General features: G+C 69.1%; 58 protein-coding genes (2 of these 58 running past the window's edge). 38 read left to right on the top strand and 20 right to left on the bottom strand.

From position 1 onward, the window contains the following. Positions 1–539, bottom strand: the 5' portion of a protein-coding gene (locus AC27L4_RS08855; protein WP_487141716.1) for a prephenate dehydratase. 325 nt of this gene lie to the left of the window's left edge; the window shows 539 of its 864 coding nt (coding positions 1–539); the start codon lies at positions 537–539; its stop codon lies beyond the left edge, outside the window. Next, positions 536–1,276, bottom strand: a complete 741-nt coding sequence (locus AC27L4_RS08850; RefSeq protein ID WP_487141715.1) for a 3-deoxy-manno-octulosonate cytidylyltransferase — start codon at positions 1,274–1,276, stop codon at positions 536–538. Before AC27L4_RS08850 ends, AC27L4_RS08855 begins: the two co-directional genes overlap by 4 nt. Positions 1,277–1,468: 192 nt before the next feature. Here AC27L4_RS08850 and AC27L4_RS08845 point away from each other — a divergent pair, with 192 nt between their 5' ends. Continuing rightward, positions 1,469–2,014 carry a c-type cytochrome gene (locus AC27L4_RS08845; RefSeq protein ID WP_487141714.1) on the top strand — a complete coding sequence of 182 codons (546 nt, stop codon included), beginning with the start codon at positions 1,469–1,471 and terminating at the stop codon, positions 2,012–2,014. Between the two features lie 397 nt (positions 2,015–2,411). Here the strand turns inward: AC27L4_RS08845 and AC27L4_RS08840 are convergent, their stop codons facing one another. Then, on the bottom strand, positions 2,412–2,963 hold the full coding sequence (locus AC27L4_RS08840) for a thioesterase family protein (protein WP_487141713.1): 552 nt from the start codon (positions 2,961–2,963) through the stop codon (positions 2,412–2,414). Beyond that, positions 2,960–3,841, bottom strand: a complete 882-nt coding sequence (locus AC27L4_RS08835; protein WP_487141712.1) for a beta-keto acid cleavage family enzyme — start codon at positions 3,839–3,841, stop codon at positions 2,960–2,962. Before AC27L4_RS08835 ends, AC27L4_RS08840 begins: the two co-directional genes overlap by 4 nt. Between AC27L4_RS08835 and AC27L4_RS08830 the strand changes: the two genes are divergently transcribed. Further along, a complete protein-coding gene (locus AC27L4_RS08830; protein ID WP_487141711.1) occupies positions 3,825–4,382 on the top strand; it encodes a hypothetical protein in 558 nt (185 codons plus the stop codon). The genes AC27L4_RS08835 and AC27L4_RS08830 overlap by 17 nt on opposite strands. Positions 4,383–4,422: 40 nt before the next feature. On the opposite strand, the gene AC27L4_RS08825 is transcribed toward AC27L4_RS08830, so the two are convergent. Next, positions 4,423–5,316 (bottom strand): sugar phosphate isomerase/epimerase family protein, encoded by an 894-nt coding sequence (locus AC27L4_RS08825; RefSeq protein WP_487141710.1) that lies wholly within the window; start codon positions 5,314–5,316, stop codon positions 4,423–4,425. A gap of 350 nt (positions 5,317–5,666) precedes the next feature. Between AC27L4_RS08825 and AC27L4_RS08820 the strand changes: the two genes are divergently transcribed. The 3 genes from AC27L4_RS08820 to AC27L4_RS08810 all read left to right on the top strand — a co-directional run bounded on the left by AC27L4_RS08820 (position 5,667) and on the right by AC27L4_RS08810 (position 8,786). After that, a complete protein-coding gene (locus tag AC27L4_RS08820) occupies positions 5,667–6,440 on the top strand; it encodes an ABC transporter ATP-binding protein (protein WP_487141709.1) in 774 nt (257 codons plus the stop codon). Then, positions 6,437–7,249, top strand: a complete 813-nt coding sequence (locus AC27L4_RS08815) for an ABC transporter permease (protein WP_487141708.1) — start codon at positions 6,437–6,439, stop codon at positions 7,247–7,249. The genes AC27L4_RS08820 and AC27L4_RS08815 overlap by 4 nt, the downstream gene beginning before the upstream one ends. 214 nt (positions 7,250–7,463) lie before the next feature. Beyond that, entirely contained in the window at positions 7,464–8,786 is a 1,323-nt protein-coding gene (locus tag AC27L4_RS08810) for a polyhydroxyalkanoate depolymerase (protein ID WP_487141707.1), read from the top strand. Positions 8,787–8,792: 6 nt separating this feature from the next. Here AC27L4_RS08810 and AC27L4_RS08805 read toward each other — a convergent pair whose 3' ends face one another. Next, complete coding sequence (locus AC27L4_RS08805; protein WP_487141706.1) at positions 8,793–9,167, bottom strand: winged helix-turn-helix domain-containing protein; 375 nt, start codon at positions 9,165–9,167, stop codon at positions 8,793–8,795. Positions 9,168–9,298: 131 nt separating this feature from the next. On the opposite strand from AC27L4_RS08805, the gene modB reads away from it, so the two are divergent. Together modB and AC27L4_RS08795 are read left to right on the top strand one after the other, a co-directional pair. Then, entirely contained in the window at positions 9,299–9,997 is a 699-nt protein-coding gene (gene modB / locus AC27L4_RS08800; RefSeq protein WP_487141705.1) for a molybdate ABC transporter permease subunit, read from the top strand. Between the two features lie 106 nt (positions 9,998–10,103). After that, positions 10,104–11,735: an ABC transporter ATP-binding protein gene (locus AC27L4_RS08795; protein WP_487141704.1), complete on the top strand. Its 1,632-nt coding sequence runs from the start codon at positions 10,104–10,106 to the stop codon at positions 11,733–11,735. 9 nt (positions 11,736–11,744) lie between these two features. On the opposite strand, the gene AC27L4_RS08790 is transcribed toward AC27L4_RS08795, so the two are convergent. Continuing rightward, positions 11,745–12,932 (bottom strand): GGDEF domain-containing protein, encoded by a 1,188-nt coding sequence (locus tag AC27L4_RS08790; protein WP_487141703.1) that lies wholly within the window; start codon positions 12,930–12,932, stop codon positions 11,745–11,747. 319 nt (positions 12,933–13,251) lie between these two features. Between AC27L4_RS08790 and AC27L4_RS08785 the strand changes: the two genes are divergently transcribed. The 12 genes from AC27L4_RS08785 to AC27L4_RS08730 all read left to right on the top strand — a co-directional run bounded on the left by AC27L4_RS08785 (position 13,252) and on the right by AC27L4_RS08730 (position 24,119). Continuing rightward, positions 13,252–14,193, top strand: a complete 942-nt coding sequence (locus tag AC27L4_RS08785) for a 2-hydroxyacid dehydrogenase (RefSeq protein WP_487141702.1) — start codon at positions 13,252–13,254, stop codon at positions 14,191–14,193. 130 nt (positions 14,194–14,323) lie between these two features. Continuing rightward, positions 14,324–14,914, top strand: a complete 591-nt coding sequence (gene hpf / locus AC27L4_RS08780) for a ribosome hibernation-promoting factor, HPF/YfiA family (protein WP_487141701.1) — start codon at positions 14,324–14,326, stop codon at positions 14,912–14,914. Between the two features lie 65 nt (positions 14,915–14,979). Then, positions 14,980–15,444, top strand: a complete 465-nt coding sequence (gene ptsN, locus AC27L4_RS08775; RefSeq protein ID WP_487141700.1) for a PTS IIA-like nitrogen regulatory protein PtsN — start codon at positions 14,980–14,982, stop codon at positions 15,442–15,444. A 314-nt stretch (positions 15,445–15,758) separates the two neighbouring features. After that, positions 15,759–16,874 (top strand): transporter substrate-binding domain-containing protein, encoded by a 1,116-nt coding sequence (locus tag AC27L4_RS08770; RefSeq protein WP_487141699.1) that lies wholly within the window; start codon positions 15,759–15,761, stop codon positions 16,872–16,874. 39 nt (positions 16,875–16,913) lie between these two features. Then, positions 16,914–17,582, top strand: coding sequence for an ANTAR domain-containing response regulator (locus tag AC27L4_RS08765; RefSeq protein WP_487141698.1), 669 nt, complete (start codon positions 16,914–16,916; stop codon positions 17,580–17,582). Positions 17,583–17,895: 313 nt separating this feature from the next. Further along, a complete protein-coding gene (locus tag AC27L4_RS08760; protein WP_487141697.1) occupies positions 17,896–18,936 on the top strand; it encodes an alpha/beta fold hydrolase in 1,041 nt (346 codons plus the stop codon). An 84-nt stretch (positions 18,937–19,020) separates the two neighbouring features. Further along, on the top strand, positions 19,021–20,268 hold the full coding sequence (locus tag AC27L4_RS08755) for an urea ABC transporter substrate-binding protein (protein WP_487141696.1): 1,248 nt from the start codon (positions 19,021–19,023) through the stop codon (positions 20,266–20,268). A gap of 75 nt (positions 20,269–20,343) precedes the next feature. Beyond that, positions 20,344–21,210, top strand: a complete 867-nt coding sequence (locus tag AC27L4_RS08750; RefSeq protein WP_487141695.1) for a branched-chain amino acid ABC transporter permease — start codon at positions 20,344–20,346, stop codon at positions 21,208–21,210. Beyond that, a complete protein-coding gene (locus AC27L4_RS08745; RefSeq protein ID WP_487141694.1) occupies positions 21,207–22,235 on the top strand; it encodes a branched-chain amino acid ABC transporter permease in 1,029 nt (342 codons plus the stop codon). The genes AC27L4_RS08750 and AC27L4_RS08745 overlap by 4 nt, the downstream gene beginning before the upstream one ends. Further along, positions 22,235–22,960, top strand: a complete 726-nt coding sequence (locus tag AC27L4_RS08740) for an ATP-binding cassette domain-containing protein (protein WP_487141693.1) — start codon at positions 22,235–22,237, stop codon at positions 22,958–22,960. The genes AC27L4_RS08745 and AC27L4_RS08740 overlap by 1 nt, the downstream gene beginning before the upstream one ends. Further along, positions 22,953–23,645, top strand: a complete 693-nt coding sequence (locus AC27L4_RS08735) for an ABC transporter ATP-binding protein (RefSeq protein ID WP_487141692.1) — start codon at positions 22,953–22,955, stop codon at positions 23,643–23,645. Before AC27L4_RS08740 ends, AC27L4_RS08735 begins: the two co-directional genes overlap by 8 nt. A gap of 21 nt (positions 23,646–23,666) precedes the next feature. Further along, a complete protein-coding gene (locus AC27L4_RS08730) occupies positions 23,667–24,119 on the top strand; it encodes an urease accessory protein UreE (protein WP_487141691.1) in 453 nt (150 codons plus the stop codon). An 18-nt stretch (positions 24,120–24,137) separates the two neighbouring features. Here AC27L4_RS08730 and dapB read toward each other — a convergent pair whose 3' ends face one another. The 4 genes from dapB to AC27L4_RS08710 all read right to left on the bottom strand — a co-directional run bounded on the left by dapB (position 24,138) and on the right by AC27L4_RS08710 (position 27,678). After that, a complete protein-coding gene (gene dapB / locus AC27L4_RS08725; RefSeq protein ID WP_487141690.1) occupies positions 24,138–24,953 on the bottom strand; it encodes a 4-hydroxy-tetrahydrodipicolinate reductase in 816 nt (271 codons plus the stop codon). An 82-nt stretch (positions 24,954–25,035) separates the two neighbouring features. Beyond that, on the bottom strand, positions 25,036–25,524 hold the full coding sequence (locus tag AC27L4_RS08720) for a GNAT family N-acetyltransferase (RefSeq protein WP_487141689.1): 489 nt from the start codon (positions 25,522–25,524) through the stop codon (positions 25,036–25,038). After that, a complete protein-coding gene (tsaB, locus tag AC27L4_RS08715; RefSeq protein ID WP_487141688.1) occupies positions 25,521–26,198 on the bottom strand; it encodes a tRNA (adenosine(37)-N6)-threonylcarbamoyltransferase complex dimerization subunit type 1 TsaB in 678 nt (225 codons plus the stop codon). The genes AC27L4_RS08720 and tsaB overlap by 4 nt, the downstream gene beginning before the upstream one ends. 112 nt (positions 26,199–26,310) lie before the next feature. Next, complete coding sequence (locus AC27L4_RS08710) at positions 26,311–27,678, bottom strand: ATP-binding protein (RefSeq protein WP_487141937.1); 1,368 nt, start codon at positions 27,676–27,678, stop codon at positions 26,311–26,313. Between the two features lie 276 nt (positions 27,679–27,954). On the opposite strand from AC27L4_RS08710, the gene AC27L4_RS08705 reads away from it, so the two are divergent. Further along, complete coding sequence (locus AC27L4_RS08705; protein ID WP_487141687.1) at positions 27,955–29,037, top strand: DUF2336 domain-containing protein; 1,083 nt, start codon at positions 27,955–27,957, stop codon at positions 29,035–29,037. Positions 29,038–29,076: 39 nt separating this feature from the next. Here the strand turns inward: AC27L4_RS08705 and AC27L4_RS08700 are convergent, their stop codons facing one another. From AC27L4_RS08700 to AC27L4_RS08690, 3 genes are all read right to left on the bottom strand, one after another. Further along, entirely contained in the window at positions 29,077–29,574 is a 498-nt protein-coding gene (locus AC27L4_RS08700) for a universal stress protein (RefSeq protein ID WP_487141686.1), read from the bottom strand. Between the two features lie 262 nt (positions 29,575–29,836). Further along, complete coding sequence (gene trpS / locus AC27L4_RS08695) at positions 29,837–30,877, bottom strand: tryptophan--tRNA ligase (RefSeq protein WP_487141685.1); 1,041 nt, start codon at positions 30,875–30,877, stop codon at positions 29,837–29,839. Positions 30,878–30,950: 73 nt separating this feature from the next. Continuing rightward, on the bottom strand, positions 30,951–31,961 hold the full coding sequence (locus AC27L4_RS08690) for a GntR family transcriptional regulator (RefSeq protein ID WP_487141684.1): 1,011 nt from the start codon (positions 31,959–31,961) through the stop codon (positions 30,951–30,953). Between the two features lie 507 nt (positions 31,962–32,468). Between AC27L4_RS08690 and AC27L4_RS08685 the strand changes: the two genes are divergently transcribed. The 17 genes from AC27L4_RS08685 to AC27L4_RS08605 all read left to right on the top strand — a co-directional run bounded on the left by AC27L4_RS08685 (position 32,469) and on the right by AC27L4_RS08605 (position 49,255). Then, entirely contained in the window at positions 32,469–33,560 is a 1,092-nt protein-coding gene (locus AC27L4_RS08685) for an ABC transporter ATP-binding protein (protein ID WP_487141683.1), read from the top strand. Positions 33,561–33,571: 11 nt separating this feature from the next. After that, a complete protein-coding gene (locus tag AC27L4_RS08680; protein WP_487141936.1) occupies positions 33,572–34,459 on the top strand; it encodes an ABC transporter permease in 888 nt (295 codons plus the stop codon). A gap of 13 nt (positions 34,460–34,472) precedes the next feature. Beyond that, the gene (locus tag AC27L4_RS08675) at positions 34,473–35,321 is read left to right on the top strand and encodes an ABC transporter permease (RefSeq protein ID WP_487141682.1); all 849 of its coding nucleotides are present in this window, start codon (positions 34,473–34,475) and stop codon (positions 35,319–35,321) included. Continuing rightward, positions 35,318–36,070: an SDR family NAD(P)-dependent oxidoreductase gene (locus tag AC27L4_RS08670; protein ID WP_487141681.1), complete on the top strand. Its 753-nt coding sequence runs from the start codon at positions 35,318–35,320 to the stop codon at positions 36,068–36,070. Before AC27L4_RS08675 ends, AC27L4_RS08670 begins: the two co-directional genes overlap by 4 nt. A 10-nt stretch (positions 36,071–36,080) precedes the next feature. Further along, positions 36,081–36,863 carry an SDR family NAD(P)-dependent oxidoreductase gene (locus AC27L4_RS08665; RefSeq protein WP_487141680.1) on the top strand — a complete coding sequence of 261 codons (783 nt, stop codon included), beginning with the start codon at positions 36,081–36,083 and terminating at the stop codon, positions 36,861–36,863. Positions 36,864–36,906: 43 nt separating this feature from the next. Beyond that, positions 36,907–38,142: an ABC transporter substrate-binding protein gene (locus tag AC27L4_RS08660; RefSeq protein ID WP_487141679.1), complete on the top strand. Its 1,236-nt coding sequence runs from the start codon at positions 36,907–36,909 to the stop codon at positions 38,140–38,142. A gap of 68 nt (positions 38,143–38,210) precedes the next feature. Continuing rightward, entirely contained in the window at positions 38,211–39,317 is a 1,107-nt protein-coding gene (locus tag AC27L4_RS08655) for an ABC transporter ATP-binding protein (protein WP_487141678.1), read from the top strand. Between the two features lie 20 nt (positions 39,318–39,337). Beyond that, positions 39,338–40,717: an amidase gene (locus AC27L4_RS08650; protein ID WP_487141677.1), complete on the top strand. Its 1,380-nt coding sequence runs from the start codon at positions 39,338–39,340 to the stop codon at positions 40,715–40,717. 127 nt (positions 40,718–40,844) lie between these two features. Beyond that, positions 40,845–41,726 carry a polysaccharide deacetylase family protein gene (locus AC27L4_RS08645; protein ID WP_487141676.1) on the top strand — a complete coding sequence of 294 codons (882 nt, stop codon included), beginning with the start codon at positions 40,845–40,847 and terminating at the stop codon, positions 41,724–41,726. Positions 41,727–41,993: 267 nt separating this feature from the next. Continuing rightward, the gene (locus AC27L4_RS08640; RefSeq protein WP_487141675.1) at positions 41,994–42,323 is read left to right on the top strand and encodes a hypothetical protein; all 330 of its coding nucleotides are present in this window, start codon (positions 41,994–41,996) and stop codon (positions 42,321–42,323) included. Beyond that, positions 42,316–43,338 carry a CobW family GTP-binding protein gene (locus AC27L4_RS08635; RefSeq protein ID WP_487141674.1) on the top strand — a complete coding sequence of 341 codons (1,023 nt, stop codon included), beginning with the start codon at positions 42,316–42,318 and terminating at the stop codon, positions 43,336–43,338. The genes AC27L4_RS08640 and AC27L4_RS08635 overlap by 8 nt, the downstream gene beginning before the upstream one ends. Positions 43,339–43,395: 57 nt before the next feature. Further along, a complete protein-coding gene (locus tag AC27L4_RS08630) occupies positions 43,396–44,613 on the top strand; it encodes an ABC transporter substrate-binding protein (protein ID WP_487141673.1) in 1,218 nt (405 codons plus the stop codon). 114 nt (positions 44,614–44,727) lie between these two features. Further along, complete coding sequence (gene efp, locus AC27L4_RS08625; RefSeq protein ID WP_487141672.1) at positions 44,728–45,294, top strand: elongation factor P; 567 nt, start codon at positions 44,728–44,730, stop codon at positions 45,292–45,294. A 129-nt stretch (positions 45,295–45,423) separates the two neighbouring features. Beyond that, the gene (locus AC27L4_RS08620; protein ID WP_487141671.1) at positions 45,424–45,984 is read left to right on the top strand and encodes a LemA family protein; all 561 of its coding nucleotides are present in this window, start codon (positions 45,424–45,426) and stop codon (positions 45,982–45,984) included. A 12-nt stretch (positions 45,985–45,996) separates the two neighbouring features. Further along, positions 45,997–47,883 (top strand): DUF2207 family protein, encoded by a 1,887-nt coding sequence (locus AC27L4_RS08615; protein ID WP_487141670.1) that lies wholly within the window; start codon positions 45,997–45,999, stop codon positions 47,881–47,883. Beyond that, positions 47,883–48,422 (top strand): sigma-70 family RNA polymerase sigma factor, encoded by a 540-nt coding sequence (locus tag AC27L4_RS08610; RefSeq protein WP_487141669.1) that lies wholly within the window; start codon positions 47,883–47,885, stop codon positions 48,420–48,422. Before AC27L4_RS08615 ends, AC27L4_RS08610 begins: the two co-directional genes overlap by 1 nt. Continuing rightward, the gene (locus AC27L4_RS08605) at positions 48,419–49,255 is read left to right on the top strand and encodes an anti-sigma factor (protein ID WP_487141668.1); all 837 of its coding nucleotides are present in this window, start codon (positions 48,419–48,421) and stop codon (positions 49,253–49,255) included. The genes AC27L4_RS08610 and AC27L4_RS08605 overlap by 4 nt, the downstream gene beginning before the upstream one ends. A 70-nt stretch (positions 49,256–49,325) precedes the next feature. Here AC27L4_RS08605 and pyrF read toward each other — a convergent pair whose 3' ends face one another. The 6 genes from pyrF to AC27L4_RS08575 form a co-directional block, all read right to left on the bottom strand. Beyond that, the gene (gene pyrF, locus AC27L4_RS08600) at positions 49,326–50,042 is read right to left on the bottom strand and encodes an orotidine-5'-phosphate decarboxylase (RefSeq protein ID WP_487141935.1); all 717 of its coding nucleotides are present in this window, start codon (positions 50,040–50,042) and stop codon (positions 49,326–49,328) included. Beyond that, complete coding sequence (locus AC27L4_RS08595) at positions 50,039–50,656, bottom strand: class I SAM-dependent methyltransferase (RefSeq protein WP_487141667.1); 618 nt, start codon at positions 50,654–50,656, stop codon at positions 50,039–50,041. The genes pyrF and AC27L4_RS08595 overlap by 4 nt, the downstream gene beginning before the upstream one ends. Before the next feature lie 38 nt (positions 50,657–50,694). Continuing rightward, positions 50,695–51,966, bottom strand: coding sequence for a tRNA epoxyqueuosine(34) reductase QueG (gene queG / locus AC27L4_RS08590; protein WP_487141666.1), 1,272 nt, complete (start codon positions 51,964–51,966; stop codon positions 50,695–50,697). Next, complete coding sequence (locus tag AC27L4_RS08585; RefSeq protein WP_487141665.1) at positions 51,864–52,556, bottom strand: glutathione S-transferase family protein; 693 nt, start codon at positions 52,554–52,556, stop codon at positions 51,864–51,866. The genes queG and AC27L4_RS08585 overlap by 103 nt, the downstream gene beginning before the upstream one ends. A gap of 186 nt (positions 52,557–52,742) precedes the next feature. Continuing rightward, positions 52,743–53,825 (bottom strand): phenylalanine--tRNA ligase subunit alpha, encoded by a 1,083-nt coding sequence (gene pheS, locus AC27L4_RS08580; RefSeq protein ID WP_487141664.1) that lies wholly within the window; start codon positions 53,823–53,825, stop codon positions 52,743–52,745. Between the two features lie 25 nt (positions 53,826–53,850). After that, entirely contained in the window at positions 53,851–54,015 is a 165-nt protein-coding gene (locus AC27L4_RS08575) for a hypothetical protein (RefSeq protein WP_487141663.1), read from the bottom strand. On the opposite strand from AC27L4_RS08575, the gene AC27L4_RS08570 reads away from it, so the two are divergent. Next, a protein-coding gene (locus AC27L4_RS08570; protein ID WP_487141662.1) for an LOG family protein crosses the window boundary here: on the top strand, positions 54,014–54,180 show its 5' end (the start). 586 nt of this gene lie beyond the right edge of the window; the window shows 167 of its 753 coding nt (coding positions 1–167); it begins with the start codon at positions 54,014–54,016; its stop codon lies beyond the right edge, outside the window. The two genes, AC27L4_RS08575 and AC27L4_RS08570, sit on opposite strands and share 2 nt — an antisense overlap.

Genomic DNA, 54,180 nt, shown 5'->3' with positions numbered 1-54,180 from the left:
AGCACGACGAAACGCGTCGTGTTGTGGGTCTCGTCCTCGATGTCCCGGGCCAGGATGTCGAGGTCGTAGATTTCTGCGGCCAGGCGCGAGGCGATCGCCGCCCTGGTCGGATCCTGCCAGTCGCGCATCAGCCGGGCGGAACCGGCGGTGTCGGCCTCGGTCACCGCCTTGAGGCCGAGCTTGCGCAGGGTGTTGCGGCATTGGCCGAGCGCCTGCACATGGCTGTGCGCCTCGCGGATGGTGCCCAGCGTCGCGCCCCTGATCGCCATGAGCTGGTGGCGGATCGGCAGGAAGTATTCGCCGACGATATGCAGCCCCGAGGTCGGCATCAGGTGGTGGATGTCGGCGACGCGGCCGGCGACCGAATTCTCGATCGGGATCATGCCGAGGGCGGCCTCGCCCGAGGAGACGGCCGCCAGGGCGTCCTCGAAGGTGGCGCAGGGCAGCGGCTTGGCCTGGGGAAAGACGTCGGCGCAGGCGATGTGGGAGTTGGCGCCGGGCTCGCCCTGGAAGGCGATCGTCTGGGGATGTGCGGTCATGCGGTTCTGCCTTCCAGGATCTGCCGGGCCCGGTCGAGGTCGTGCGGGGCGTCGACGCCGAGCGGCACCGCCGGCACGACGGCGATGTCGATGCGCATGCCGGCCTCCAGGGCGCGCAACTGCTCCAGCCGTTCGCGCTGCTCGAGCGGGGAGGGCGGCAGGCCGACGAAACGCTCGAGGGCGGCACGCCGATAGGCGTAGAGGCCGATGTGATGCAGGAGCTCGCCCTCGCCCCAGGGGGCGGTGGCGCGGGTGAAGTAGAGCGCACGATAGCGCCCGGGCTCGAGCCGGCTGCCGACGGCCTTCACCACGTTGGGATCGGTCTTTTCGGCATCGCGCGTGATCACCGCGGCCAGGGTGGCGATGTCGACGGCCGGGTCCAGCACGGTGGCGAAGGCGGTGCGGATGATCTCCGGCTCGATGGTCGGCAGGTCGCCCTGGACGTTGACGACGATGTCGTGCCGCCCGTCCGGGTCGACGGCGCCGAGCGCCTCGAAGATGCGGTCGGAGCCGGAGGGATGGTCGGTCCGGGTCATCACCGCCTCGCCGCCGGCGGCCTGCATGGCCTCGACGATGGCGGGAGTGTCGGTGGCCACGACGACGCGGCCGAGCCTTGCCTCGCAGGCCCGGCGCCAGACATGCACGATCATCGGTTCGCCGGCGATCGCGGCCAGGGGTTTGCCGGGCAGGCGGGTCGAGGCCATGCGCGCGGGAATGAGGATGAGGGGAGAGGGCACGGGCGTCCTGGGCGAGCGGCGAAAAGTAGCAAGCGCGCGCGGTTTATACGAGTTGCAAACATCGGGTCAAACCGGATAGACGAACCGGGAGACCCGCCGTCATCATGACGGCGCGAAACCTGTCGGAGCGGGTCTCAGCCTTGGGCCTGGATGCATCGGTTGGAGCCGGGAATGGATACGTCGAAATCGGGGATGAGCACGACCGACACCAACAAGATCATGATGGTGATCGGATTCACGCTGATCCTGACCCTCGGTCTCAACATCCTGGCCGGGATCGTCTTCGAGCCGCAAAAGCTGGCCAAGCCCGGCTATGAGCTGCCCGACGCGGCGCCGACCTCCGAAGCCAGCGCTCCGGCGGCCCAGGAGCCGTCGCTGGCCGAGCTCCTCAAGACCGCCTCGGCCGAGAGGGGCGCGACCGTCTTCAAGAAGTGCACGAGCTGCCACACCATCGACAAGGGCGGCAAGGCCGGTAACGGCCCGAACCTCTACGGCGTCATCGGCGGCCCGAAGGGCCATATGGAAGGCTTCGCCTATTCCGACGCGATGAAGGCCCTGCACGACAAGGGCGAGAAGTGGACGCCCGAGGACTTCTTCCACTTCATCAAGTCGCCGCAGACCTTCATCAAGGGCACGAAGATGTCGTTCCCGGGCCTCGCCAAGCCGCAGGACCGCGCCGACCTCCTGCTGTTCCTGCACGACAAGTCCGATTCGCCGGTCGAGCTGCCCAAGGGCTGAGCTCGCGCGCTAAAGCGTTTTGCGATTTGACGGAATCGCGTCAAGTCGCAAAGACGTCGTCCGCGAATAAGTGCTCCGGGCGCGACGCCGGCCGGTCCCCTCCCCACCCATCTCGGGTGTTCCCGAGATGAGCAGACAAGGAAGGCAAGTCGGAAACATCCGACTTGCCGGGGGAGGGAAGACGCGGGCGTCGCGGCAGTCCGGCATGGAGCCCATCTCGCCCACAGGGGGGCTTCACAAAATAGAGGTGAAGCACTTATTCCCGGACGCAGCCAAAGGCGCGTCGAAACAAGAAGTCAGAGCAACGAGCGTTTCCATCAAAACGCGCTTTGCTCCAGGCGCCTCGAACGAAAGCCGGGCGGATCGCCCGGCTTTTTGCTGTGGACGGGCAGGACCCTCAGCCCTGCTTCTTCAGCCCGGGCGGCTGGCCGACGCTGGCGGGGACCGGCAGGCCGGCATGGGCGGCGGCGATCGCCGCGATGCGTGCGGCGATCTCGGGCGGGAACGGCGTCGAGCGCCCGGCCCGCATGTCGACATGCACCAGGATCTGCTCGGCCGTGGCCAGCACCGCGCCGCTCGCCTCGTTGGTCATGGCGTGCAGCACATGCAGGCGCTTGGCGTCGTGATCGAAGAGCTGCAGGGTGAGCCGCAGCGGATCGCCGATATGGGCTTCCCTGTGGTTGTGGATGCGCGTCTCCAGCGTGTAGATCGAACGGCCGGCCGCCCGATAGGCCTCGTCGATGCCGATATATCGGAAGAAGGCGTCGCTGGACTCGCCGAACACCAGCAGGAAGGCGCTCTCGGTCATGTGGTCGTTGTAGTCGGTCCAGGCCGCGACCACCGGCGTGCGGTGGAAGGCGAGCGGCGCCGGGACCGGGCGCGCCTCGTCCCAGCCGGCGAAGGGGATGCCCTCGCGCTCGTTGCGGACGCGGTCCGGGGCCTTGCTCATGCCGCCGGCCTCAGCCCGAGCTTCCGGCGCGCCTCGGCCGGGGTCAGCACCCGGGCGCCGAGCCGCTCGATGATCTCCCGGGCGCGGGTGGTGAGCGAGCCGTTCGAGGCGGGGACGCCGCGGTCGAGCCAGATATTGTCCTCCAGGCCGATGCGGACATTGCCGCCCAGCAGCACGGACTGGGCCACGAAGGGCATCTGCATGCGGCCGATGGCGAAGGCTGCCCAGTTGGCGTCCGGCGGCAGGTGGTTGCGCATGGCCAGCACGGTCTCGGTGGTCGCCTCCGCGCCCCAGGGAATGCCGAGGCAGAGCTGGAACAGCGGCGGCGCGTCGATCAGGCCGCGCTTGATCAGGTCCTTCGCCAGCCAGATATGGCCGAGCTCGAAGCACTCGATCTCCGGCTTGACGCCGGCGGCCTGGATGCGGGCCGCCATGTCGCGCAGGAGGTCGGCCGTGGCCATGAACAGGCCGTCCCCGAAGTTGAGCGAGCCGCAGTCGAGCGTGCAGATCTCGGGCTTCAGCTCCTCCACATGGGCGACGCGCTCGGCGGCGTCGGCGATGTCGGTGCCGGCCCGGCCCGTCGCGGGATTCTCCGGGTCGAAGACGAAGTCGCCGCCCATGCCGGCGGTGAGGTTGATCACCACGTCGACGCCGCTGTCGCGGATGCGCGCCACCGCCTCGCGGTAATGCTCCAGCTTGCGGCCGGCCTTGCCGGTCTCGGGGTCGCGAACATGCAGATGGGCGATGGCCGCGCCGGCCTTCGCCGCTTCGATCGCCGCTTCCGCGATCTGCTTGGGGGTCACCGGAATGGCCGGATGCTTGCCGACGGTGTCGCCCGCGCCGGTCACGGCGCAGCTGATGATGACGTCCTGGTTCATGGCCATGCTCTCCCGAGGATCGAGCGACCTTAGGCGAGCCCCGCCCGTCCTCATGGCGGGCGGCGACGGCGAGTTGGCCGATTGCGACGTCGGCGGCGCGTCGGTGCGCGCACCGTCAAGGCAGGCCTGCTATCCCACCGGCATGGACAGGCCTGAACTGATCCGATTCGTCACCCATGTCCGCCATGCGCCCTATGGCCATCGCAGCGGGGTGTTCCAGGTCGCCTATCCCCTGCTGCGGGATGGCAGTTTGGCGGAGCCGGACCGGTCCGAGCTGCATGCGCTCGTCGACTGGTTCCGGATTCACCTGGCCGAGCCGGACCGGTTCACGACCTCGCGCTATCCCAGGGCGCAGGAGACGGCGATCTCCTGGATCCGCGCGTCGGCCCGGGAGCATGTCGCGCGTCTGCGGCGCCTCTCCCGGCTGGTCGAGGCGGCCGGCACCGCGGTGGAGGAATTGCGGACCCGCCGTCCCGGCTATGTCGTCTACGAGGACGAGCACCAGGTCGTGGCGCTGCCCTTCGCGGATACGCCACGCTGAACGTTGCGCGGTCGACCGGGACGCAGCGGGATGCGGTCCCTCAGGCCGTGCGCAGCCGCTCGGCCAGGGCGCGCGAGGCGGCGACCGTCTCGCGGCGGTCGCGCCAGTAGCGGGCGTTGAGCTCGTGGATGGCGATGACGCCTTCCGGGAAGCGGCAGCGCTCGGCGATGGCGTCCCATGGCAGCGATCCCCAGCCGACGGGCAGGTGCAGGTCGCCGGCGCCGAAGGCGGCCGCTTCGGAGGCGGTGTAGGTCCAGGGCAGGTCGGGCGTGCCGAAGGAATCGTGCAGGTGCAGGTGTCGGGCGTGCGGCGCCAGATCCACCGCCTCGGCGAGGAAGTCGTAGCCGCCCTGGGCGGCGTGGATGGCGCCGTGGCTGAAGTCGAAGGTCGCCCGCACCGCCGGATGGCCGATGGCGGCGATCTCTCGCGCGAGCCGCGCCACGCTCGGCGTTGCCGCATAGGGCGGGAAGACGAACAGGTTTTCGACGCACAAGGTCACGCCCTGGGTCGCCGCATAGTCGCCGGCCCGGCGCAGCCAGTCGCGCTGGCGGGCATAGGCGTCCTCGGCCTGCAGGACTTCGTCGGCGAGCAGCATGCCCGCGTGCACCACCAGATGCGGTGCGCCGATGCGGGCGGCGATCTCGGCGAAGGCCTGGGTCACCGACAGGAAGCGGGGCAGATGCCCGGGAGCGGCCATGAAGTTGGTGCCGAGCGGGCCGTGCACGGTAAAGCCGTGCGAGCGGTCGCGGCAGGCCGCCTCCAGCTCGCGGACGCGGTCTTCGAGCAGCTTGCCGCCGACGACGAGGTCAAAGGCATAGGCCGGCAGCTCGACATGGTCGAGGCCGAGATCGGCGACCTCGTCGAGGTCCTGGGCCAGGGCCGAGAGATCGGGCTGGCCTTCGCGCAGGGACAGGCCGACGGGAATGCGTGACATGGCTGACTTCCGGTTTCGGGCGACGGGCAAGGCGCTAGGCGATTCGCCGCACAGCTTTGCGACGGATTCGCGCGGAGTCCGGGCCGGGGAAACGTCCGGTACAATGATGGCCAGGAAATGATGTCCAGGAACAGCGTATATTCCATTTATCGCCCCCGCGGCTTCGAAAGCCGTTGTCTCGGGGATCGCCGTGGTCGGCGCCGTCATCGTGCTCGTCGCGGCCGCACGGGGGTACTCGACCTTCGGCGGCAGGATGGGCATTCTTGGGCGCGAGCTCCCTCCCGCGCCCCGACCGGGAGGGGCGGAGTCCATGGGGCCGCATCCGGCCTTCCTGCAACGAGCGGCAGCCCTTGCCAGATCCCTTGTCCCTGTCCCCCGAAGCGTCGCCCGCCATTGCCGCCGACGCCTTGCGCAAGCTCTATCGCAGCCAGGTCGCCGTGGACGGCGTGACGTTCGGCATCCGTCCGGGCTCGATCACCGCGCTGCTCGGCGGCAACGGCGCCGGCAAGTCGACGACCATCGGCCTGCTGATGGGACTGATCGCTCCGACCTCCGGCCAGGCCCGTGTCCTCGGCGCCGACATGGCGCGCGAGCGCTATCGGGTGCTGCACCGCATGAACTTCGAAAGCCCCTATGTCGACATGCCGCACCGCCTGACGGTGCGCCAGAACCTCACGGTGTTCGGCATGCTCTACGGCGTCGCCGACCTCGCCGGGCGCATCGCTGCCCAGGCCGACGCCCTGGCCCTGGCCGATTTCCTCGACCGGCCGGCGGGCAAGCTCTCCGCCGGCCAGAAGACCCGCGTCGCCCTGGCCAAGGCGCTGATCAACGAGCCGGACGTGCTGCTGCTCGACGAGCCGACGGCCTCGCTCGACCCGGACACCGCCGACTGGGTGCGCAGCCATATCGAGGCCTATCGCCGGCGGCGCGGCGCCACCATCCTGCTCGCTTCGCACAATATGGGCGAGGTCGAGCGGCTGTGCGACCGGGTGATCATGCTGAAAGGCGGGCGGATCGTCGACGACGACACGCCCCCGGGCCTGCTGGCCCGCTACGGCCGCGACGACCTGGAGGAGGTGTTCCTGGACGTGGCGCGCGGCCGCGGCGAAGGAGCGCGGTCATGAGAGCCGGGCTCGCGGCCTTCTCCGTCCGCCGGGTCGCGGCCATGGTGCTGCGCTATCTCTATCTCCTGCGCTCCTCCTGGCCGCGGCTGGTCGAGCTGATCTACTGGCCGGCGGTGCAGTTGCTGGTCTGGGGCTTCCTGCAGACCTATGTCGCCAGGAACGCCTCGGCGCCGGCGCTGGTGGCCGGCACCTTCATCGGCGCCGTGCTGTTGTGGGACATCCTGTTCCGCGGCCAGATGGGCTTCTCCATCACCTTCCTGGAGGAGATGTGGTCGCGCAACCTCGGCAACCTGATGATGAGTCCGCTCAGGCCGATCGAGTTCGTCGCGGCGCTGATGGTGATGAGCATCGTGCGCCTGGCCGTCGGCATCGTGCCGGTCACGCTGATGGCGTTCCTGTTCTTCGGCTTCAACCTCTATGGTTTCGGCTTCGCGCTGGTGCTGTTCTTCATCAACCTGATCCTGACGAGCTGGTCCGTCGGCATCCTGGTGTCCGGCCTGGTCCTGCGCAACGGCCTGGGGGCGGAGGGGCTGGCCTGGTCGCTGATGTTCGTGCTGATGCCCCTGGCCTGCGTCTACTATCCCGTCTCGACCCTGCCGGCCGTGATCCAGCCGATTGCATGGGCGCTGCCGCCTACCTATGTCTTCGAAGGCATGCGCGCGCTGGTGATCGATCACGTGCTGCGCTGGGACCTGATGGTCATCGCCTTCGCGCTCAATGCCGGGCTGTTCGTCGTTGCGGTGCTCGCTTTCGTCCGTCTGCTGGACAGTGCGCGGCGACACGGCATGCTCATGCAGATGGGCGAATGATGCGTCCGGGGAAAAATTGTTTCTCTTTTGTAACAGGATCTCAGTCTCGCATTCCTCAGACTAGTCATTTGCTGCAAAGATGTTAACGTTTTCGGGGCCATGCTGCGGGTCCCGGGATGTGTCCGAGTCCAGCGGCCCAATCGCCGGTGCAGACATGTATGACGGTTCGATGAACGGTTCAGGCTACAACAGCAACGCTCTCGGAGCGTTTTCGATGCCGGTTTACAGCCTCTATGAGGCGACGCACGCGGCCCTCGGCCCGGCGCGCGCCCTGTCGGACGCGACCAAGGCCTATTTTCTCAACCCGGGCAACCCGTTCTCCCATACCCCCTGGGGCCGGTCGATCGCCGCGGCCTGCGAAGTGTTCGAGCGCGTGACGCGGCGCTATGGCAAGCCTGCCTTCGCCATCGAGACCACGCTGGTCGGCGGCGAGCGGGTGGCCGTGCGCGAGGAGGTGGTCTGGCAGCGTCCCTTCTGCAAGCTGCTGCATTTCTCCCGGGCGATCACGGCCGAGCGCCGGCCCGACCCGAAGATCCTGCTGGTCGCGCCGATGTCGGGGCATTACGCGACGCTGCTGCGCGGCACGGTCGCCGCCTTCCTGCCCAATCACGAGGTTTACGTCACCGATTGGGAAGATGCGCGCATGGTGCCGCTTTCCGACGGCAGCTTCGACCTCGACGACTATATCGACTACGTCATCTCGATGCTGCATGCGCTCGGGCCCGATACCCATGTGGTCGGCGTATGCCAGCCCTCCGTGCCGGTGATGGCCGCGGTCGCGCGCATGGAGCAGGAGAACGACCCCTACATCCCGCAGAGCATGATCCTGATGGGCGGGCCGATCGATACCCGCCTGTCGCCGACCAAGGTCAACGAGGTGGCGGTCGAGAAGGGGCTGGAGTGGTTCCGCCGGAACGTCATCGCCAAGGTACCCTTCCCGCATCCCGGCTTCATGCGCGAGGTCTATCCCGGCTTCCTGCAGCTGACGGGGTTCATGACCATGAATCTCGACCGGCACGTCGACGCGCACAAGGAGCTCTACTTCAACCTGGTGCGCGGCGACGGTGACGGCGCCCAGAAGCATCGCGAGTTCTATGACGAATATCTGTCGGTGATGGACCTCACCGCCGAGTTCTACCTGCAGACCGTGGACACGGTGTTCATCCGCTACGCCCTGGCCAAGGGCGAGATGACCCATCGCGGCAAGCCGGTCGATCCCGGTGCAATCCGCAACGTCGCCCTGTTCACCATCGAAGGCGAGAACGACGACATCACCGGTCACGGCCAGACCCATGCCGCGCACAAGCTCTGCCCGAACATCCCGGCGGAAAAGAAGGCGCAGTACACCCAGGCGTCCGTCGGCCATTACGGCGTGTTCAACGGGTCGCGCTTCCGTTCCGAGATCGCCCCGCGCATCGCCGACTTCGTCCGTTCGAACATGGCGCCGCGCGAGGCCGGCAAGGGCAAGTCCGGCAGCGTGGTGCCGCTCGAGCGGCAGCGGGCCAAGGCGCATCTGGTGCACCCGGCTGCGGAATAGGCCGCTTCAGGCGCTTTCGGCGGATTTCTCCGCATCCGGCGTGCGCAGCCGGAACGGCGCGAAGGCTTGCCGTGCCTGCGCCGCCGTCGCCGCCTCGACGGAGCGGTAGGCCGCCAGCAGGTCAGCGCCGAACGGGGTCAGCACCGCGCCGCCGCCATGGGCGCCGCCCGCGGCCGCCCGCACCGACGGCTCCTCGAAGGTCTGGTTGAGCGCGTCGATCAGCAGCCAGGCCCGCCGATAGGACATGCCGAGCGAGCGCCCGGCCGCGGAGATCGAGCCGGTGTCGGCGATCGCCTGCAGGAGGTCCATCTTGCCGGGGCCGAGCCGAGCGTCGCCGCCGAGGCCGATCTTGATGCGGACGGAAAGGGCCGGTTCGGTCATGACGGGATCATAGCAGGTCCGGCGCAGGCATGCGCAAGCCTCGCCTCGGCCGAAACAGGCGTTGAAAGGCCGGGCCTACCGCCCTATTCAGCGGTATATGGCGGCCGTTCCGGCCGGCTTCCGGATGTTCGATGCTCGCCCTGACGCCCGAAGAATGGACCGCCGTCCAGCTGAGCCTCAAGGTTTCCTCGGTGGCGACGCTGGCTTCGCTGCCGTTCGGCATCGCCGCGGCCTGGCTGCTGGCCCGCGCCCGCTTCCCCGGCAAGACGCTGTTCGACGGCTTCGTCCATCTGCCGCTGGTGCTGCCGCCGGTGGTGACCGGCTATGTGCTGCTGCTGCTGTTCGGCCGGAAGGGGGTGATCGGCGCTTTTCTGGCCGACAATCTCGGTATCGTCTTCGCCTTCCGCTGGACCGGGGCGGCGCTGGCCTGCGCGGTCATGGGCTTCCCCCTGCTGGTGCGCGCCATCCGCCTCGCCATCGAGGCGATCGACCCGCGGCTGGAGAGCGCGGCCGGCACGCTGGGCGCCAATCCGCTGCTGGTGTTCCTGACGGTGACGCTGCCATTGGCGCTGCCTGGCATCATCGCCGGCCTGGTGCTGGCCTTCGCCAAGGCGCTGGGCGAGTTCGGCGCCACCATCACCTTCGTCTCCAACATTCCCGGCGAGACACAGACCATTCCAGCGGCGATCTACACCTATACCCAGACACCGGACGGCGATGCCGGCGCCCTGCGCCTTACCCTGGTCGCGGCGGCGTTGGCGCTGGCGGCCCTGGTCGCCTCGGAATGGCTGGCGCGGCGAGCCCGCGGGCGAGCGGCCGGGATGGAGTAGCGGTCGCCTTTTCGCCACAGCGCTGATAGCTGGTAGGAGTGGTGCGCGAGCAGTGATTCCGAGGCCGCGACCTGCGCCGAGGCTGCAAGTCCGAGATGATCGCCCGATGAGTGCCTCTCCGCTTCTTTCCGTCAGGGACCTGTCCGTGGCCTTCCACCAGGACGGCGAGACCGTGACGGCGGTCGACCATGTCTCCTTCGATCTCGACAAGGGCGAGACCCTGGCCATCGTCGGCGAGTCCGGCTCGGGCAAGTCGGTGACGGCGCTGTCGATCGTCCAGTTGCTGAATTATCCCGCTGCCTCCCATCCCTCCGGGACGATCCTGTTCAAGGGCAAGAACCTGCTCGGGGCCGGCGAGGATGCGATGCGCAAGGTGCGCGGCGCCGACATCACCATGGTGTTCCAGGAGCCGATGACCTCGCTCAACCCGCTGCACACGATCGAGCGGCAGGTGGGCGAGATCCTGACGGTCCATGCCGGGCTCAGCGGCGGCGCCGCGCGCCGGCGCACGCTGGACCTGCTGGCGCAGGTCGGCATCCGCGACGCCGAGAGCCGCCTCGGCGCTTTCCCGCACCAATTGTCCGGCGGCCAGCGCCAGCGCGTGATGATCGCCATGGCCCTGGCCAACGAGCCCGACCTCCTGATCGCCGACGAGCCGACCACGGCCCTCGACGTCACGGTGCAGGCGCAGATCCTGGCGCTGCTCAAGGAGATCCAGGGCCGTCTCGGCATGGCCATGCTGTTCATCACCCATGACCTCGGCATCGTGCGCAAGATTTCCGACCGGGTCTGCGTCATGCTCAAGGGCCGGGTGGTCGAGACCGGGGCGACCGCGGCGGTCTTCGCCGAGCCGCAGCACGACTATACGCGCCGCCTGCTCGCCGCCGAGCCCAAGGGCGAGCCGCGCCCGGTGGCCGCGGATGCGCCGGAGATCGTCCGGACCGACGGGCTCAAGGTCTGGTTCCCGATCAAGACCGGCCTGCTCCGGCGGGTCACCGGCCACGTCAAGGCGGTCGACGGCATCGACGTCTCGGTGCGGGCCGGCGAGACCCTGGGCGTGGTGGGCGAGAGCGGCTCGGGCAAGACCACGCTCGGCCTCGCCATCCTGCGCCTGATCGCCAGCCAGGGACCGATCGTCTATCTCGGCCGCAACATCGAGACCTTCGACACCGCCGCCATGCGGCCGCTGCGGCGGGAGATGCAGGTGGTGTTCCAGGACCCCTACGGATCGCTGTCGCCGCGCATGTCGGTGGCCGGCATCGTCGAGGAGGGGCTCCTGGTGCAGAACCGGTCGCTCGGCACGGCCGAGCGGCGGGCGCGAGTGGCGCAGGCGCTGCGCGACGTCGGCATCGACCCGGCGGCGATGGACCGCTACCCCCACGAGTTCTCCGGCGGCCAGCGCCAGCGCATCGCCATCGCCCGTGCCATGGCGCTGGAACCGAGGTTCGTCATGCTGGACGAGCCGACCTCGGCGCTCGACATGTCGGTGCAGGCGCAGATCGTCGACCTCCTGCGCGGCTTGCAGGCGGCACGAAACCTCGCCTATCTCTTCATCAGCCACGATCTCAAGGTGGTGCGGGCGCTGGCCAACCAGGTGGTGGTGATGCGCCAGGGCAAGGTGGTGGAGCAGGGGCCGGCGGCCGAGATCTTCGAGCGCCCGAAGACCGACTACACCCGGGCGCTGATCGCCGCGGCCTTCTCCATCGAGACGGCGAGGGAAGGCGTGGTCGCCCAGTAGCGGCGGCCGCTACCCCCTCGACCGCCGCGGCTGCCCGGCGGCGGGCGCCACCTCGTACAGGCTGTAGCCGTTGCGCCCATGCGTCTTGGCCCGGTAGAGGGCGGCGTCCGCCTGCTCCAGCATGTCGGCGACCGACGCGGCGGCCGCCGGCCGCCACTCGGCGATGCCGACGCTGACCGTGATCGGGATGGCATGGCGCCGCCACTGGCACCCGGCCGCCGCGATGCGCCCGACCAGGTCGCGGGCGAGATCGGCCGCTTGCCGCGCCGTGGCGTCCGGCAGCAGGATGCAGAACTCGTCGCCGCCGATCCGCGCCAGCATGTCGCCGGCCCGGATGCGCTGCGAGGCGATGACGGCGAACGCCTTGAGGCAGGCGTCGCCCGCGGCATGGCCATGGGTGTCGTTGATTGCCTTGAACCGGTCGACGTCGACCAACAGCACCGAGAAGCTCGCGCCGCTGCGCCGGGCGCCGACCTCGAGGCGGGCGGCCGCGTCGAGGAACTGCCGGCGATTTGGCAGCCCGGTCAATTCGTCGGTGACCGCCAGCTCGGCCAGTTCCGAGCGTAGCCGGTCGACCGCCATCAGCACGAAGCCGAGGTTCCAGACCGTGCAGCCGAAGATGACAGCCAGCAGCAGGCAGGCGGCGACGCCGTAATAGGCCTCGGTCGAGAGGTCGCCCGTCAACCGCAGGGCGTTCAGTGCCATCTCGGTGCCGTGCCCGAGCAGGGCGATGGCGGTACCGCCGGCGGCGACCAGGGTGCCGACATGGCGCCGCCCGAGGGTGAGAAGGCTCCAGGCGGCCAGGATGATCGGGACGCCCTGGACCGCGGCATAGACGATGTTGCGCAGATCCCGGTCGCTCGTCGCCACCAGGGCGCAGACCAGGAGCGAGACGGCGAAGAGAGCGAGGATGGTCCGCCACGGCGGGGGGCGGCCGTGGAAGACGCGGACGCCGCCCCACATCATGCCGAAGCCGAGCGCCACCAGGGCGATGCCGGTCGTGGTGAACACGAGGCCATGGGGAAGTGCCTCGAGCGCCAGCAGCGCCCCGCCGAGCGTGGTCAGCAGGCAGGCGGCCAACCAGTGGCGTGCGGCGCCGAAATTGGCATAGGCGCAGCAGATCGCTCCCCAGACGATGGAGAGAGTGAGGGAGTTCAGCAGGATGACGATGTAGAGGGTGAGAAAGTCGAGGTGCATGCGATGTCTGATTGCCACTCGGTGACGGCGAGCCTGCCGAGATCGCCATGCCGCAACGTCATGTCACGGATCGTCGCGGCCGCCGAGTCTCGCTGCCTTTCAGGACGAGCAACCCCTTAATGCCGCCGCGTGATTTTGTAACGTCCCGTGTCGCCGGGCGGGTCATGGCCGGCGGTTGCGGGGGGCCTGCCGGGACGCTAAGCAGGGGCGTGGCCCCCTTACGGTCGGGTCCGCGGCCCCCGGATCGGCGGGATGCCCGGACATGCGGCCGGCGGCAGCCGCCCGTCCCGCCGTCTTCCAACCCTTGCTGCGAGTCGCCATGGCCATCCTTCTGTGCATCACCCAATGGGAGGTCGCCCCCTGGCTGGAGCGCCTGCGTCGTCTGGCGCCCGACCGCGACATTCGCGCCTGGCCCGACATGGGCGATCCCAGCGAGATCACCTATGCCGCCGTGTGGAAGCAGCCGGAGGGCGTGCTGGCCGGGCTGCCGAACCTGAAGGCCATCGTGTCGCTCGGGGCGGGGGTGGACCATGTCTTCGCCGACCCCGACCTGCCGGACGTGCCGATCGCGCGGGTGGTCGACGCCGATCTCACCAGCCGCATGAGCGAATGGGTGGTGCTGCATGCGCTGATGCATCTGCGCCGGCAGCGGCTCTATGATTCGTTCCAGCGCGATCGCATCTGGAACGACGCCCGTCCGGCGCCGGCGGCGCAGGAACTGCGCGTCGGCGTCATGGGGCTCGGCGTGCTCGGCGAGGACGCGGTGAGGAAGCTTGCCGTGATCGGCTTCGATGTTGCCGGCTGGAGCCGGTCGCGCAAGCGAATCGAGGGCATCGCCACCTTCGCCGGCGACGAGCTCGACGCCTTCCTCGCCCGCACCGACCTGCTCGTGGCGCTGATGCCGCTGACGCCGCAGACCCACGGCATCCTCGACCGCCGCCTGTTCTCCAGGCTCGCCCGCGACGGAGTGTTCGGCGCGCCGATCCTGATGAATGCCGGACGGGGCGGCCTGCAGGTCGAGGCCGACATCCTCGCGGCGCTCGACGACGGCACGCTCGGTGCGGCGACGCTGGACGTGTTCGAGACCGAGCCGCTGCCGCAGGACAGCCGGCTGTGGGCGCATCCGCGGGTGACGGTGACGCCTCACAATGCGGCGATTTCGGACGAGGACGCGGTCGGGCGCTTCGTGCTCCGGCAGATCGAGCGGCATGAGCAGGGACACGGTTTCGAGACGCCGGTCGACCGCGCGCGGCGATACTGACCCGCGCCCCGGCGGGGCGCCCCAAGCTTACATTGACGCCGTGACCGGAGCGGCCTACCTAATGAACGTTCGGCGATCTGGCCGAATGTTCATGCGGGTCGCGTGACCCGAGCCTGAAACGGAGCGAAGTATGACGCTACGTGTCTCCGGCAAGAATCTCGACATCGGCGAGGCTTTGCGAACCCACGTTCACGCGCGGGTCGGCGATGCCTTGGCTCGATTCTTCGAAGGTGGCTTTGCCGGCCATGTCACCGTGCAGAAGGAAGGCGGCGCCTTTCGGACCGATTGCCTCATCCATCTGCCCACCGGATTGACCCTGCAGTCGGAATCGATGGCGCATGATCCGCATGCCAGCGTCGATATGGCGGCAGAGCGTCTGGCCAAGCGTCTCAAGCGTCACAAGCAGCGCATTCGCGACCATCACGCGGTCGCCGGGGCGGAGCCGGGCAACGGCCTGGACGCGACCGAACATGTGATCGAGACGCCCGGTGACGAGCTCGACACGGGCGAGGGCGGGTTCTCGCCCGTGATCATCGCGGAGAACACCACGCGCATGAAGCGCCTGTCGGTCAGCGAGGCGGTGGTCGACCTCGATCTCACCGGGGCGGCCGTGCTGGTGTTTCGTCACGCTGGACATGGGCGCGTGAACGTGGTTTACCGCCGCCCCGACGGCCATATCGGCTGGATCGATCTGCCCGCGCCTGCGGTTGAGGGTGCCTGATCGACGAGGTTTGCGCAGGCGCTCGCCGCTCCGGCGGCGGGCTGCTTCCATCCGGTGAGGACGTTATGCCCCTGAGCGATCTTCTGGCGCCGGACGCCGTGCTTCCTGCGTTGAGAGTGAACTCGAAGAAACAGGCCCTCCAGGAAATCTCCGAACGGGCCGCCGTGCTGACCGGCGTCGGCGAGCGTGAGATCTTCGACATCCTGCTGCAGCGCGAGCGTCTGGGGTCGACCGGCGTCGGCAACGGCATCGCCATTCCCCACGGCAAGCTGAACAAGATCAACCGCCTGTTCGGGCTGTTCGCCCGGCTGGAGCGACCGATCGACTATGAGGCGATCGACGGCCAGCCGGTCGACCTGATCTTCCTGCTGCTCGCGCCGGAGCCGGCGGGCGCCGACCATCTGCGGGCGCTGTCGCGCGTGGCGCGCATGCTGCGCGATCCGGCGATGGTGCAGTCGCTGCGGCACACGCGCGACGCGCCGACGCTGCATGCGCTGCTCAGCGCCGAGCCCACGCCCCACGCGGCCTGACTCGGCGGCGGCGGGATCGGCCGGATTCTGCGGCCGGGCTCGGGCCGGAGGGTGCTGCTCCGTCATACGGCGTGCGACGGCTCGTCGGGCGCAAGCCGGGCGACCGGCGTCCGTCGGCACGGGCGCCGGCTTGTGATGCAGGCCGGGACGGATCTATGATGCCGGCCGCCTTGTGCTCATGAAAACTCTTTCCTCACAGGGCGAGTATCGGCAGAGCGCCAACAATGCGCCAGCCAGGCCGGCAAGCTGGCCACCGGGGAACGCAACAAGAGGGAGGATCGGATGCTCGCATCTCATCCCGCCACGGGTGGCACTTGAGCACGGCCGCGACGAGCGAGCCTTGGCGCGTCGGTGTTCTCTTCTCGCAATCGGGCGTCACCGGCGCCATCGAGGAAACCCAGCTCAAGGGCACGCTGCTGGGCATCGCCGAGATCAACGCCGCCGGCGGCATCAACGGCCGGGAGATCGTGCCGATCATCTATGATCCGACCTCGCGCGACGAGCTCTACTCGCATTTCGCGCGCAAGCTGCTGATCGAGGACCGCGTCACCACCATCTTCGGCTGCTACACCTCGACGAGCCGGAAGGCGGTGCTCCCTTTGGTGGAACGGGTGAATGCGCTTCTGTGGTATCCGACACGCTACGAGGGGTTCGAATTCTCGCCGAACATCATCTACACCGGTTCCTCGCCCAACCAGAACACGATCGAGCTGGTCAATTATCTCGCCGCGACCTATGGCAACCGCTTCTATCTTGTCGGCACCGATTACTGCTACCCCCGCCGGACCAACCGGATCGTGCGCGACCTGGTGGGCGGCCAGGGCGGGGCCATCGTCGGCGAAGAGTATCTGGGCTTCGGCGCCGGTCCGAACGAGTTCCGGTCGATCATCCGCGATCTGCGCGACAGGCAGCCCGACGTGATCTTCTCGACCATCGTCGGCCAGGCGATCTCGCATTTCTACCAGGCCTACACCGATGCCGGCTTCAGCCCGCGGGCCATGCCGATCGGCAGCCTGAACACCTGCGAGGCCGAGCTCCGGCTGATGGGCAGCGATGTCGGCGCCGGACACATCACGGCCGCGACCTATTTCGAAAGCGTCGAGAACGACGCCAATCGGCGTTTCGTCAGCTTGTTCAAGCAGCGTTTCGGCGAAGGCGAGTCGACGAACATGTGCGCAGAGGCGGCCTATTTCCAGGTGCATCTCTTCGGCCAGGCCGTGGCCGAGACCAATTCCATGGACACCGACCTGTTGCGGCCCGCGGTGCTCGGCCGCGAGATCGCTGCGCCGCAGGGGCGCATCGGCATCGACTACAAGAACAGCCACGCCGAATTGTGGGCCCGGATCGGCAGGGCCGACGATCTCGGACGATTCGACATCCTGCGCGAATCGGTGGTGGCGCTGCGCCCGGATCCGTTCCTCGTGACGTGAGGTCCGGTGAACCACCCCTTTCGCAACCGAGGACCGGCCGTGAGCGACCTGCTTGCCTCTCGTCATCCGCGCCCCATCCCAGACCGCTCGCGCTCGGCCAGCGGCGCCGAGCCCCGTGCGACCCGCGCCCAGGCGGCGGCCCAGGCGGATCTGCGCCATGCGACGGTGCTGCTGGTGCATCCGCGCGACAGCCGGGGCGATGCCGTGCTCCGCGAACTGCGCCGCGTCGGGTGCCGGGTCGAGGCGGCCTGGCCCGCCCCGACGCTGCCGCCGATCGGCTTCGACTTCGCGCTCGTCGCCATCGACGCGGAGTTGCTGGCAGCGGTGCCATGGTTGTCCGGCACGCCGCCGGTGCCGGTCGTGGCGCTGGTCGACGGCGAGAAGGGCGTCTCCACCGAGGTGCTGCGCCTGTCGAATGCCCAGGCGGTGCTGGTGACGCCGTGCCAGCCGGCGGCCGTGCTCGCCAACCTGGCGTTGGCGCGCAACATCTTCGGCTATGAGCGGCGGCTGACAAACAAGGTCGTCAAGCTGGAGGAGACGTTGCACGCGTCGCGGCAGATCGAGCAGGCCAAGCTGATCCTGATGAAGCAGCGCAATCTCGGCGCCAACGAGGCCTACGACTATCTGCGCCGGCAGGCGATGACCAAGCAGATGTCGGTCGCTGCAATTTCCGCTGCGCTGGTTGACGCGTTCGGTTTAATCGAATAGAGTGCAAATGTTCGCGACGCCAATGTGTGTCGTACTGGTTCCAATGGAACCCGATTTCGCGGCAAAAGCGCTGCGCTTCATAGCAGGTCAAAATCGGCCTCGTGCAATCCCGGATTTCTGGGTGCGCGGGGCTTTTTGCTGTTCTATCGCCTGTGGCTCGTCCTGGAGGGAATACGGGCGCAGGCCCCGGAAAGACTGTGCCTGACCTTCAAAGGTCGGTCGGCGAAGCATTCTCAACTCCAAGACATCCAGCGGCCGCACCCGAGCGGAGCGGCCGAACCCCGGGTCACGCCCAGAAGAAGGAGCCCCCTTGATGAAGCCCGAATCCGCCACCGCCTCCGCCGTCGACTACGAGATCTTCGAGCTCGGCGATGTCGTGCTCCAGAAGGGGGCGACGCTGCGCAACGCCAAGCTCGCCTACAAGACCTTCGGGACGCTCAGCCCGAAGAAGGACAACGTCATCGTCTTCCTCACCTACATGGCATCGACGCACCTGGACAGCCAATGGGTGATCGGCCCCGGCAACGCGCTGGATCCGACGAAATACTTCATCATCATCCCCAATTGCTTCGGCAACGGCTTCTCGTCCTCGCCGAGCAACACGCCGGCGCCCTACAACAAGGCGCGGTTTCCGCTCGTCACCTACTACGACAACATCAAGTGCCAGCATCGCCTGCTGACCGAGAAGTTCGGTATCGAGAAGATCAAGCTGGTGACCGGCTGGTCGATGGCCGCCGCCCAGACGTTCCACTGGGCCGCGCTGTACCCGGACATGGTCGAGCGCATCTGTCCGACCGCCGGCTCGGCCAAGACGTCGCGGCACAACCACGTCATGCTCGAAGGCGTCAAGGCGGCCCTGACCGCCGACGATGCCTTCAAGGACGGGTGGTACGACACCCAGCCCTACAAGGGCCTGCGCGCCATGGGCCGGGTCTATGCCGGCTGGGGCTTCTCCCAGGAGTTCTACCGGAAGGAGGAATATCTGGAGATCGGCTATTCCTCCCTGGAAGATTTCATCGTCGGCTATTGGGAGCAGTGGTTCAACCTGCGCGACGCCAACAACATGGTGGCGATGATCCGCACCTGGCAGGCGGGCGACATCAGCGACAACGAGCTCTACAACGGCGACTTCCGCAAGGCGCTGGCGGCGATCAAGGCCAAGGCCATCGTCATGCCCGGCAATTGCGACCTCTACTTCCCGCCGGAGGACAGCGCGTTCGAGGTGGCGCACATGCCCAACGCCGAGCTGCGTCCGTTCCAGTCCAGCCACGGCCACTTCGCCGGCGGCTCGGGCCTGCGCAAGGCGGACGTGAAGTTCCTCGACGACGCCCTGAAGGAGCTGCTGGCCAGCTGACGCCGCGTGTCGAGCCGTCCCGCAGCACCAGTGCGACCTGGCCGATCCCGGTCGGATCGGCCGCAGCCAACAGGGGAACGTCAGATGACAACAATGAACACCGTGAATCGACGCTCGTTCTTGCAGACGGCCGCGGGCGCGGCCACGAGCCTCGGCCTGATCGGCCCCGGCGGCGGGGCGCTCGCCGCGGGCGACAGCATCCGCATCGCCAGCCTGCTCGATCTGTCCGGCGGCCTCGACGCCGCCGGCAAGCCGATGCAGGACGCCACGACCCTGGCGGTCGAGGAGATCAACGCGGCCGGCGGCCTGCTGGGCAAGCCGCTGCAACTGGTCACCTACGACACCCAGACCGACATGCGGCTCTACCCGCAATATGCGCAGCAGGCCGTCCTGAGGGACAAGGTCGCCGCGGCATTCGGCGGCATCACCTCGGCGTCGCGCGAAGTGATGCGCCCGGTGTTCCGTCGCCTGAATACGCTCTACTTCTACAACACTCAGTATGAAGGTGGCGTCTGCGACCGCAACATCTTCTGCACCGGCATCACGCCGGCGCAGAAGCAGTCCAAGCACGTGCCTTACGCCATGAAGAAGTGGGGCAAGAAGATCTACACCCTGGCCGCCGACTACAATTACGGCCAGATCACAGCCGACTGGACGCGCAAATACTGCCTGGAGAATGGCGGGGAGATCGTCGGTCAGGATTTCTTTCCGCTCGACGTCACCAATTTCGGCTCGACGATCCAGAAGATCCAGGAGGCCAAGCCGGATCTGGTCTACACCGTGCTGGTCGGCGGTGCCCATCAGTCCTTCTATCGCCAATGGGCGGCGGCGGGCATGAACAGCCGCATCCCGATGGCTTCGACGACCATGACCATCGGCGGCGAGCAGATGGTGCTGGCGCCGGAGGAGACCAACGGCATCCTCCTGTGCTTCAACTATTTCCAGGCGCTCGACACGCCGGCGAACAAGGCTTTCCTCGAGCGCTTCCGCAAGCGCTTCGGCGCCGATTATCCCTATGTGACCGAGCTCGCCATGGCCTCCTACCAGGCGATCTACCTGTGGGCCGAAGGCGTCAAGCGGGCGGGCAGCGCCGAGCGCATGCCGGTGATCGAGGCGCTGGAATCGGGCGTGAGCCTCGACGGGCCGGCCGGCAAGTTCTCGATCGACCCGCAGACCCACCACGCGGTCATGGACATCAATATCGGCCAGATCCAGGACCGCAAGATCACCATCCTCGAGAGCTACCCGCAGCAGCAGCCCTCCGACACGTCGGGCGTCTGCAACCTGAAGAAGAATCCCGACGACAACACGATGTACGTCATCAAGGCCTGATCGACCCACTTGGCCCCGGAGCGACGATCGCGAGGCGATCGCGCGCTCCGCTTTCATCCGGAGGCTGTGCCGGCCATGGATCTGCTCGTCGTTCTGTTCTTCGAGGCCCTGCGGGCCGTCGCGAGCCTGGCGCTGATCAGCGTCGGCCTGGCGATCATCTTCGGCATGATGCGGGTCATCAATCTCGCCCATGGCGAGTTCCTGATGCTCGGCGGCTATGCCGCGATCGTCGCCACCAAGGCGGGAGTCAACATCTGGGTGGCGACCCTGATCGTGGCCCCGGTCGTCGTCGCCGCGATCGGCATCGTCATCGAGCGGACGATCATCCGCTTCCTCTACGGGCGCCCGCGCGACACGATGCTGGCCACCTGGGGCCTGAGCCTGCTCCTGGTCGGCATCGCCACCACCATCTTCGGCAACACCACCGAAGGCATCTCGGCGCCCGCCGGCTCGCTGCAGGTCGGCGAATATCGCATCGCCGCCTACTCCCTGATCATCGTCCTGATCGCGCTCGTGGTCTTCGCCCTGATCTGGGTGGTGTTCAACCACACCCGCTACGGCCTGATCGCGCGCAGCACCATGCAGAACGCCGACATGGCCGCCGCGCTCGGCGTCGATCCGTCCACGGTCTACGCCGTGACCTTCGGCATCGGCGCGGGGCTGGCCGGCCTCGCCGGCGGCGTCATGGCCCCGGTCACCGGCATCGTGCCGACCATCGGTGCGGCCTATGTGGCCAAGGCCTTCATCACCGTGATCGGCGGTGGCCCGGCCGTGCTGGCCGGAACGGTGTCGGCCTCCGTGCTGTTCGGCGCGATCGACCAGGTCGTCACCTACCTCGCCACGCCGGTGATCGGCGAGGTGGCGCTGCTCGCAGCCGCCGTGGTGCTGCTGCGGTTCATGCCGCTGGGCATCACCGGCCGTTTCCTCAGGAGGGCATCGTGAGCGCTTTCTTCACCGGCGCCGGCGGCCTCGCGGCCGCGGCCATCGCAGGCTTGGCGCTGCTGTTCGCCGTGCCTCTGGTCGCCGATCCGATCCTGCTGATCGAGCTGACGTCCTACGTGATCCTGGCGATCCTGGCGCTGAGCCTCGGGCTGATCTGGGGCTATGGCGGCATCCTGTGCTTCGGCCAATCGGCCTTCTTCGGCATCGGCGCCTACGCCTACGCCATCGCGGCGATCAACCTGGGCGACAGCACCATCCCGCTGGCGCTGTCGATCGTGGCGCCGGCCCTGTTCGCGGCGCTGCTCGGCTATTTCCTGTTCTACGCCCGCATCACCGACGTCTATTTCGGCGTCATCACGCTGACGGTCACGCTCATCCTCTACAAGCTGATGGGCTCCACGTCGGGCGCCGGCTACAGGATCGGCACCGCGCCGATCGGCGGCTACAACGGCATTCCCGCGATCCCGCCGCTCAACCTGCCGGGCTCGCCCGGCACCGCCCTGTCGCTGGACGGCCTCTACTACGCGTCGGGACTGACCCTGCTGGCGGTCTATCTCGGGCTGCGCCTGATGCTGAGGAGCCGCTTCGGGCAGGTCGTGGTTGCCGTCCGCGAGAACGAGCGCCGCGCCGAGCTGCTCGGCTACGATGCGCGCTTCTACAAGCTGGCGGCCTTCACCCTCGGGGGGGCGATCGCCGGCCTTGCCGGCTGCCTCTTCGCCAATTGGGGCATGTTCATCAGCCCCGATGTCTTCGGGCTCGCCCAGTCGGCCCAGGTCATCATCTGGGTGATCGTCGGCGGCACCGGCACGCTGCTGGGGCCGATCGTCGGCTGCTTCATCGTCCAGTGGCTGTCGACGCAGCTGGGGACGCAGCAATATCTCAACGCCAGCCTGGTGCTCGGCCTGATCCTGATCGGCTTCGTCCTGCTCGTGCCCAGGGGCATCGTGCCCACGCTCGCCGACCTGTGCCGGCGCGGCATCCGCCGGCGCGCCGCCATGCCGCTGGCTCAGGAAAGGAGGGCGTGATGGCCGACGATTGCGTGCTGCAGACACGAGGGCTCGAAAAGCGCTTCGGCGGCGTCGTGGCCGTCTCCGGGGTCGACTTTGCGCTGAAGCAGCGCGAGCTGCGCTGCCTGATCGGGCCGAACGGCGCCGGCAAGAGCACCTTCTTCAAGATGTTGACGGCGCAGTTGAAGCCGAGCGCCGGGCAGATCCTGTTCGACGGCGCCGACATCACCAGGGCGCAGCCGCACCAGGTCAGCCAGATGGGCATCGGCATCAAGAACCAGGTGCCGGACGTCTTCAACAACCTCACGGTCACCGAGAACATCTCGGTGGCCGCGCGCTCCCGGCACGGCAAGGCGCGCGCCGCGGCCGCCTGCCGGGAGGTGATGGAGCGGCTGGCGCTGACCGGCCTTGCGGGCAGGCTGGTCGGCGCGCTGGCACACGGCCAGCGCCAATGGGTCGAACTCGCCATGGTCGTGGCGCAGGAGCCCCGGCTCGTCCTGCTCGACGAGCCGGCGGCGGGCATGACCGCCGACGAGACCAACCGCACCGCCGAGCTGATCCGCGAGGTCAACCGGACCGCGGCCATCGTGGTGGTCGAGCACGACATGCAGTTCATCCGCCAGATCGCCCAGACGGTGACGGTGTTCCACCAGGGGCGGGTGCTGGTCGAGGACACGATGGACAACATCCAGGCAAACGCACTGGTGCGGGACGTCTATCTGGGCAACGACGATGATGATTGATGTCAGGAACCTGCATTCGGGCTATGGCCGCATCCCGATCCTGCACGGCGTCAACCTGGCGATGAAGCCGGGCGAGATCGTCGGCATCCTCGGCCACAACGGCATGGGCAAGACCACGCTGCTGCGCACGCTCGTCGGCCAGATCCGGTCGACGCAGGGGCGGGTCGAGTTCGAAGGGCGCGACCTCACCGGCGCCGGCTCCGCCGAACGAGCCCGGGCCGGAATCGGCTATGTCCCGCAGGGGCGGGGCATATTTCCGCAACTCTCCGTCCGTGAAAACCTGGCGATGGGCGAGGTCATGCGGGGTGGCTGCAGCGCCATCGGCGAGATGCTCGGGCATTTCCCGGTGCTGGAGACGCTGCTCGACCGGCCGGGGCACGGCCTCTCCGGCGGCCAGCAGCAGCTTCTGGCGCTGGCCCGCTGCCTGGCCGGCCGCCCGAAGCTGATCCTCCTGGACGAGCCGACCGAGGGCATCCAGCCGTCCATCGTCAGCCTGATCGCCGAGAAGCTCGGGGCGTTCAGGAAGACCCTCGGCATCGGCATCATCCTGGTCGAGCAGGACATCCGCTTCATCCGCAAGCTGGCCGATCGCGTGCTGATCATCCAGAAGGGCGCCTTCGTCGCCGAGATCACGCCGGACCGCCTCTACGACCGCAGGGTCGTCGACGAGCATCTCGGACTGTGACCGCCTGCCGGGCCTGGATGCATGCTGATTCTGACCTCCATCATCGGCCTCGTGACCGACAGGCCGATCTGCGCAAAGCTGCACCTGCTCGACCATGAGGGCCGGGTCGAGTTCATCATGCTCGACCCGGACGAGATTGCGCGCCGGACGCTCCTGGTGAAGACGGATCGCGGCACGCCCTGCATGATCTGCCTGCCCAGCACGCAGCGGCTGGTCGGCGGCGCCGTGCTGCTCTTGGAAGACCGGCGCGCCATCGTCGTGCAGTCCGAGCCGGAGCGGTGGCTGATCTTCCGGGCGGCCGATGCCGCGTCGGGGCTGGAGCTCGGCTACTGCGCCGGCAACATGCACTGGACCGTCCGCTTCGAGGGCGACCGGCTCTACGTCGTCGGCGAACGTGGCTCCGGCCAGGTGCTGGACCGGTTGCACCACGTGCTCGACCGCGGCGGGGTCACCTTCCTGGGCGAGGGCAAGTGAGCGCCTCCGGCCCCGGCGTCAGAGGTCGCCGAGGCCGAGCACGTCGGCCATGCCGTAGAGGCCGGGCTTGCGGCCGCGGCCCCAGAGCGCGGCCCTGAGCGCGCCCTTGGCGAAGAGGGTGCGGCTTTCGGCCCGGTGGCTGAGCTCGATCCGCTCGCCGTCGCCGGCGAAGATGACGCTGTGATCGCCGATCACCGTGCCGCCGCGCAGCGTGGCGAAGCCGATGTCGCCGCGTCCGCGCGCGCCGGTATGGCCGTCGCGCACCCGCTCCGAGCGGGCGGCGAGGTCGATGCCGCGTCCCTCCGCCGCGGCCCGGCCGAGCAGGAGTGCGGTGCCCGACGGCGCGTCGACCTTGCGGTTGTGGTGCATCTCCAGGATCTCGATGTCGAAATCCTCGTCCAGGGTGCGGGCGACGCGCTTGACCACGGCGGCGAGCAGGTTGACGCCCAGGCTCATATTGCCGGACTTGACGATCACCGCATGACGGGCCGCCGCCTTGATCCTGGCCTCGTCGTCGCCGGAAAGGCCGGTGGTGCCGATGACGTGCACGATGCGCATCTGCGCGGCGAGGGCGGCGAACTCCACCGTCGCGGCCGGCGCGGTGAAGTCGACGATGCCGTCGGCCCTGGTCAGCAGCTCCAGCGGATCGTCGGTGACGACGACGCCGTTCGGGTCGAGGCCGACGAGGCGGCCCGCATCGGCGCCGACCGCCGCCGCACCGGCGCGCTCGACTGCGCCGGCCAGCTCCAGGCCGGGCGTCTCCATGACCAGGCGGATCAGGGTCTGGCCCATGCGCCCGCCGGCGCCGGTCACGACGAGTCGCATCCCGCTCATCTGCTTCTCCTTCGACGGGCCGGCGCATGGCCGGCCATTGCATGGTCCACGGTCCGCCTATAGCGCGCCCCGGCGGCCGACCTCAACCGAGGGGGCGGCGCATGACGATGGCTGTGGCCGGCGCGCGGCCGGGCCGGGCATAATAGCCGGCGCGGCGGCCGACCTCGGCGAAGCCGAAATGGTCGTAGAGCCGGATCGCCGGCGCATTGTCCTCGGCCACTTCCAGGAAGACGCTGCGGGCGCCGCGGCCGGCGAGGCGGCCGAAATGCAAGTTGAGGATGGTCCGGGCGAGGCCGGCGCCGCGGGCGCTGGGCAGCACGGCCACGGTCAGGATCTCGGCCTCGTCCAGCACGATGCGCGACAGGGCGAAGCCGGTGGGAAAGCCGCGTCCGCCCGGCCGGGCGAGATGGCCCAGCACCATCTTGTCGGCGAGCAGGCGCTCGAACTCGGCCGCGTCCCAGCCGCGCTCGAAGCCGGTGACGTGGATGGCCGCCAGGCTGGCGGCGTCGTCGGTGCGTGCCTCGATGATCACCGGCGGCGGGGGCGGCTTGCGGATCCAGGACAGGATCATGCCCGCGCCACCCGCCCGCCCTGCTGCGGCGTCGCATCGGCGGGCTTGAGGTAGTAGGGGCGGGGGCGGGCTGCGTCCGGGGTGGCGGCGAGGCCGAGACGTGCCACCCAGGCGATGTCGGGAGCGGGGCTGCGGTCGACGATGGTGCCGGAGGCGCCGACGGCGCGGGCCTCGTCGAGCAGGAGCTGCGCCGCCGGCCCGGCGATCTTCACCGCGGCCGTGCCCAGGAGCCTGGCGGCCTCGCGCAAAGGCAGGCAGCGCGCCTCGACGACGCTGCGGCCGCGCGGCGAGAACAACTGGAAATAGATCTGGCCGTGCCGGGCGTCGATCGCCGCCGCCACCGCCTGTCCGTCCTCCTCCGACAGGTGCGGCCCGGCAATGGCCGCCAGGGTCGAGACGCCGACGCAGGGGATGCCGAGCGCCAGGGCAAAGGCGCGGCCGGCGGATATGGCGACGCGCAGGCCGGTGAAGGAGCCTGGGCCGACGGTCACGGCGATGCGGCCGAGCTGGGCAAAGCCGCCGGCGCCGGTGACGACGCGCTCGACCAGCGGCACCAGGGCCTCGGCGTGACCGCGCGCCATGGCGAGGCTCTCGGCCGCGACCGTGCCGCCGTCGGCGTCGTAGACGCAGGCGGCGCAGGCATCGAGGGCGGTATCGAGGGCAAGGATGCGCATCGGGCCTGTCCGGTGGTTCAGGGCGTGTCGGCGGGCATGAGACCGGGCCGGATCGCGCCTGCCGCCACGTCCCGGCCGGTATCGCAGGATTTCCGGATGTCGGGAAGGCCCGTCACCATTCCTCCGGCGGCCGGTCGGGGATGCGGATGCGGAAGGTCGCGCCGACGGTGCCCTCGGCCAGGCTCAGGGAGCCGCCATGGGCGCGGACGAGCTCGGCGGCGATGGCGAGGCCGAGGCCGGTGCCGCCGGACCGGGCGGAGCCCGAGAACGCCTCGAACAGACGCTGGCGCGCCTTGTCCGGCACGCCGGGGCCGGTGTCCGCCACCTCGATCAGCACGTCGGCGCCGGTGCGGCGGCCGCTGATGCGGATCTGGTCCCGGGCCGGATCCGTTTCGCCCTTGCCGCGCAGGGCTTCCATGGCGTTGCGCGCCAGGTTGAGCAGCACGCGCGAGAGCTGGTCCGGATCGGCATCGATGGTCAGGCCGGGCTCGATCGATTCGATCCAGCCGACCCGGTCGTCGCCGCCGAGGCCGAGCAACTCGCGGACATCGGTGACCAGCGGCGCCACCGGCACCGGCCGGCGCTGCGGCGGCGGCTCGACGGCGCGGCCATAGGACAGGGTCGACTGGCAGAAGGCGATGGCCCGGTCCAGCGTCTCCAGGAGCTTGGGCGCGAAGCGCTGCACGAGCGGGTCGTCGGAGGTGGTCAGCCTGTCGGAGAACAGCTGCGCCGCCGCCAGGAGGTTGCGCAGGTCATGGTTGATCTTGGCGACGGCCAGGCCGAGCGCCGCCAGCCGGTTCTTCTGTTGCAGGGCGCCGACCAGCTGGCGCTGCATCGCCGACAATTCGCGCTCGGCGACGCCGATCTCGTCGCTGCGGCCGGAGGCGGCGACGATCCGCGTCTGGTCCTCCGGATCCTCGCCGAAGGCGACCATGGCACGGGTCAACCGGCGCACCGGGCGGACGATCAGCCAGCTCAGCGTGAGGTAGACCAGGCTGGCGGTGATGGCCGAGATGATCACCGAGATCAGGAGGATCGTGCGCGAGATGCGCAGCATCGCCGCCTTGAGCGGCGCCTCGTCCATGACCAGCTCCATGAAATCGCCGTTCATCGGCGCATCCGCCAGCACCCGGATGACCCGGCCGTCGGGGCTGAGCAGGGCGTCGAAGGCCTGGCGGATCGATTCGGTCCAGCCCAGGTTGCGCAGGTCGGTGGTGACGTCGACCTGCAGCGGCATGTCGGAGGCGGCGAGCAGGCGCCGTGAATCCTTCATCTTCAGCACCACTGTCTTGGCGCCGATGCTGTCGAGGAGCTGCATGGCCAGCTTGTCGGAGACCATGCCGTTGGGGGCCGCCTCCAGCACCATCGCCGCCGTGACGGCGCCGGAGACGCGGTTCGTCAGCCAGTTGACACGGTAGTTGGCGATGGTCGGCACGTAGACGAACACCACCGCCAGCATGACGAACAGGACGGTGAGCATCAGGAGGCGCGCCGACAGACCGAAGCGGCCGATGACCCCGCCTTCTCCAGCCGGCCTGTCCACGAAAGCTCCACCCCCGACCTGACAAAGGACGGGCGACCATGCGGCGACGCGTGCGCTTCGTCAAATCCGGAGCAGGAATCCGGCATCCCGGCCCTTGCCGGAGGCCGCGCGAACTCCGTTCAAATTGACGACAAATCGGCCGGTCGAGTCAAACGGCCTTTAACAGGTCGTTCCTATGCTCTCAGCGTCGAAGCGGCGGATACGAGGCCTTGCATGGTGGGCGACGATCTCCTGGAGTTGGCGCGAGAGCCATCATCCGAGAAGCGTAGCGCCCTGCTTCGCCGCATCACGGACCTGTTCTTCGACGGCATGTCCGAACGCAACGTCTCCGAGAATGCGCTGTTCGACGAGATCGTGCTGCGCGTGATGAAGGATGTCGACGTCAAGGCGCGGGCCGCCTTCTCCGACCAGGTCGCCGACAAGCCCACGGCCTCGCACCGCCTGGTGATCATGCTGGCACGCGACACGATCGCCGTGGCCCGTCCGGTGCTGGAGCGCTCGCCGGTGCTCGGCGACCGCGACCTCGTCGACCTCGCCGCCGGTGCCGGCGACGAGCACATGCAGGCGATCGGCCGGCGCAGCAGCCTCAGCGAGATGGTGACGGACGTGCTGCTGGAGCGCGGCAGCGCGGTGGTGCGCCACGTCCTGGCGGGCAATGCCGGCGCACGCTTCTCGACGCCCGGCTTCGGCCGCCTCGTGCAGCACGCGCACGCCGACGAGACGCTGCGCTACGCCCTGGCCAATCGCAGCGACCTGCCGGCCGACGTGGTGGCGAACCTGTCGACGCTGCTCTCGGCAAAGCTGAGGACGACGCTCGCCGCCATGGGCCTGAAGGCTTCGGACGATATTGCGCCGGCCGCGCTGCAGCAATTGCAGGCTCGCCTGTCCGAGCGCTTCATCGACCGCGAGCACGAGCTGCGCGAGGTCGCCGCCATCGCGCGCGACATCCGCGTGGGCCTGTCGACCATCGATCGGGAAGTCTCCGAGCTGGCCCGGGAGGACCGGGCCTTCGACATCGCCTCGCTGGTGGCCGACCTCGTCCACATCGACCACGCCACGGCGATGAAGGCGCTGACAAGCACCAATGAAGAGCCGCTGATCGTGCTGTTCCGCTGCCTCGATGCGTCCTGGGAGACGTTCGAGCGCGTGCTGGAGCTGCGCTGCCGCCGCCTGCGCCAGGCCTATGTCCCGACCCCGGCGTTGATGCAGACCTATCGCGGCATGGAGCGCGGCACGGCACAGCGGGTGCTGCGCTTCCTCCAGGTCCGCCGTTCCTCCGACAGCCGGGCGGCCTGAGAGCCCGACGGAAGGTCGGCCAGGTCGGCTCGGAGCCTCTCAGGCGAGCGTGTCGATATGCTCGTCGGTCAGCTTGCCGGGAATGACCGCGATCGGGATCGGGAACGTGCCGGACATCTTGCCCACCAGGGTCGAGACCAGCGGTCCCGGCCCTTCCTTGCCCGTGCCGGCGGCGAGCACCAGCACGGCGATGTCGGGGTCCTCGTTGATCAGCTTGACGATCTCGTCCGCCTTATGGCCCTCGCGGATGACGCATTCGGGCTCGACGCCGGCGACGGCGCGGGCGCGGGCGGCGGCCCGGTGCAGCACCTCCCTGGCCTTGTCCTCGGCCTCCGCCCGCATCACCTCGGCGACGCCGAGCCAGTTGCCGAACTCCTCCGGCACGTTGATCATCGCCAGGACCAGGCCGGCGCCGATGCGGGCGCAGCGCCGGGCCGCATAATAGAGCGCGCGGTCGCACTCCACGGTCTCGTCGACGACCACAAGGTACTTGGCCTTGTGGCCCGGCTCATAGGCGGTTCGCCTGGTGGGAAGCATGCGGACCTCCGGTGCCGACCGGCCGGCTGGCCGTCCGGGCGTCGGCGACGCCCTGTCTTAGAGCAAAGCGCGTTTTGGTGGAAACGTGCTTTGCTCTAGCAGGCTGCTGAAAAAGTCCCCGATGTACCCGGTTCGATTCGGCTTCGGACTCATTCCGATTGCGGTACGTCCCGTGAACAAAGCAGTTTTTCAGCAGCCTGCTAGCTCCTTGTTTCGACGCGTCTTTGCGACTTGACGCGATTTCGTCAAATCGCAAAACGCCTTAGCGCGAACGAATGAAGCCGACGATATCCTTGACCTGATCCATCACCGGCGCGGCGATGGCGCGGGCGCGCGCCGAGCCGTCGGCGAGCACGGCATCGATATGGCCGGGATCGCCGAGGAGGCGCTGCATCTCGCCGGTGACCGGAGCGACCTTGGCCACCGTCAGGTCGGCCAGCGCCGTCTTGAACGTGGAGAACTGGCCGCCGCCGAACTCGGCCAGCACCTCGGCGATGCCGCGGCCCGACAGAGCCGCGTAGATCGAGACCAGGTTCTCGGCCTCCGGCCGGCCCTCCAGCCCCTTCTCCTCGGAGGGAAGCGGCTCGGGATCGGTCTTGGCCTTGCGGATCTTGGCGGCGATGGTGTCGGCGTCGTCGGTCATGTTGATGCGCGAGAGGTCGGACGGATCCGACTTCGACATCTTCTTGGTTCCGTCGCGCAGGCTCATGATGCGGGTGGCCGGGCCCTGGATCAGCGGCTCGGGCAGCGGGAAGAAGCCCTCGGTGAAACCGGCGGCGGCGATCGGCTCGGCGAAGTCGTTGTTGAACTTCTGGGCGATGTCGCGGGCGAGCTCCAGGTGCTGCTTCTGGTCCTCGCCGACCGGCACGTGGGTGGCGCGGTAGACCAGGATGTCGGCGGCCATCAGGCTGGGATAGGCGAACAGGCCGACCGACGCGGCCTCGCGGTCCTTGCCGGCCTTCTCCTTGAACTGGGTCATGCGGCTGAGCCAGCCCATGCGGGCGACGCAGTTGAAGATCCAGGCGAGCTCGGCATGCTCGGCCACCTGGCTCTGGTTGAAGACGACATGCGCTTTCGGGTCGATGCCGGCGGCCAGGAAGGCGGCGGTGACCTCGCGGATCTGCGTCTTCAGCTCGCGCGGGTCCTGCCAGACGGTGATGGCGTGCAGGTCGACGACGCAGAAGATGCAGTCATGGGTCTTCTGCATCTCGACGAAGCGCTGCAGCGCGCCGAGATAGTTGCCGAGGTGCAGATTGCCCGTCGGCTGGACGCCGGAAAACACCAATTCCCTGAAGCTCGGCATGGTCGATCGTCTCACCAGATTCTGGGGGGCTTATTGCGCGGGCGGGGCGCGCGCGCAAGGTGGGCCCCGAGCCTCACCGATCGTCGCGGGTGAGATAGGGGGCGAGCGTCGCCGGCGCCGGGATCACCGCCACGATCTTCATCTGGGCGATGTTGCGTCCGGCGGCCGCCTCGATATGGGCCTTCAGCATGGCCGCCGCCGCCTGCGGGGCATTCTGCAGGAGCAGCTCGACGATCATGCGGTGCTCGGTGAGGGCGATGCGGTCGCCGGGCAAGCCGAGCTGGCGGAGCAGCCGCTCGGCGGCGAGCAAGGGGAACAGATTGGCGCGGATCAGCTCGGCCAGCCGGGCATTGGGGGTGGCCAGCACGCAGGTGTCGACCAGCGAGGTCTCGAAGGCATCGAGCCCCTCGCCACCGGCATCGGGAGCGGCGGTCTCGGCGGCCCGCAGGCGCCCGTAGAGGTCCTGCAGCGCCTCCCGATCGATCCGTGGCGCCGCCTCCAGCAGGGCGGGGGGCTCGAGGATCTGGCGCAGGGCGAAATGCTCCTTCAGGGTCTGCGCCGTCAGCGGCCCGGCGACCCAGTGCGAGCTCTGGTTCTTGTGGATCAGGCCGCGTTCCTGCAGCCGGCCGAGCACGTCGCGCACCACGGTGCGGCTGACCTGGAAATGCTGCGCCAGCTCCGCCTCGATCAGCCGGTGCCGGCCGAAGACCAGGCTCATGGCGATGTCGCGCTCGATCGTGTCGTAGATGCGTTCCCAGGAGCCGCGGCTCTGCAAGGCCTCGTCGATGTCGGCGGGAATCTCGATGCCGATGCTCTTGAAGTCGATCCGCCGCGGGGTGGGGTGGCCTGCGGCGGGGCCGGCCAGGAAGCCGCGGCCGTCGAAGCGGTGGACCAGGCCCTCGGCCTCCAGCGCCAGCAGGGCGCGCTGCACCGGAGCCCGGCTGACCTGCAGCACCTCCGCGATCGGTCCCTCCAGCAGCACCAGGCCGGGCGGCAGGCGGCCGTTCTCGATGTTCCGACGCAGGACCGCCTCCACCATCTCGTAGCGTCGCGGCGTCGCGGCGTTCGGCCGTGCGTCGATCATGAGGCGAGCGTCCCTGCGGTCCCTTCGGATTCGGATGTTACCGGGCATCCCGGCCTCCCGCCATCGCTCCGTCGCAGCCGAGTGTGATTGAAAAAATGTCTTTTGCATACTGTTTGTGCATTGCAAAACGACGCTGTGCGCTGCGGTTGAGCATTCGGGCGGAGTGCTGCGATGTTCTCGGCGGCGCGGTCTGGTCGGCTGGGCGCTCCTTGTGGGTGGCGATGATCGCGGCGATCCCTCATCGCGAGATTTGACGGCGATCGCGCCTTTGATCGGGCATTCGGCCGCAAGGAAGGGGGCGTGCGCTGGGGATGATGGCGTGGGTGGCGTCAGTAAATTGGTGGGACATTGGTGTATGTGAAAAAAGATATTGCGTGCAAAAATCATTTATTATAGCGTCTGCGACGTCGGACCTCCGCGGTCCGTGGAACGCTGACACGACAGGCTGCGCCCCGCACGCCACCGTCAACGGTGGCGGCAACGACGGGGTTGGACGGCGGAGGGGCGATGGTCAACATCCTGGACTTGTCGGGGCTGTCGAAGCGCTATGGCGAGGTCGCTGCGCTCACCGGCGTCGATCTGAGCATCGGCGCCAGCCAATATGTCTCGCTGCTCGGCCCGAGCGGTTCGGGCAAGACCACGCTGCTGCGCCTGATCGCCGGCTTCGAGGAGCCGGACGCGGGCTCGGTCACGTTCGAGGGCCGCCGCATCGATCGCGTCCCGGCTCATCTGCGCCGCATCGGCTTCGTCTTCCAGAACTTCGCGCTGTTCCCGCATCTGACCGTCGAGGAGAACGTCGCCTTCGGCCTGGTCAACGGCGCGCAGCCGCGCGACGCCGGCGTGATCCAGCGGGCGGTGCGCGACATGATCGGCCTTGTCGGTCTCGCCGGCCTGGAAGGGCGGGGCGTCCACCAGATCTCCGGCGGCCAGCGCCAGCGCGTGGCCCTGGCCCGCACCCTGGTGACCGAGCCCGGCCTCGTGCTCCTCGACGAGCCGCTCGGGGCGCTCGACGCCAATCTGCGCATGCGCATGCGCGGCGAGCTGCGCGCCATCCGCGAGCGGCTGGGCGTCACCTTCCTGCATGTCACCGGCAGCGAAACCGAAGCGCTCGCCATGGGCGACACGGTCGTCGTGCTCGATCGCGGCCGCGTCGGCCAGGTCGGCGGCTCCGACGAGATCTACAACAGCCCGGCGACGGCGAGCGTCGCCAGGTTCCTCAACTGCTACAACATCTTCCAGGGCCGGATCGACGGGGACGCCTTCGTGGCGCCGCACGGGCGCTTCCCGCTCGGCGCGTCCCGGTCCGCCGACGGCGCGGCGCGGGACTCCTATGCCGTCCGCTTCGACCGGATCGAGGTCCGCCGGCCGGCCGCCGCGCCCTCCGGCGACGAAGCCGGCGTCGAGGCGAGCTTCATCGCCAGCGAATACACCGGCTCGACACAGCTCTCCTTCTTCGAGCTGCCGGGCGGCCGCACGGTCGAGGTCGAGGCGCATCTCAGCCATCGCCAGCCGGCGGCCTACGAGCCGCGAGCTCCCTACCTCCTGACCTGGCGGCGCGACCAGGCTCTCCTCCTCTCCTCGGACGGACCAGGCGCATGAGCACGACGGCGATGACGGGCGTCCCGGAAGCGGCAAGGGTCTCGCCGGCCGAGGCCAGGCGAAGGATCGCCTACTGGCTGATCGCCCCGGCGGTGCTGTGGATGGTGCTGTTCCTGGTGCTGCCGATCGCCACCATGGTCTATGTCTCGTTCTGGACGCAGACCACCTTCGCCATCCAGCCGACGCTCACCACCAAGAGCTGGGTGACTTTCTTCACCAGCGACACCTATCTCGACGCGCTCTGGACCACGCTGCGCATCTGGCTGACGGTGCTGGCCGCCACCATCGTCGTGGGCTATCCCACGGCGCTGTTCGTCGGCCTGTTCGTCCGCAACAAGACGCTGCAGACCGTGCTCCTGGTGCTGTGCGTCATCCCGTTCTGGACGTCGTTCCTGATCCGCGTGCTCGCCTGGCGGCCGATGCTCGGCAAGGAGGGCGCGGTCAACATCATCCTGCAGGGGCTCGGCCTCGTCTCCTCGCCGATCGAGGCGCTGCTGTTCTCGGATCTGTCGGTGGTGATCGGCATGACCCAGATCTACTGCGTGTTCATGGTCGGGCCGATCGCCTTCATGCTCGGCCGCATCGACCCCAACATCATCGAGGCGGCGCGCGACCTCGGCGCCGGCTTCTGGCGCATCTTCCGCACCATCATCTTCCCGCTGTCGCTGCCGGGCGTGGTCGTCGGCGCGATCTTCGTCTCGGTGATGGTGCTCGGCGAGTTCGCCACCTCGGCCGCGCTGTCGGGACGCAAGGTCAACCTGCTCGGCAACATCATCGTCACCCAGGTCGGGTCGCTGAAATGGGCCTTCGCCGCGGTGGTCGGCGTGGTGCTGACCGTGATCATGGGCGCGGTCGTTGCCGGCCTGCTGCGCATCGTCGACCTGCGCAACGAGCTCTGAGGGGGGCGAGGCGATGCAATCGGGCGCGATCAAGTCCATCCTGGCGGTCTATACCGGCCTCTTCCTCGCCTTTCTCTACGGCCCGCTCGTGGTTCTGGCGATCCTGTCGTTCCAGACCGGGCCGGAAGGCGGGCCGCAGTTTCCGATCATCGAATGGTCGACCTACTGGTACCAGCACCTGTTCGGCCTGACGCCGCCCTCGCGCATCGCGCCGCTGCCGATCGAGGACAGCCTGCTGCGCTCGCTGGCCCTCGCCTTCATGACCATGCTGGTGTCGACCGTGCTCGGCGTCGCCTCGGCGCAGGCGTTCCGGTCGCGCTTCAAGGGCTCCGGCCTGGTGTTCTATCTCATCGTGCTCGGCATGATGGTGCCGGGCGTGCTGGTCGGCCTCGGCATGGCGCTGGTCGCCAACGTCGCCGGCATCGACCGCCACTGGTGGAGCACGGCCTTCGTCCTGCACGTGGTCTACACCTTCCCCTTCGCCTTCCTGGTGATGCTGGCGATCTTCAATCGCTTCGATCCCAGCGTCGAGGAGGCCGCCTGGTCGCTCGGGGTGTCGCCGGCCCGGACATTCCGCAAGGTGACATTCCCGCTGATCTTCCCCGGCGTGCTGTCGGCGATGCTGTTCGCCTTCACCCTGTCCTATGACGAGTTCTCGCGCACGCTCTTCGCCTCGGGACGCGACCTGACGCTGCCGCTCGCCATCTACGGGACCTTCTCGGTCGAGATCCACCCCAACGTCTTCGCCTTCGGCGTGCTGACGACGCTGTTCTCCTTCGCCCTGCTCGGCGTCTACGCCGTGCTGATGGGCCTGTCGGTGCGCCGGGCGAAGAAGATCGCCATCCAGGAGGACGCGCAATGAGCCCAGCCGGGCAGGGACTCCCCGCAGCCGTCGTCACCGGAGCGGGATCGGGCATCGGCCGGGCGATCGCCCTGCGCCTGGCGGCGGACGGCCACCCCGTCGTCGCCAACGACCTCGGCGCCGCGCGGGCCGAGGCGGTGGCGGCCGAGATCCGGGCGGCCGGAGGCCGGGCCGTCGGCGTCGCCGGCGACGTCTCGGACGAGGCCGACGTCGCGGCGCTGGCCAAGGCCGCGGCCGCCGCCTTCGACGCGCCCGGCGTGCTGGTCAACAATGCCGGCCACGTGCACCAGGCCGCCTTCGTCGATCTGACGGCGGCCGATTTCGACAGGATGTTCGCCGTGCATGTGCGCGGCACCTTCCTCACCACCAGGGCGCTGCTGCCGGCGATGCTCGAGCGCGGCCAGGGGGCGATCGTCAACATCGCCTCGCAGCTCGGGCAGATCGGCGGCATCGAGCTGGTGCATTATTCCGCCGCCAAGGCGGCGATCATCGGCATGACCAAGGCGCTGGCGCGCGAGGTCTCGGCCCGGGGCGTCCGGGTCAACGCGGTCGCGCCCGGGCCGATCAACACCCCCCTGGTCGCGGCGCTGTCCGAGGACTGGCGCCGGCGCAAGGCCGCCGAGCTGCCGCTCGGGCGCTTCGGCGAGCCGGAGGAGGTGGCCGCGACCGTGGCGTTCCTGGCCTCGCCGGCGGCGAGCCTGTTCGTCGGCCAGACGCTCGGGCCGAATTCCGGCGACGTGATGATGTGAGGAGGCCGCCATGGCGACCGATCAATCCAGGACCGCGGCCCGGCGGGTCGTGCTGATCACCGGAGCCGGCATCGGCATCGGCCGGGCGACGGCGGAGGCCTTCGCCACCCTCGGCGACCATGTCGCGCTCACCGACATACCGGGAGGGCAGGGGGCGGCGGCCGCCGCGGCGATCGTCGCGGCCGGCGGCTCGGCCGAGTTCCTCGACCTCGACGTGCGCTCGACCGAGCGGGCGGAGGCGGTCGTCGCCGACGTCGAGGCCCGGCACGGAGGCGTCGACGTCATCGTCGCCAATGCCGGCATCGCCCATCGCGTGCCGCTCGACCGCCTCGACGATGCGGCCTGGGACAACACCTTCGACATCGACCTCAAGGGCATGATCCGCGTCATCCGCCCGGCGCTGGCGGGCATGAAGCGGCGCGGGCGCGGCGCCATCGTCTGCGTCTCCTCGATCATGGGCGTGGCCTATGGCTGGGACGAGCATGTGCACTATTCGGCGGCCAAGTCCGGCGTCGTCGGCCTGGTGCGGGGGCTCGCCGTCGAGCTGGCCCGCGCCGGCATCCGGGTCAACGGCGTCGCGCCGGGCTATATCCGCACCGCCCAGCTCCTGTCCGAGGAGCACTCGCTCGGTCCCGCCGGGGCCGAAGCCGCCGGCGCCTTCATCCCGATGGGCCGGATCGGCGCTCCCGACGAGATCGCCGACGTCATCGCATTCCTGGCATCCCACGGGGCCCGCTACATGACGGGCCAGACGGTGGTGGTCGACGGCGGCCTCCTGGTGGGCCGCTACTGAACAGCGACGGCAAGTCGTGGCAGATCAACCTCAGAGGTGAAGCATGATCGACAAGATGGACCTCTCCCGGCGCAAGATGCTGAAGGGAGCCGCCGGCGCCATGGCCCTGGCGATGGGCGGGGGCACGCCGTTCCTGTCCTCGACCCGCGCCTATGCGCAGGCTGCGGACCTGGCCAAGCAGCAGCTGCGCACCGTCGGCCTGTCCGTGACGGTGCAGGAGCGCATCCTGGCCGACTTCAAGGCCAAGTCCGGCGTCGGCTCGACCTCGGGCACCGCCGCCACCTTCCCCGACGCCCAGACCAAGATCCTGTCCGGCTCCAAGGACTTCGACTGCTGGGAGATCATCGGCGAGCGCCTGCCGGCCGTGCTGGCCACCAACAATGGCGAGGCGATCCCGGCGGGTTCCCTGAAGAACTGGGGCGGCATCCGCGACACCTTCGTCAAGCCCAGCGACAAGTGGGACCGCAAGGCCCAGATCGTCGGCCAGATCTGGAAGGACGAGGCCCAGACCGAGTTGTGGATGGTGCCCGCCGTCTACAACTACGACTCGATCGGCTTCAACCCGTCGGTGCTGTCGGACGAGGAAGCCAATTCCTGGACCGCGATCTTCGACAAGAAGTGGAAGGGCAAGTCCGGCATCAACACCGATCCGCTGATCGCGCTCGGCCAGGCGATCATGGCGATGAACACGCTCGGCCTCTCCGACGTCAAGAACCCCGGCAATCCCTCGGCGAAGGAGATCGACGAGGCGATGGCCTTCCTGATCTCGAAGAAGAAGGAAGGCCAGTTCCGGGCGCTGTGGGGCGATTTCGGCGAGCTCGTCAACCTGCTCGCCTCGGGCGAGATGGTGGTGTGCGACGCCTGGCAGCCGGCGGTCATGGCGGTGAAGGCACAGGGCAAGCCCTGCCGCTACGCCGTGCCGAAGGAGGGCTACCGCGCCTGGGCCATCGGACCGATGATGGTGGCCGGCACCCCGAACAAGGAGGCGGTCTACGCCTATGCCGACTACTGGCTGTCCGGCCCGCCCGGCATCCTGGTGTCCGAGCAGGGCTATTACTCGCCGACGACCAAGATCAAGGACGTCATGGACCCGAAGAAATACGCCTTCTGGTATGAGGGCCAGCCCTGGTCCGGCCCGCCCGAGCGCGGCATCAAGGAAGGGGATCTGCGCGACGGCGGCTCGCTCGCCACCCGCGCGGCCAACGTCGCCTACTGGCATCAGTGGCCGGACGAGTATGACCACCTGATCCAGAAGTGGGACGAGTTCCTCAACGCCTGAGTGCGGCCACCCGCTCTCGAAACCACTGAGCCGGAGCGGCCGTCGGGCCGCCCCCGGGGAGACGCGCGATGCGGCATGACCTGGAACTCGACGCCGTCGGCAAGGTCTACGACAACGGCACGCCGGCGGTGATCGACTTCAACCTGCAGATCGAGAAGGGCGAGTTCGTCGCCTTTCTCGGGCCGTCGGGCTGCGGCAAGACCACGACGCTGCGCATGATCGCCGGCTTCGAATCGATCTCCTCCGGCGACATCCGCATCCGCGGCCGCCGCATCAACGACCTGCCGCCGGAGAAGCGGCCGACCTCGATGATCTTCCAGAACTATGCCCTGTTCCCGCATATGAGCGTCAGGCGGAACGTCGGCTACGGGCTGGAGGTCAAGGGCCTGGCCAAGGCCGAGCGCGACGCCAAGGTCGACCGCCTGCTGGCGACGCTCGGCCTGGAGGACGTCGCCGACAAGCGGCCGGAACGGCTGTCGGGCGGCCAGCGCCAGCGCATCGCCCTGGCGCGGGGGCTGGCGGTCGAGCCGGAGATCCTGCTGCTCGACGAGCCGCTCGGCGCCCTCGACGCCAATCTGCGCAAGGCGATCCAGAGCGAGCTGAAGCTGCTGCAGAAGACGCTCGGCATCACCTTCGTCTTCGTCACCCACGCCCAGTCCGAGGCGCTGTCGCTGTCGGACCGGATCGTGGTGATGAACCAGGGCAAGATCGAGCAGGTCTCGCCGCCGCACACGCTCTACACCCGGCCGAACACCGCCTTCGTCGCCCAGTTCATCGGCCGCAACACCATCTTCGACGGCGCCGTGCGCGAGACGGCCGCCGACGGGACGGTGGTGGAGACCCCGCTCGGCCGCTTCACCGGGCGGGCCAACGGCGCGGCGGCGCCGGGGGGACGCGTCAAGCTGGTGATCCCGGCCGAGGCCATCGACGCGCTCGACCCGACCGCCGGCGACGCCGACGCGCGGGCGGCGCGCTACCGGGGCAACCTGCTCCCGGCCAAGGTCCGCCGCGCCGATGTGGTGGGCCACGTCACCCATCTGGCGATCGAGCTGCCGGACGGGGGGCGCATCTCGCTCGAAGGCCATGTCGACAAATATCCGCGCAAGGATTTTCGGCAGGCGGCGGATATCCTGCTGGCCTGGTCGCCTGCCGAGGCGACCGTCATTCCAGCGTGAGCGCAAGACAGGATCCCGTCATGGCCGCAACCCCTTCCCCCAAGCCGCAAGCCGAGACCGCCCTGGCGCTGGGCCGACGCCTGGCCAGCCGTTCGCTCGATCCCGTCGCCGTAGCGCAGGCCGCTTTCGCCGCGATCGAGGCGACCGGCGACGACGCCATCTTCACCCGGCTGACCCGGGAGCGGGCGCTTCGGGAGGCCGAGGCTTCGCGCGGGCGCCTCGACGCCGGCCGTCCGGCGGGGCCGGTCGACGGCGTGCCGGTCGCCTGGAAGGACCTGTTCGATCTCGAAGGGATGGTCACCACCGCCGGCTCGCGCATCCTGGCCGACGCGCCGGCGGCAGCGAAGGACGCGCCGGTCGTCGCCCGGCTGCGGGAGGCGGGCATGGCGGCGGTCGGCCGCACCAACATGACCGAGTTCGCCTTCTCCGGCCTCGGCCTCAACCCTCATTACGGCACGCCGCGCAATCCGTGCGGGACGGGGCCAGCCCGCATTCCCGGCGGTTCCTCTTCCGGCAGCGCGGTGGCAGTGGCGCGCGGGATCGTGCCGGTCGCGATCGGCTCGGACACCAGCGGCTCGGTGCGCATTCCCGCCGCGTTCAACGGCATCGTCGGCTACAAGGCCTCGGGCGGGCGCTACCCGATGGACGGGGTCTACCCGCTCTCGCCCTCGCTCGACACGCTGGGCGTCTTCAGCCACGACGTCGAGGACGCGATCGCGATCGACGCCGCCCTGCGCGGCGCCGCTCCGGCGCGCCGGAGCGAGACGCCCCTCGCGGGGCGGCGGCTGATCGTGCCGGAGAACGTGATGTTCGACGATGCCGACCGCGCCGTCGTCGACCGGTTCGAAGACGCCCTGGGGCGTCTCTCCGCCCTCGGCATCGCCGTCGAGCACCGCCGCATCCCGGCCTTCGACGCCATCCGCGAATTGTTCGCCAGGACCGGGGCGCTCGTCACCGCCGAGGCCTATGCGCATCTCAGGGACAAGGTCGAGGGGCCGCGAGCCGGCGAGATCGACCGGCGGGTGGTCGAGCGGGCGCGGACCGGCGGCGGCATCGGTGCCGCCGCGCTGGCCGAACTGCTGGATGCCCGGCGCCGCCTGGTCGCCGAGGGGGCGGATCTGCTCGGCCCGGACGCCTTCGCCGCCTTCCCGTCCGTCGCGATCGTGGCGCCGGAGCTGGCGCCGCTGGAGGCCGACGACAAGCTGTTCTTCGCCACCAATGCGCTCGTGCTACGCAACACCATGCTCGCCAGCTTCCTCGACTGGTGCGGGGTCTCGATCCCGTCCGGAACGGATGATGGCGGGCTGCCGACCGGCTTCCTGATCAGCGGGCCGCCCGGCAGCGACGATGCTTTGCTCGGTTTTGCCGCAGCCTGCGAGGCGAGCGTCAGGCCGGCCTGAGGGAGGGCGCCGGCCCGGGCTGCGATTCCGCCCCGCGGCTCGCGCCGGACTTCGAGGTTTCGCGGGCGCCCCGGCCCAGGGGCGGGCGGCGCCTGCTTCGAACGGACTCTGGAAGAGGAGAAAGACGATGGCTAAGGAAATCCTGTGCGGCTTCGGCGTCGACGTCGACGCGGTCGCCGGCTGGCTCGGCTCCTATGGCGGCGAAGACTCGCCGGACGACATCTCGCGCGGCCTGTTCGCCGGCGAGGTCGGCTCGCCGCGACTGCTCAAGCTGTTCGACCGGCTCGGCATCAAGACCACCTGGTTCATCCCCGGCCACTCGATCGAGACCTTCCCCGCGGAGATGAAGGCGGTGGCGGATGCCGGCCACGAGATCGGCATCCATGGCTACACCCACGAGAACCCGATCGCCATGACGCCTGAGCAGGAGGAGGCGGTGCTCGACAAGTGCATCGGCCTCGTCACCCAGCTCGCCGGCAGGGCGCCGACCGGCTATGTCGCGCCCTGGTGGGAATTCTCCAACGTCACCAACGAGCTGCTGGTCAAGAAGGGCATCAAGTACGACCATTCGCTGATGCACAAGGACTTCGAGCCCTATTACGTGCGTGTCGGCGACAGCTGGACCAAGATCGACTACTCCAGGCAGCCCAAGGACTGGATGGTGCCGCTCCAGCGCGGCCACGAGACCGACCTGATCGAGATCCCGGCCAGCTGGTATCTCGACGACCTGCCGCCGATGATGTTCATCAAGAAGTCCCCGAACAGCCACGGCTTCGTCAACCCGCGCCATCTGGAGGAGATGTGGCGCGACCAGTTCGACTGGGTCTACCGCGAATATGACTATGCCGTGTTCCCGATGACCATCCATCCCGACGTGTCGGGGCGGCCGCAGGTGCTGATGATGCTGGAGCGGCTCTACAACCACATGGCCAGCCACCCCGGCGTGCGCTTCGTCACCATGGACGAGATGGCGGACGATTTCCGCCGCCGCTCGCCGCGGAAGAAATGAGCCGCGGGCGGCCCGTCCGCGCGCGTGAAGCGACGGGACGCCGCGCCTGTCGGCCTTGCTTGCGGCAGGGCGAGACACCACGGTCCCGGTCTCACCGCGACGCCTGTGTCTTCCCTCCCCCTTGCGGGGAGGGATAAAGGGTGGGGGTCGTGCAGGATAGCGCGAGCCTTACGCCAACGACCCCCATCCCTTACTCTTCCCCGCAAGGGGGAAGGGAGCGGTTAGCGTCTCGTCTCAAGCCGCTATCCCCCAAGCCGGAGGCTTTGCATGTGTTCCCTGTGCGGGGTGATCGGCGGCGCCGAGCATTGGACCGACGCGGCCGCGCGGCCCGGGGTCTATACCCGCAATCTCGACCGGCTGGAGCGGCGGCGCGAGCGGGCGCGGCGGGTGGCCGTCGCCAACCGCATCCTCGGCCGGTTCGGGCTGACCCTCTCGGACTGGCAGGCGAGCGCCTTCGTGCTGGCGACGCGCACCGGCAAGACCGAACTGGTCGAGGATCTCGGCCATCTCTGGCCGGCGGCGGAGCGGCTGTCCGGCCGGCCCTGCGACCCGCTGGCGCCGGATCTGATCGCGGCCCTGGAGCGCGGCGATGGCTGAAGTGCTCGATTTCACGCCCGTCAACCTGCTGACCGGCTTCCTCGGCTCGGGCAAGACGACGCTGCTGCGGCGGCTGCTGGCGGACCCGGCCCTGGCCGGCACGGCGGTGCTGATCAACGAGTTCGGCGAGATCGGCCTCGACCATCACCTCATCGACCGCATCGACGATACCGTGGTGCTGCTGAAATCGGGATGCCTGTGCTGCACGGTGCGGGGCGAATTGTCGGCGGCGATCCGCCAGCTCCATTCCCGGCGCGAGCGGGGGCAGGTGCCGGCCTTCGACCGCCTCGTCGTGGAGAGCAGCGGCCTCGCCGATCCCTTCCCGATCCTGTCGACGGTGCGGGCCGACCCGGTGCTGCGCCACCATTTCCGGCTCGCCAAGGTGGTGACCACCATCGACGCGGTGAACGGGGCGGCGCATCTGGCGCGCCACGCGGCCTCGCGCGGGCAGCTGGCCGCCGCCGACCATGTGGTCCTGACCAAGACCGACATCGCTGCCGAAGCGGTGACCGCGGCGCTCATCGACGAGATCGCCGCGATCAATCCGGCCGCGCCGCTGGCCCGGGCTACGGACCAGGCGATCGGCGCCGACATCCTCCTGACAGGCGCCCCGTCCCGTTACTGGCGCGCCGAGGCCCTGCCGCCCGAGGCCGCAGGGCACGAGCCGGAGGCGTTCGGCATCCGCTCCTTCTCGATCCGCGTCGACCGACCCGTCGACTGGACCGCCTTCGGCATCTGGCTGACCATGCTGCTCAACCGGCATGGCGAGAACGTGCTGAGGGTCAAGGGTCTGCTCCGCCTCGACGGCGAGGCCAATCCGGTGGCCGTGCATGCGGTGCAGCACCTGGTGCACGCGCCCGAGCACCTCGCCGCCTGGCCGGACGAAGACCGTGCCTCGCGCCTGGTCTTCATCGTCTGCGATCTCGATCCGGCCCTGGTCCGGCGCTCCTTCCTCGCCTTCTGCTGCCCGGAGGCCGAGAAGGCGGTGGACATCGGCGCGAGGGCGGCAGGGTGAGATTTCTTCGCCGAAGCCGATCCGTCACAACGTCGGGGACGTGATGTCGCCGAATCCATGACCCCCGCCCCAGCCTCCAGCTCCCCCGCAGCTCCTGCCGTCGTCGATGCGCGACCGGTGCTGCGCGTGCTCGGCACGGAGATCTCGCTGCTGGAGGCGCTGCGCCGCCGGGCCGAGGCCGATCTCGGCATCCGCGTCGTCTTCGAAGTCCTCGACTTCCTCAGCGCCCAGCGCAAGGCCGCCACCGAGCCGGAGGCCTACGACGTCTACGACCAGTGCTTCCACAATCTCGACATCGTCTGGTTCTGGCGCGCGATCCAGCCGATCGACCTGCATCGCATCGGATTGTGGGCTGAGGTCAACGACCTCACCAAGACCGGCCGCATCAATCCCAACGCCCGGATCGGTCGCGGCGACGCGCCGGTGAGCAAGCTCTACGTGCAGCCCAATTCCTCGATCGGCCCGGCGGAGACGCGCTTCGCCAGCATGCTGCCGACCGTGCACAACGTCGACGCCTTCGCCTACCGCGCCGACATGGCGAACGGCCCGGCGGCGCATGGGCGCTCCTGGGCGGAACTGCTCGATGAGCGCTGGCGGGGACGGGTGGCGCTGGTCGACGAGCCGGCGATCGGCGTGTTCGACGCCGCCCTCGCCGTGCAGGCGGCCGGCGAGATGAGCTTCGACAATATCGGCAACATGTCGATCGCCGAGATCGACCGGCTGATGGACATCCTGCTGGCCAAGAAGCGCTCGGGCCATTTCCGCACGGTGTGGAAGACGGCCCAGGACGCGGCAGAATTGATGACGAGCGGCGAGGTCGCGATCGGCAGCATGTGGTCGCCGGGCCTGACCGCGCTGCTGCGGCGCGGCGTGCCCGTGGTCGAGGCGGTGCCGCAGGAGGGCTACCGCGCCTGGCATGGCGGCCTGTGCCTGTCGGCGCGGGCCACCGGCCGCATGCTCGACGTCGCCTATGCCTATCTCAACTGGTGGCTGGACGGCTGGGCCGGCGCGGTGATGGCGCGGCAGGGCTACTACGTCTCCGTGCCCGACCGGGTGAGGGCGCATCTGGCGCCGGAGGAATGGGCCTTCTGGTACGAGGGTGCTGCGGCGGCGCGCGACCTGCCGGGACCCGATGGCGCCGTCACCATCCGGGCCGGCGCCGTGCGGGCCGGAGGCTCCTATTGGGAACGCGCCAGCCGGATCGCGGTGTGGAACACCACCATGGACGAGCACAACTACCTCGTCCGCCGCTGGATGGAGTTCGTGGGGCGGTGAGGGCAGATGCGCTTTATTGGGCGCGGCCGTCATTCCGGCCCGCGCTTCGGCTTCCTCTGACGCCTGCTTTTGTGTATGAGGCGGCCCGAAGAATTCAGCGCAAGGACAATTCCCGTGAAGGTTATCGCCAGCCAGATCCGCAAAGGCAATGTCGTCGAGGTCAATGATCAGCTCTACGCCGTGCTCAAGGCCGAGAGCTTCTTTCCCGGCAAGGGCACCCCGACCACGCAGATCGACATGCGCCGCCTCTCCGACGGCGTGAAGACCTCGCAGCGCTACAAGACCACCGAGCAGGTCGAGCGCGCCTTCATCGAGACCAAGGACCACAACTTTCTCTATCAGGACGGCGACAGCTACGCCTTCATGAACATGGAGAACTACGAGCAGATCACCGTGCCGGCGGACGTCATCGGCGACCAGGCCGTGTATCTCCAGGAGAACATGACCACGCAGATCAGCCTCTACAACGGCGTGGCCGTGGGCATCGAGCTGCCGGCGCGCGTGACGCTGGAGGTGACCGAGACCGAGCCGGTGACCAAGGGCCAGACCGCCTCGTCCTCCTACAAGCCGGCGATCCTCTCCAACGGCGTGCGCACCACGGTGCCGCCGCATATCGGCGTCGGCACGCGCATCGTCGTGCAGACCGAGGACAGCTCCTACGTCGAGCGCGCCAAGGACTGATCGAGGGCGATCGGCCGGCGTCGCTGGCGGCGCCGGCGCGCTTCGGCCGCCGGGCCGTGCGATTTCGCACACGCGCTTCGGGCGCGGGAAGGGCATGGTGCCGGCCGCGAACCAGCAGGCAAGCCCGTCATGACCCTTCTCATCATCCTCGGCGTGATCGTCCTGATCGCGCTCTATGCGATCTCGATCTACAACCGCCTGGTCCGGGACAAGAACCTGACCGCCGAGGGCTGGAGCGGCATCGACGTGCAGCTGCGCCGCCGCGCCGACCTCATCCCCAACCTGATCGAGACGGTGAAGGGATACGCCGCCCATGAGCGCGGCGTGTTCGAGGAGGTGACGGCCGCCCGCGCCCGCAGCATCGGGGCGCAGGGCGTCGGCGCCCAGGCCGCGGCCGAAACCGGCATGCAGGCGGCGCTCGGCAGGCTCTTCGCGATCGCCGAGGCCTATCCAGAGCTCAAGGCCGACGCCAATTTCCGCGAGCTGCAGACCCAGCTCGCCACGATCGAGGAGGACGTGCAGTCGGCGCGGCGCTACTACAACGGCGCCGTGCGCAACTTCAACACGCTGATCGAATCCTTCCCCTCGAACCTGATCGCCAATCATTTCCGCTTCCAGCCGGCCGAATTCTTCGAGATCGGCGACGAGGCGGCACGGCAGGTGCCGAAAGTCGATTTCGGCACCCGGTAGGCGTCCGGCCCGATGAAGACGCTCATCGCGGCGCTGGCGCTGATCCTCGCCTGCCTCGGCGGGGCCGCGGCCCAGGAACGAATCCTGTCCTTCGATTCGGCGATCCGCATCCTGCCGGACGCCGCGCTCGACGTGACCGAGACCATCAAGGTCGATGTCCGCGGCAACGAGATCCGGCGCGGCATCCTTCGCGATTTCCCCACCCGCTACACCGACAGGCATGGCGTCGAGGTGATTGTCGGCTTCTCCGTCGTCTCGGTGAAGCGTGACGGCCGCGACGAGCCCTATGCGGTCGAGGCCATCGCCAACGGCAAGCGCATCCGCATCGGCGACAAGGACGTGCTGCTGCCGACAAGGCCGACGACCTATGAGATCCGCTACCGTGTGACGCGCGAGCTCGGCTTCTTCGACGGCTTCGACGAGCTCTACTGGAACGTCACCGGCAATGGCTGGACCTTCCCGATCGACGCGGCCGGCGTGACGATCGAGCTGCCGCCGGGCGCCACCGTGCTGCGCTTCGCCGGCTACACCGGCGAGCAGGGCGCGCAGGGCAAGGATTTCCAGGTCCTGCCCTCGCCGCCCGGCCGCTTTGCCGCCCGCACCACCCGGCCGCTGCAGACGAAGGAGGGCTTCACCGTCGCCGTGGCCTTTCCCAAGGGCTTCGTGACGGCGCCGGGACGCGCCGACAAGGCGATGTGGTTCCTGCAGGACAATGCGCCGGCGGTCGTCGCCTGGCTCGGCCTCGCCGGCGTCCTCGCCTTCTATGTCCTGGCCTGGTTCAAGGTTGGACGCGACCCGGCGCCGGGCGTGATCGTGCCGCTGTTCCGGCCGCCGGACGGCCTGAGCCCGGCTGCCGTGCGCTATGTGCGCCAGCAGGGCTTCGACGATCTCGGCTTCTCCAGCGCCGTCATCGGCCTGGCGGTGAAGGGGTATCTGAAGATTGCCGACGGTGATGCCGGCTACCGCTTCATCCCGCAGGGCAAGAGCGTGGCGGCTCTCTCCGCCGGAGAACGGGGCGTGATGACGGCGCTCGGTCCCGTGCCGATCGATGTCAAGAATACCAATCACCGCGTGTTCAGCGCGGCCCGCGGCGCGTTGTCGGCGGCGCTGGGCAAGGAGTATCGCGATGTCGCCTTCGTGCTCAATCGCATCTGGTTCGCCATCGGGGCGCTGATCTCCCTGGTGGTGCTGGCCCTGACTTATGCCCTGTCTTCGCAGATCCTCGCGGCCGGCTTGCTCGGCGGTGTTTTCGTCGGCCTGTGGTGGCTGGTGATCGTCCTGGTCGGCCGGCGCAACTGGGCGGCCATGGCGGCCGGGCGCGGCTTCGGCCGAATGCGCGGCCTGTTCGGCCTGCTGTTCATCGTGCCCTTCGCCCTGGTCGGCCTGGCCCTGCCGCTCGGTGCGATGCTGGCCGAGTCGCCCGAGCCCGCCCTGCTGGTCGCCGGCTCCGCCGTGGCGCTGCTGGTGGCGGTCAATGCCGTCTTCTTCGGCCTGCTCACCGCGCCGACGCCGTCGGGCCGCGTGCTCCTCGACGGGATCGAGGGCTTCCGCATGTATCTGGCGACGACGGAGGAGGAGCGGCTCAACGTCCTGCATCCGCCGCAGCGCACGCCCGACCTGTTCGAGCGCTATCTGCCCTATGCCGTGGCGCTCGGCTGCGCTCATCAATGGAGCAGCATGTTCACCGGCGTGCTGGCGGCGGCTGGCGTTTCCGCGCCGTCGTGGTATTCCGGATCGAACTGGGATGCCGGCAACCCCGCCCGCTTCGCCGATAGCCTCGGCAGCGGCCTGGCGAGCAGCACGGCGTCGGCCTCCTCCGCCCCCGGGTCCAGTTCCGGCTCGAGCGGCGGCGGTTCTTCCGGCGGCGGCGGAGGCGGCGGCGGCGGATCGGGATGGTGATGCAGCAGACGCTCGAGACGCTGCTGGAAGGGGTGGCGCGACGCGATGCCGCCGCCTTCCATGCGCTCTACGAGCAGGCGGCACCGAAACTTCTCGGCGTGGCCCTGCGTATCCTCAAGCGGCGCGACAGCGCCGAGGATGTGGTGCAGGACGTGTTCGTCAAGCTCTGGAACGGGCAGGCCGGCTTCGATGCGGCCCTCGGATCGGGCTTCGCCTTCCTGGCCACGATCACCCGCAACCGGGCGCTCGACATTGCCAGGCGGCGGGGCGAGCAGGTCGGGAACGACGAGGCTGCAATGGAAGCCCTGGCTGATCCGACGCCTTCTCCCGAGGCGGCCGCCGTCGACCGCTCGGACCTGCGGGCGCTGCTGGCCTGCCTGGAAAAGCTGTCGGACGGCGCGCGCCGGGCCATCCTGGCTGCCTATGTCGACGGGGCTTCCGGCAGCGACATCGCGGCGCTGCTGGCCGTGCCGATCGGCACCGTGAAGTCCTGGATCCATCGCGGCCTCGCCTCGGTCCGGGAGTGCCTGGGCCGATGAGCGAGGAGGAGGAACGCCGCCGCCTGGTCGTCAGCGTCTTCGCCGCGGAGACCGTGCTCGGCACGCGCACGCGCGAGGAACAGGCCGAGGTCGAGCAGCGCTTCGCCGGGGACGCGGACTACGCGGCCGAGGTGGCGGCATGGCAGCGGCGGCTGGCGCCGCTGGCGCATCTGGCGCCGGAGGCCGCTCCCTCGCCGGAGCTGTGGTCGCGCATCGCGGCCGAGACCATCGCCCGGCTGGAGGCGCCCGGCGAGCGTCTGGTCGAGGCGCCGGCGGCTGCGCTGCCGGTCGCCGAGCCGCCGATCGACCCGTCCGTCGTTCCGCCGGTCGGCGGCGACGTGGTGGTCGGGCTGGAAGAAGCGATCGCCGCGCGCACCCGGCTGCTGCAGGGGCGCATCACCCGCTGGCGTTGGGCCACGGCCGCCGCCGCCGCGCTGGCGGCCGGCCTGGCGCTGTTCGTCGTGGGGCGGCCGGGCCATGTCTCTGGCACGGCCGGCGCGCACTTCATCGGCGTGGTCAGCGCCGGCGGCGAGGCGCCGCCGCTGGTGGTGGCGGTGGACCTGACGAAAGGAGTCCTGGCCGTGCGTTCGTTGCAGGCCACGCCCGCGCCCGGCAAGGCTTTCGAGCTCTGGGCCGTGCCGCCGGGCGCCAAGCCGGTGTCGCTCGGCCTTCTGGACCAGCCGGGCACCCGCTCGATCGCCGAGGTGGCGCCGACGGTCTGGCGCAATCCCGACACCCTGCTGGCGGTCTCGGTGGAGCCGCCGGGGGGAGCGCCGGGCGGAGCGCCGACCGGACCGGTCGTCTATCGCGGCAAGCTGATCCGGGCCGACTGACCGGCAGCCTCGGGCCGCGCTGCCCGCACGGCCGCCCCTGGTCGGCAGGACGAGGCCGGCCGATGGCCTCTCACGCCTCGCCGACCGCGCCTGCGATCTCGTCCAGGATGGCTTCGGCCGCCGCCTTCGGATCGGGGGCGGCGACCACCGGCCGCGCAACCACCAGATGGTCGGCGCCGGCGCGGATCGCCGCCGCCGGCGTCATCACCCGTTTCTGGTCGCCGACCGCGGCGCCGGCCGGCCGCACGCCCGGCGTGACCAGGAGCAGGCCGGGACCGACCTGCCGGCGCATGGCCGCGGCTTCGTCGGGCGACAGGATCAGGCCGGCGATGCCCGCGTCCGTCGCCTGCCGGGCGCGGCGCGCGACGAGATCGGCGACGCCGAGGCCATAGCCGGCCTCCGCCAGATCGGCCTCGTCGTAGGAGGTCAGCACGGTGACGCCCAGGATGGCCAGGTTGGAGCCGCGCGCCGCGGCCGCGGCCGCCCGCATGGTCTGAGGATAGGCGTGCACGGTGAGGAAGGTCATGCCCATGCCGGCAATGGCCTCGACTCCCTTCGACACGGTGTTGCCGATGTCGTGCAGCTTCATGTCGAGGAAGATCTTCTTGCCCGAGGCGGCAAGCTCGCGGGCGAAGGGCAGGCCGCCGCGGAAGACCAGCTGATAGCCGATCTTGTAGAAGGAGACGGTGTCGCCGAGGCGGGCGACCACGGCCTCGGCCGCGGCGACGCCGTCGACATCGAGCCCGACGATCAGGCGGTCGCGAACGGAAGGCGCCGCCACCGTCAGTTCCTCACCGGCTGGCGATAGACCCACACCCGCGCCGGCGGCACGTTGCGCCAGATGCGCGGCGAGGCCCTCCAGGTGAAGAAGGGGTCTTTCAGCGGCATCGGCGAGACCACGGCGTAGGTGAACTGGATGAAGGGCGCCTCGGGCTGCATCAGGGTGAAGGCCTGGCGCAGCAGATCCAGCCGCATCGCTTCCGGCTTGGTGAAGAGCGGCAGGCCGCTGATCACCGCCGCGGCCGGCCCGGGCAGCTTGCCGTCCAGCGTCCTGGCCAGGGCGTAGCCGTCGCCCTGGACGACATTCGCCGCCGGAAAGCGGCGGCGCAGCAATTCGCAGAATTCGGGGCTGTATTCGAGCAGCGTCAGGCGATTCTCGGCGACGCCGTGCCGGATCAGCGCCTCGGTCACCGGCCCGGTGCCGGCGCCGATCTCGACCACCGGGCCGTCGGCCTTGGGGTCGACATAGCTGGCGATCACACGGGAGAGATAGCGGCTGGACGGGGTGACCGAACCGAGCTGCAGCGGCTTTTCGGCCCAGGTGCGGAAGAATTGTGCGGCATCCCCGAATTTCTCGGCGGTCTTGCTGGCCGCCTTCCGCGCCTCTCCCCGATGCCTCATCGCAGCCTCTTGAACCTGAACGCTTCCCCGGACGCGGATCAACCGGTAGGAGTCAATGGCTGCGTCGTCAAGACGGCAGCAGATGTCGCATTGACGACGATACCGGCCGCCCGCCACTCCGCGAGCACCGCGGGATCGTCTTCCTTGGCATGCCCGGCCTCCCGCGGCAAGCGCGCCGGCGCCAGTCGCGCCAGGGCCCAGACCGCCATGCCGCGCACGAGCGGCGAAGCGTCGGCGAGCAATCGGACGGCCTCCTCCGCCAGGGCGGGATCGCCGGAATTGCCGATGGCGATCAGCACGTTGCGCACGAAGCGGTCGCGGCCGACGCGCTTGACCGGGCTCTTGCGGAACAGGGCGCGGAAGGCGGCGTCGTCGAGGCGCGCCAGGTCGGCCAGACGCGGCGCCTTCAGGTCCTCGCGCGCGGAAAGCGCCTGCTCGCGCGCCTTGCGGGCGAACTTGTTCCAGGGGCAGGCCGCCAGGCAGTCGTCGCAGCCATAGATGCGGTTGCCCATCGGCTCGCGGAACTCGGCCGGGATCGGTCCCTTGTGCTCGATGGTGAGATAGGAGAGGCAGCGTCCGGCGTCGAGCCGATAGGGCGCCGGGAAGGCCGCCGTCGGGCAGATGTCGAGGCAGGCCCGGCAGGAGCCGCAATGATCGGTCTCGGCCGTGTCCGGCGGCAGGTCGGCGGCGGAGAAGATCGAGCCGAGGAACAGCCAGGAGCCGAATTCGCGGCTGACCAGGTTGGTATGCCGGCCCTGCCAGCCGAGGCCCGCCGCGGCGGCGAGCGGCTTCTCCATCACCGGCGCCGTGTCGACGAACACTTTCAGCGCCGTGCCCGAGGCCTCGCCGAGCCAGCGCCCGAGGCTCTTGAGCTTCTTCTTGACGACGTCGTGATAGTCGTCGCCGCGGGCATAGACCGAGATCACGCCGCCGGCTCTGTCGCCCAGGGCAGCGCGGGGATCGAGGTCCGGTCCGTAATTGAGGCCCAGCATGACGATGCTGCGCACCTCCGGCCACAGCACGCGCGGGTCCGCCCGCTGCTCGGCGCGTTCGGCCATCCACTCCATGGTGGCGTGATGGCCGGCGGCCAGGAAGGCGGCCAGGCGAGCCGGCGCCTGCGGCAGGGCGTCGGGCGTGGTGACGCGCACGGTATCGAAGCCCTCGGCGCGGGCACGATCGAGCAGCGCCTGCTTGAGGTCGGAGCCGGTCAGAAGTCGAGATTGGCGTAGTTGGCGGAGGGGAGGGTGCCGCGCACCATCTCGCTCAGCAGCGGACGGAAGGATGGGCGCGACTTGATCCGCGCATACCATTCCTTCGCGGTTTCGTCTTCCGCCCACGGCACGTCACCCAGATAGTCGACGACGGACAGCTGCGCCGCCGCGGCGAGGTCCGCATAGCTCAACCGGTCGCCGGCCAGCCAGTTCCGGCGGCTGGCGAGATAGCCGATATAGCGCAGATGATAGCGCACATTGGCCTTGGCGGCGCGGATGGCGGTGGTGTCGGGCGCGCCGCCGCCGGCGTCTTCCGGCATGAAGCGCTTCAGCACCTTCTCCGTCACCAGATACTCCGACACCTCGGCCTGGAACTTGCCGAGGAACCAGTCGGCCAGGCGCCGCGTCTCGACGCGGGCCTTCGCGTCCGACGGCAGCAGCCGATGCTCGCCCAGGCCCGGGCCATGGGTCTCGTCGAGATATTCGGCGATGGTCGTCGCCCCGGGCACGACGAGCCCGTCGGCTTCGACCAGCACGGGCAGCGCGCCGGCCGGATTGAGATGCAGGAAGCGCTCCTCGCGTTCCCACGGCCTCTCCTCGATCAGATCCGCATCCAGTCCGGTCTCTCCGAGGATGAGGCGGACGAAGCGCGAATGGGGATCGAGAGGATGGTGATGGAGGCTGGCCATGGATCCGTCTGGAAGGGGCGCCTGGACTGGACCTGTGTTGCGGGGTGCAAGCCCATATAGACCCGCACCCGATAGCCGGCAACCCAGCCGACGCCCATGCGCCATCGCGGCGCAGGATGACCGCCGATGGTTACCCCCGCGTTAATTCGCGGCGCGAAATCGCGGCGACATCCGCCGGGCCCGGTCTCAGGCGGTGAGGCCGCCGGCCAGGGACGGCAGGTCGAGCGGGCGGAAGCCGTAATGGCTGAGCCAGCGCATGTCGGCGTCGAAGAACGGGCGCAGATCCGGCATGCCGTATTTGAGCATGGCGATGCGGTCGATGCCCATGCCCCAGGCGAACCCCTGGTAGTCGTCGGGATCGAGGCCGCAATTGCGCAGCACGTTGGGATGCACCATGCCGCAGCCCAGGATCTCCAGCCAGTCCTCGCCCTCGCCGAAACGGATCTCGCCGCCCTTGCGCGAGCACTGGATGTCGACCTCGAGCGAGGGCTCGGTGAAGGGGAAGAAGGAGGGGCGGAAGCGCATCTTCACCGAGGGCACCTCGAAGAAGGCGCGGCAGAACTCCTCCAGCACCCATTTCATGTGGCCGACATGGCTGGTGCGATCGATGACCAGGCCCTCGACCTGGTGGAACATCGGCGTGTGGGTCTGGTCGCTGTCGCAGCGATAGGTGCGGCCGGGAATGACCACGCGGATCGGCGGCTTCTGGCCGAGCATGGTGCGCACCTGCACCGGGCTGGTGTGGGTGCGCAGCACCTTGCGCTCGCCCGCCGCGTCGGGGGCGAAGAAGAAGGTGTCGTGCATCTCGCGCGCGGGATGGCCCGGCGGGAAGTTGAGCATGGTGAAGTTGTAGTCGTCGGTCTCGATGTCCGGACCTTCGGCCACGGCGAAGCCCATGTCGGCGAAGATCGTGGTGATCTCGTCGATGACCTGGCTGATCGGATGGATGCGGCCGAGCTCGATGCCGCTCTCGCGCACGGGCAGGGTCACGTCGACGGCTTCGGCCGCGAGGCGGGCATCGAGGGCGGCCGCCTTGAGCACGGCGCGGCGGGCCGAGAGCGCTTCGGTCACGCGCTCCTTGGTCCGGTTGATGGCGGCGCCGGCGCTCTTGCGCTCCTCCGGCGCCATGCGGCCGAGGCCCGAGAGCAGTTCGGAGACCGACCCCTTCTTGCCGAGCGCGCCGACGCGCACGGCTTCGAGGGCGGCCTCGTCGGCGGCGGCATCGATGTCGGAGAGAACGGCGCGCTCCAGCGCGGCGAGATCGGTCATGGTCGGGGCTCTGCGGAAACGTCGGTCAGGCGCGTTCTAGCGGCAAGCCGGCGCCGACGCCAGCCGTCTTGCGACCAGCGCCGATCTTCGCGCCTTCAATCGCGGCCGAGGTCGTGAGATGATGGGCGTTTGCCGCCGGCTGCCGATTCATCGCCGCCGGCCCGCCCATTTCTGCGTGAGTGTCCGTCATGCCTGCCCCCTTCGCCCAGATGAACTCGCCGGCTTACCGCCTGGCCGCCACGGATCCCGACTTCCTGCTCGGCGACGCCACCCGGGGCGTGCGCTTCCAGCTCGAATATCTGAAGGCGCAGGAGGGGCTGCGCGCCTTCCACATCCGCTCGACCATCGTGGTCTT

Source organism: Labrys sp. Lb11 (genome assembly GCF_057554225.1).
The sequence above is the reverse complement of the archived record's forward strand: the minus strand, read 5'-3'. Positions and strand labels throughout refer to the sequence as shown.

Excerpts from the sequence above, each read along its gene's own strand:
- AC27L4_RS08650 (WP_487141677.1), top strand. The coding sequence starts at position 39,338 with ATGGCCGCAACCCCTTCCCCCAAGCCGCAAGCCGAGACCGCCCTGGCG.
- AC27L4_RS08845 (WP_487141714.1), top strand. The coding sequence starts at position 1,469 with ATGAGCACGACCGACACCAACAAGATCATGATGGTGATCGGATTCACG.
- AC27L4_RS08815 (WP_487141708.1), top strand. The coding sequence starts at position 6,437 with ATGAGAGCCGGGCTCGCGGCCTTCTCCGTCCGCCGGGTCGCGGCCATG.
- AC27L4_RS08705 (WP_487141687.1), top strand. The coding sequence starts at position 27,955 with ATGGTGGGCGACGATCTCCTGGAGTTGGCGCGAGAGCCATCATCCGAG.
- AC27L4_RS08610 (WP_487141669.1), top strand. The coding sequence starts at position 47,883 with ATGCAGCAGACGCTCGAGACGCTGCTGGAAGGGGTGGCGCGACGCGAT.
- dapB (WP_487141690.1), bottom strand. The coding sequence starts at position 24,953 with ATGAGCGGGATGCGACTCGTCGTGACCGGCGCCGGCGGGCGCATGGGC.
- AC27L4_RS08630 (WP_487141673.1), top strand. The coding sequence starts at position 43,396 with ATGACCCCCGCCCCAGCCTCCAGCTCCCCCGCAGCTCCTGCCGTCGTC.
- AC27L4_RS08665 (WP_487141680.1), top strand. The coding sequence starts at position 36,081 with ATGGCGACCGATCAATCCAGGACCGCGGCCCGGCGGGTCGTGCTGATC.
- AC27L4_RS08795 (WP_487141704.1), top strand. The coding sequence starts at position 10,104 with ATGAGTGCCTCTCCGCTTCTTTCCGTCAGGGACCTGTCCGTGGCCTTC.
- hpf (WP_487141701.1), top strand. The coding sequence starts at position 14,324 with ATGACGCTACGTGTCTCCGGCAAGAATCTCGACATCGGCGAGGCTTTG.
- AC27L4_RS08760 (WP_487141697.1), top strand. The coding sequence starts at position 17,896 with ATGAAGCCCGAATCCGCCACCGCCTCCGCCGTCGACTACGAGATCTTC.
- AC27L4_RS08620 (WP_487141671.1), top strand. The coding sequence starts at position 45,424 with ATGACCCTTCTCATCATCCTCGGCGTGATCGTCCTGATCGCGCTCTAT.
- ptsN (WP_487141700.1), top strand. The coding sequence starts at position 14,980 with ATGCCCCTGAGCGATCTTCTGGCGCCGGACGCCGTGCTTCCTGCGTTG.
- AC27L4_RS08690 (WP_487141684.1), bottom strand. The coding sequence starts at position 31,961 with ATGATCGACGCACGGCCGAACGCCGCGACGCCGCGACGCTACGAGATG.
- modB (WP_487141705.1), top strand. The coding sequence starts at position 9,299 with ATGCTCGCCCTGACGCCCGAAGAATGGACCGCCGTCCAGCTGAGCCTC.
- AC27L4_RS08730 (WP_487141691.1), top strand. The coding sequence starts at position 23,667 with ATGCTGATTCTGACCTCCATCATCGGCCTCGTGACCGACAGGCCGATC.
- AC27L4_RS08805 (WP_487141706.1), bottom strand. The coding sequence starts at position 9,167 with ATGACCGAACCGGCCCTTTCCGTCCGCATCAAGATCGGCCTCGGCGGC.
- AC27L4_RS08615 (WP_487141670.1), top strand. The coding sequence starts at position 45,997 with ATGAAGACGCTCATCGCGGCGCTGGCGCTGATCCTCGCCTGCCTCGGC.
- AC27L4_RS08685 (WP_487141683.1), top strand. The coding sequence starts at position 32,469 with ATGGTCAACATCCTGGACTTGTCGGGGCTGTCGAAGCGCTATGGCGAG.
- AC27L4_RS08720 (WP_487141689.1), bottom strand. The coding sequence starts at position 25,524 with ATGATCCTGTCCTGGATCCGCAAGCCGCCCCCGCCGCCGGTGATCATC.
- AC27L4_RS08835 (WP_487141712.1), bottom strand. The coding sequence starts at position 3,841 with ATGAACCAGGACGTCATCATCAGCTGCGCCGTGACCGGCGCGGGCGAC.
- AC27L4_RS08840 (WP_487141713.1), bottom strand. The coding sequence starts at position 2,963 with ATGAGCAAGGCCCCGGACCGCGTCCGCAACGAGCGCGAGGGCATCCCC.
- AC27L4_RS08740 (WP_487141693.1), top strand. The coding sequence starts at position 22,235 with ATGGCCGACGATTGCGTGCTGCAGACACGAGGGCTCGAAAAGCGCTTC.
- AC27L4_RS08735 (WP_487141692.1), top strand. The coding sequence starts at position 22,953 with ATGATTGATGTCAGGAACCTGCATTCGGGCTATGGCCGCATCCCGATC.
- AC27L4_RS08785 (WP_487141702.1), top strand. The coding sequence starts at position 13,252 with ATGGCCATCCTTCTGTGCATCACCCAATGGGAGGTCGCCCCCTGGCTG.
- queG (WP_487141666.1), bottom strand. The coding sequence starts at position 51,966 with ATGGTATGCGCGGATCAAGTCGCGCCCATCCTTCCGTCCGCTGCTGAG.
- AC27L4_RS08825 (WP_487141710.1), bottom strand. The coding sequence starts at position 5,316 with ATGTCACGCATTCCCGTCGGCCTGTCCCTGCGCGAAGGCCAGCCCGAT.
- trpS (WP_487141685.1), bottom strand. The coding sequence starts at position 30,877 with ATGCCGAGCTTCAGGGAATTGGTGTTTTCCGGCGTCCAGCCGACGGGC.
- pheS (WP_487141664.1), bottom strand. The coding sequence starts at position 53,825 with ATGACCGATCTCGCCGCGCTGGAGCGCGCCGTTCTCTCCGACATCGAT.
- AC27L4_RS08700 (WP_487141686.1), bottom strand. The coding sequence starts at position 29,574 with ATGCTTCCCACCAGGCGAACCGCCTATGAGCCGGGCCACAAGGCCAAG.
- AC27L4_RS08635 (WP_487141674.1), top strand. The coding sequence starts at position 42,316 with ATGGCTGAAGTGCTCGATTTCACGCCCGTCAACCTGCTGACCGGCTTC.
- AC27L4_RS08750 (WP_487141695.1), top strand. The coding sequence starts at position 20,344 with ATGGATCTGCTCGTCGTTCTGTTCTTCGAGGCCCTGCGGGCCGTCGCG.
- AC27L4_RS08645 (WP_487141676.1), top strand. The coding sequence starts at position 40,845 with ATGGCTAAGGAAATCCTGTGCGGCTTCGGCGTCGACGTCGACGCGGTC.
- AC27L4_RS08670 (WP_487141681.1), top strand. The coding sequence starts at position 35,318 with ATGAGCCCAGCCGGGCAGGGACTCCCCGCAGCCGTCGTCACCGGAGCG.
- AC27L4_RS08790 (WP_487141703.1), bottom strand. The coding sequence starts at position 12,932 with ATGCACCTCGACTTTCTCACCCTCTACATCGTCATCCTGCTGAACTCC.
- AC27L4_RS08585 (WP_487141665.1), bottom strand. The coding sequence starts at position 52,556 with ATGGCCAGCCTCCATCACCATCCTCTCGATCCCCATTCGCGCTTCGTC.
- AC27L4_RS08640 (WP_487141675.1), top strand. The coding sequence starts at position 41,994 with ATGTGTTCCCTGTGCGGGGTGATCGGCGGCGCCGAGCATTGGACCGAC.
- AC27L4_RS08575 (WP_487141663.1), bottom strand. The coding sequence starts at position 54,015 with ATGACGGACACTCACGCAGAAATGGGCGGGCCGGCGGCGATGAATCGG.
- AC27L4_RS08675 (WP_487141682.1), top strand. The coding sequence starts at position 34,473 with ATGCAATCGGGCGCGATCAAGTCCATCCTGGCGGTCTATACCGGCCTC.
- AC27L4_RS08605 (WP_487141668.1), top strand. The coding sequence starts at position 48,419 with ATGAGCGAGGAGGAGGAACGCCGCCGCCTGGTCGTCAGCGTCTTCGCC.
- tsaB (WP_487141688.1), bottom strand. The coding sequence starts at position 26,198 with ATGCGCATCCTTGCCCTCGATACCGCCCTCGATGCCTGCGCCGCCTGC.
- AC27L4_RS08595 (WP_487141667.1), bottom strand. The coding sequence starts at position 50,656 with ATGAGGCATCGGGGAGAGGCGCGGAAGGCGGCCAGCAAGACCGCCGAG.
- AC27L4_RS08710 (WP_487141937.1), bottom strand. The coding sequence starts at position 27,678 with ATGCTCACCGTCCTGTTCGTCATGCTGGCGGTGGTGTTCGTCTACGTG.
- AC27L4_RS08755 (WP_487141696.1), top strand. The coding sequence starts at position 19,021 with ATGACAACAATGAACACCGTGAATCGACGCTCGTTCTTGCAGACGGCC.
- AC27L4_RS08655 (WP_487141678.1), top strand. The coding sequence starts at position 38,211 with ATGCGGCATGACCTGGAACTCGACGCCGTCGGCAAGGTCTACGACAAC.
- AC27L4_RS08660 (WP_487141679.1), top strand. The coding sequence starts at position 36,907 with ATGATCGACAAGATGGACCTCTCCCGGCGCAAGATGCTGAAGGGAGCC.
- AC27L4_RS08810 (WP_487141707.1), top strand. The coding sequence starts at position 7,464 with ATGCCGGTTTACAGCCTCTATGAGGCGACGCACGCGGCCCTCGGCCCG.
- AC27L4_RS08680 (WP_487141936.1), top strand. The coding sequence starts at position 33,572 with ATGACGGGCGTCCCGGAAGCGGCAAGGGTCTCGCCGGCCGAGGCCAGG.
- AC27L4_RS08830 (WP_487141711.1), top strand. The coding sequence starts at position 3,825 with ATGACGTCCTGGTTCATGGCCATGCTCTCCCGAGGATCGAGCGACCTT.